Genomic DNA, 55,674 nt, shown 5'->3' with positions numbered 1-55,674 from the left:
ATCCGCTGTGTATTGGGTTCGTAAAACCGGGCGCGTAAAGCCCACAATCAACATTAAAACAGGGAGGGTTGTTCCGGATCTTCTGCCGCAGCGGGTTTGTTGGCGCGCAATTTACGCAGCAACCGTTGACGGCACAGGCGGATCACCTCCTGTTTTTGCCCGTCAGACATCGCCTGCCATTGAAAGCGTTCTTCGCGGCTACGCATACAACCTCGACAATAGCCGCGCTCGTCGGACTGGCAAATTCCCCGACATGGGCTCGGTACCGGAAAAAATTCCAGTTGTTCAGCCATGCCCTGTCCCCCGTTAAAAGATTGTTATACCATTGAAGACGTTTCACTCGCCTTGCGCAACCCTTAATCGATACAGCTTCGACGGACGCACAATTTTTCTTGCATTAGACCAATCGGTCTACTACATTATTTCCCCATGAGCAGACCTGTTGATTGTGATACCCGAGAACATATCCTTGCCACCGGCGAGCGTCTTTGCATGCTCAAGGGTTTTACCGGCATGGGTCTGAGCGAACTACTGAAGACGGCGGAAGTGCCGAAAGGCTCGTTCTATCACTACTTCCGCTCAAAAGAGACTTTTGGCGTAGCGATGCTTGAGCGTCACTATGCGGATTACCATCTGCGGCTGAAGAATCATTTCGCCTCAGGTGAAGGAAACTACCGTGATCGCCTGCTGGCCTACTACCAGCAAACGCTGAACCAGTTCTGCCAGCAAGGGATCATCAGCGGTTGCCTGACGGTAAAACTCTCTGCTGAAGTCTGCGATCTCTCAGAGATGATGCGCAGCGAGATGAACAAAGGCGCGAACCAAATTATCGTCCTGCTCGCCGGGGCGCTGGAAAACGGCCAACGCGAAGGTAGCCTCACCTTTCAGGGTGACGCGCTAACGCAGTCGCAGGTGCTCTACTCCCTGTGGCTGGGTGCCAATCTGCAGGCCAAGATGTCACGCAGCGCCACGCCGCTCGAAAGCGCGCTGGCTCATGCAAAAACTATGATTGCGGCGCCTTCGGTGTAAACCAGGCGTTTTTATTTAGCGAATTACTAGACGACCGGTCTACTCAGGAGTCATCATGTCCCAGAAGAATGTGTTTTCCCCGCTTACCGTCGGCGCCATCAACGTGCCGAACCGCGTCTTCATGGCGCCGCTGACCCGTCTGCGCAGCATTGAGCCCGGCGATATTCCGACCCCATTGATGGCCGAGTATTACCGCCAGCGCGCCAGCTCCGGTTTGATTATCTCTGAAGCCACCCAGGTTTCCGCGCAGGCAAAAGGCTATGCCGGTGCACCAGGGCTGCACAGCCCGGAGCAGGTTGCCGCGTGGAAAAAAATCACCGCAGGTGTACATGCTGAAAATGGCCATATCGCCGTCCAGCTGTGGCACACCGGCCGTATCTCTCACCATAGCATTCAGCCACATGGTGAAGCGCCGGTCGCGCCTTCTGCGATCATTGCCGGTACCCGCACTTCGCTGCGTGATGAAAACGGCCACGCTATTCGCGTCGACACCTCAATGCCGCGAGCGCTGGAAACCGCTGAGATCCCGGGAATCGTGAATGACTTCCGTCATGCTATCGCCAACGCCCGCGAAGCCGGTTTCGATCTGGTTGAGCTGCACTCCGCTCACGGCTATCTGCTGCACCAGTTCCTGTCACCGGAATCTAATCAGCGTACCGATCAGTACGGCGGCAGCGTGGAAAATCGTGCTCGCCTGGTGCTGGAAGTGGTAGATGCCGGTATTAAAGAATGGGGTGCCGATCGCATTGGTATCCGCGTTTCCCCGATTGGCAGCTTCCAGAACGTGGGTAACGGCCCGGATGAAGAAGCCGACGCGTTGTATCTCATCGAACAGCTGGGCAAACGCGGTATCGCCTACCTGCATATGTCCGAACCGGACTGGGCTGGCGGCAAGCCGTACGACGAAGCGTTCCGCCGTAAAGTTCGCGAGCGTTTCCACGGCCCTATTATCGGTGCCGGGGCGTATACACTGGAAAAAGCCAACGATCTGATTGCGAAAGGCCTGATTGATGCCGTCGCTTTTGGCCGTGACTGGATTGCAAACCCGGATCTGGTGGCTCGCCTGCAGCACAAAACGGAACTGAACCCGCAGCGCCCGGAAAGCTTCTACGGTGGTGGCGCTGAAGGCTATACCGATTACCCAACGCTTTAATCCCCGCATTGATAGCGGCGGGCATCCGCCGCTATACTCACAGACTCTCTACTCGCGACTTTTTAAGGGAAAAATATGCGCTTACTTCACACCATGCTGCGCGTTGGCGATCTGCAACGTTCCATCGAGTTCTATACCAACGTACTGGGCATGAAACTGCTGCGCACCAGCGAAAATCCGGAGTATAAATACTCTCTCGCTTTCGTCGGCTACGGCGCGGAAAGTGACGAAGCGGTCATTGAACTGACCTGGAACTGGGGTGTAGACAGCTACGAGCTCGGCACCGCCTACGGTCATATCGCGCTGAGCGTCGAGAATGCCGCTGAAGCCTGCGACCGTATCCGTAAAAACGGCGGCAACGTCACCCGCGAAGCGGGCCCGGTGAAAGGCGGTACGACCGTCATCGCGTTTGTCGAAGATCCGGATGGCTACAAGATTGAACTGATCGAAGAGAAAGATGCCGGAAAAGGTCTCGGCCACTAATCTCTTCCTGCGGGTGCTTCGGCACCCGTTCTTTTTTCCCGCCGCCTACCCAGCCTGGGCAAAATTTGCCATAATGCGCGCTTCGTTATTTAGTACAAGAGATTCTGATGTCCGACAATGCTCAACTGAATGGTCTGTGCGACCGTTTCCGCGGATTTTATCCGGTAGTCATTGATGTCGAAACGGCCGGGTTTAATGCAGCAACCGATGCGTTACTCGAAGTTGCCGCCGTCACGCTAAAAATGGATGAGCAAGGTTGGCTGATGCCGGACACCACACTGCATTTCCACGTTACCCCATTTGAAGGCGCCAATCTGCAGCCTGAAGCGCTGGCTTTCAACGGCATTAATCCTGACGATCCGGAGCGTGGTGCGGTCAGCGAATACGATGCCCTGCACGCCATCTTTAAAGCCGTGCGTAAAGGCATCAAAGACAGTAACTGCAACCGGGCGATTATGGTTGCGCACAATGCTACCTTCGATCATAGCTTTATGATGGCCGCGGCTGAACGCGCGTCACTCAAGCGTAACCCGTTCCATCCGTTTGTGACCTTCGACACCGCAGCTCTGAGCGGACTGGCGCTTGGGCAAACCGTGTTGTCAAAAGCCTGTGCCGCAGCGGGTATGGAGTTTGACAGCAGCAAAGCCCACTCGGCGCTGTACGACACCGAACAGACCGCCATCCTGTTTTGCGAAATCGTCAACCGCTGGAAACGTATGGGCGGCTGGCCGCTACCTGTCGCTGAGACGCAGGAATAAAAAAAGCGACCGTAAGGTCGCTTTTTTACAGGTTTCTGTCGCCGGATAAGCGTAGTGCCTCCGGCATGACAGAACACATTATTCGCTTTTCGGCTCTTCTTCTTTGTACTTCGCCGCAGTCTCTTTGATGAGCTGCTGAAGTTCGCCACGCTGGTACATTTCAATCAGAATGTCGCAACCGCCAACCAGTTCACCGTCAACCCACAGCTGCGGGAAGGTCGGCCAGTTTGCGTATTTCGGCAGCTCGGCACGGATGTCCGGGTTCTGCAGAATGTCGACATAAGCAAAACGCTCGCCACAGGCAGACAGTGCCTGAACCGCCTGAGCGGAGAAGCCACAGCTTGGCAGCTTCGGAGAGCCTTTCATGTACAGCAGAATCGGGTTTTCGGCGATTTGACGCTGGATTTTTTCGATAGTTGTGGTCATTGTCTTGCTTCCTATAACTTCTCTTACGGCAGTAGTCTGACATTGTAGCGTCTATGACCGCTGTCCGAAAATAACATTTTGTTCACGCCTCATTATTTTATCTTCTGCGTTCAGAAGTTGCCTTAAAAATATCTCTTTATCGGCAGCGCGGATGAAAATCTGAGCGTTTTATTTCTGTATGTTGCTCGACTGCTGCATTTTTTTGCACTTGCTTACGAAACGGGATATCAGATGCAAAAAGGCTATTAACATTTCGTGTTCTTATGCATTAGAATCGATGCGTTTTGAAAAATCATACGCAGGCATGATGGCAGGCCTGCCTTAATCACAGGGGATTGCTCAGTGGCGCGGATAAATAAAATCTCGATCACGCTCTGTGCTTTACTTTTTACATCGATATCGTTTACGCCTTTGTCGCATGCTTCCCAGCAGGCGCGGTCGTCTTCAGCCCAAAAAGCGCACCCGGTTAAAAGCAGCGAACGTAAGAAAAAAACCAGCCAGAAAACCAAAACCACTGCTAAAACAACCAGCAAAACCAGCACTAAAACCAGCGCTAAAAAGAAAACCACCGCCTCCAGCAAAGCGTCTTCCTCGACTCACAAAACCGCTTCCAGTACGCACAAGGGCAGCAAGCAACAAACCGCTGCCGCCAAAGTGACGCAAAAATGCACCGTCACCAAAGGCCACAAGAAGAAATGCGTTAAGGTCGTTGACGATAAGCCGCTGAAAGTGGCCGATGTGCACAAAGCAAAAGTGCAGAAAGCGCAGAAAACCGCAATGAACAAATTAATGAACCAGATTGGCAAACCGTACCGTTGGGGTGGCACCTCACCGCGAACCGGTTTTGATTGCAGCGGTCTGGTTTATTACGCCTATAAAGATCTGGTGAATATTCGGATTCCACGTACGGCTAATGAAATGTACCACTTGCGCGACGCGCGCCCGGTAAACCGCAGTGAACTGGAAAGCGGCGATCTGGTGTTCTTCCGCACCCGCGGTCGTGGTACTGCCGATCACGTTGGCGTGTATGTTGGTAATGGGAAATTCATCCAGTCTCCGCGTACCGGTCGCGATATCCAGGTGACCTCGCTGAGCGAAGACTACTGGACCCGTCACTACGTTGGCGCTCGTCGCGTAATGACACCAAAAACCATTCGCTGATCCCTGCCCTGTTCAAACGACAGAAGCCCGCATAATGCGGGCTTCTTCTTTTATTCATCAGTTCTATTTATTGCAGTCAATCACCACACGACCATGAACCTGGCCTGCCAGCAGCGCTTCGGCGGTGGCAATGGCGGTGCTTAGCGGTTTCACAACGCTGATACCCGCTAAGTCATCGGCGGTCAGGTACCGGCACACGTCGCGCCAGGTCTCTTCGCGGACCGCCTGGCTTACCATCACGCTATCCACGCCCCGCAGCGTCACTCCACGCAGGATGAAAGGGGCAACGTTTGCCGGGAAATCCATTCCCTGTGCCATGCCGCAGGCAGCTACGACGCCGTTGTATTTTGTTCCGGCACAGGCGTTGAACAGGGTGTGGCTACCCACGGTATCCACCGCCGCAGCCCAGCGCTCTTTCTGCAACGGCTTACCTGGAGCCCCCAGCTCATCGCGATGGATTATCTCCTTCACGCCCCATTTAGCCAGCAGCTGTGCGGTTTCCTCCGGACGCCCGGAGCTTGCGATAACGTCATAACCCAGTTTGCGCAAAATGATGGCCGCACAGCTACCCACCCCACCGCTGGCACCGGTCACCAGCACCGGGCCCATCTGCGGCGTTATCCCCTGTTTCAACAACGCATTCACACACAGCATGGCGGTAAAACCAGCGGTGCCGATAGCCATCACCGTCTGTGGGCTTGCGCCTTCCGGCAATCGGGTCAGCCATTCGCTCTTCACTCTGGCTTTTTGCGCCAGACCGCCCCAGTGGCGCTCGCCCACGCCCCATCCCGTGAGCAAAACCTTATCCCCCACGCGATAAGCATCGTCTGAACTCTCGGTGACCGTTCCGGCAAAATCGATGCCCGGCACCATTGGAAACTGGCGCACAATCGGGCCGCGTCCGGTGATGGCTAGCGCGTCCTTATAATTGATGGAGGAATAATCGATAGCGACAGTGACGTGACCTTCCGGCAGGTCACTTTGCGCAACGGAAGTATATTGCGCGTCATAACCCGCGTCGGACTTATTGATGAGAATGGCGTTAAACATGCTGATTCCTTAATAGACCAATTGACTACAATAATATGCGCGATGGGATGCAGGCGTCGTTTATCAAACAATAATAGACCGATCGTCTAATTAATTCTATTGCTTTTGCTGCGGCACAGGCCTGGAGGCGTTAGTTACTGACGGAAAGCCCGGCGATAAAGCCCTGCAGAAAGAGATCCAGCGGGCGGCGGGTTTGTTCTAAACGGGCACGGAGCACTGCCCCTTCCCAGCCGGTCCAGAAGAACGAAGCCTGAATGTTGATATCAACATGGTGCGCTATCTGCCCTGCTGCCACGGCGTCACGCAGGCACACCGCAAGTTTCGCTTCCCATTGATCAAAGACCTGCATTAATTTCTGGCGAAACGCAGGCGGAAGTTTTGCCACCTCATGCGCCAGGTTGCCCACCGCACAGCCGCGATTGAACTGATACTTCGCCATTCCTGAGGCGGCCGCATCCACAAAGGCTGCGATCCTGTCGAGCGGTAAACGGGTTTCGTCACCCAGGGTACGCTGAAGGAGTCGCGCGAAAAAACTGTCGTACTGTTCAAGCACCGCCATCCCGAAGGCTTCTTTACTCTCAAAATAGTAATAGAAAGAGCCTTTCGGGACGCCGGCACGTTTGAGGATGTAATCAAGGCTGCTGGCGCTGAACGGTGACTCGGTCAGCACTTCCACTCCGGTGCGGATGATAGTGCGCTTCACATCAAGCTGTACGGAGACCGCTTTCGGCGGGCGTCCGCGTTTCCTGCGAGGCGTCGCGCTGTCCGTTGGGCTATTCGCAGAGAGTTCAGAGGACATGCAACCTCACAAAATCAGAATAAAAAGACTGGCTTAACAGTATAAGCGCGCAAGTGCCACGGGAACCATAAAAATCCCCTCTCAGCGCCAGTCTGACACGCTTTGCCGGTATGAGCCACGCCACACAACCCGGCCAGATGTAAGGTTAAGTTCCTCTTTTGTCTCGCCTTTCAATTTGCTACCCTACCCATACTCGATACGTGGTTATTGAGTGTTCATACAATAATAAAGGAGAGTAGCAATGTCGTTCGAATTACCTGCATTACCGTATGCAAAAGACGCCCTGGCGCCGCACATTTCCGCAGAAACGCTGGAATATCACTACGGCAAGCATCACCAGACCTACGTCACCAACCTGAATAACCTGGTAAAAGGCACCGCGTTTGAAGGCAAATCACTGGAAGAAGTTGTTCGTACTTCTGAAGGCGGCATGTTCAACAACGCAGCACAGGTGTGGAACCACACCTTCTACTGGAACTGCCTGGCACCGCAGGCCGGCGGCGAGCCAACCGGCGAAGTAGCTGCAGCCATCACTAAAGCGTTCGGTAGCTTTGCAGATTTCAAAGCACAGTTCACCGACGCGGCTATCAAGAACTTCGGTTCTGGCTGGACCTGGCTTGTGAAGAAAGCAGACGGCAGCCTCGCTATCGTCTCGACTTCTAACGCGGGTACCCCGCTGACCACTGACGCGAAGCCGCTGCTGACCGTCGATGTGTGGGAACATGCGTATTACATTGACTACCGTAACGCCCGCCCGAACTACCTCGAGCATTTCTGGGCGCTGGTAAACTGGAATTTTGTTGCGAAGAACCTGACAGCATAAACCAGAACGCAGAAGGGTCACCCCTTCTGCGTATTTTTATCACTGACTGACCATCGCCTCTTCAGGCTGAGAACGCCCACCGAACAGCACCACAACCAGCGCCAGCCCGGCAATAATCGCCCCCATCACCGGTACAAAACTGTAGCCGAGGCCACCGGAGATCACCGCGCCACCGGCGGCGGCACCCAGTGCGTTACCGAGGTTGAACGCCCCAATATTCACTGAAGAAGAAAGCCCTGGAGCTTCGTGAGCCACACGCATCACGCGCATCTGCAGCGGCGGTACGACGGCGAAGGTTGCCGCGCCCCACACCACCATGCTGATAGCGGCGCCAATTTCACTGCGCGCCAGCAGCGGAATTGCCAGCATAATGACCATCAGCAGCAGCAGGAATCCCTTGAGCGTACGGCTGACCGAACGGTCGGCAAACTTACCACCAAGGTAGTTACCGATAGAGAAGCCCACGCCGATCAGCACCAGCATCGCGGTAATAAACAGCGGAGAGGCGTCGGTGATGGTGTGCAGGACTGGTGAAATATACGTATAAAGCGTAAACATCGCCCCGGCACCCAGCACGGTGGTCAGCAGCGCTGACAATACCTGCGGACGCATCAGTACAGAAAGCTCGCGTTTAACGTCAGGGCGCTCACCGGCACTCCCTTTTGGCAGAGAGAACCACAGGCTCAGCATCGCCACAACGCCCAGGCCGGCGGTAGCAAGGAAAGACATACGCCAGCCGATGGTTTCACCAAGCCAGGTCGCCGCCGGCACACCGCCGATATTGGCAATAGTCAGGCCCATAAACATGGTCGCCACCGCGCTTGCCTGTTTATGCTTCGGTACGACGCTTGCGGCCACCACTGACCCCAGGCCGAAGAACGCGCCGTGGTTAAGGCTGGTGATGATGCGTGATAGCATCAACGTGGTGTAATCCGGCGCAATCGCCGACAGCACGTTGCCGAGGGTAAAAATAGCCATCAGGAACACCAACGCGTTACGGCGTGCCCGGTGAGACAGCAGCAGCGTCATCAGTGGTGCACCCACCATCACGCCAACGGCGTAGGCGCTGATTAACATCCCGGCAACCGGAATAGAAACATCAACCCCTTTCGCAATGACGGGCAGCAGGCCCATGGGTGAAAACTCGGTCGTACCGATGCCAAACGCGCCTATCGCGAGGGCTACTAATGGAAAATTGATTTTCATCTAACAACTCCGGTCAGCCGCGGCGAAGGCGCGGTACCCTATTAAGAAGTTGAAAGTATGACAGCAATCACAAAAAACAGAAGTGAAGGAATTGGCAAAAGATTATTGCGCAATTGATAACAATGGCGGGGGAAGGGATTGAGGGAGATGGCTCTCCCTCATGAAAATCAGTGCAGAACGGCCGTCAGCCCGGCCGCAACGATCAGGGCCAGGGTAATAATCGTGGTAGTCAGAGAGAGCTTCAGTTCGGTACTCATCAATTTTTCTCCTTTTTATCCCCACATGAAAAGTGAGCTTGCTCATTTTTACATAGTTAAGCACAAAAATCTGCACGCTTTTCGTCGCGATGATCATTATTTCTCTTTCCCTTTGCGCCAGGATGAGCCAAAATCCCACGCTAAATTAAAAGCGTACCGGCCATTGACCCCCTCCTGTCGTCCTGTGTCGTTTTCCCGGCGTAATGCAATCTGAAATGATTGCGTCAGGGTGTGTAGAGGCAAACGTTTACGTAGCAAGTTATACAGGAGTTCAGGATATGGTCTGGAGTGAGAGCCATGGCAACGATTAAAGATGTAGCGAAGCGCGCAAACGTTTCCACTACAACCGTATCACACGTAATTAACAAAACCCGCTTTGTGGCGGAAGAGACGCGCAACGCGGTGTGGGCAGCGATCAAAGAGCTGCACTACTCCCCGAGCGCCGTCGCCCGTAGCCTGAAGGTTAATCACACGAAATCGATTGGCCTGCTGGCGACCAGCAGCGAAGCGGCCTACTTCGCTGAAATCATTGAAGCGGTTGAGAAAAATTGCTTCCAGAAAGGCTATACCCTGATTCTGGGTAACGCCTGGAACAACCTTGAAAAGCAGCGTGCTTATCTGTCGATGATGGCGCAAAAGCGCGTCGATGGCCTGCTGGTCATGTGTTCTGAGTACCCGGAATCGGTTATCTCAATGCTGGAAGAGTACCGTCATATCCCGATGGTGGTGATGGACTGGGGCGAAGCTCATGCCGACTTCACCGACTCCGTTATCGATAACGCCTTCGAAGGCGGTTATATGGCAGGCCGCTACCTGATTGAGCGTGGCCACCGTGAAATCGGGGTGATCCCGGGACCGCTTGAGCGCAACACCGGCGCGGGCCGTCTTGCCGGCTTTATGAAAGCCATGGAAGAAGCGCTGATTAAAGTGCCCGAGCACTGGATTGTACAGGGCGACTTTGAGCCAGAATCCGGCTATCGCGCCATGCAGCAGATCCTCGGCCAGCAGCACCGCCCAACCGCCGTATTCTGCGGTGGCGATATCATGGCGATGGGTGCCATTTGCGCCGCCGACGAGATGGGATTGCGCGTGCCGACGGATATTTCGGTGATCGGTTATGATAACGTGCGCAACGCCCGCTATTTCTCCCCGGCGCTGACCACCATTCACCAGCCGAAAGATTCTCTGGGTGAAACGGCGTTCAATATGCTGCTCGACCGTATCGTCAACAAACGCGAAACCTCGCAGTCCATCGAGGTGCATCCGCGTCTGGTGGAACGTCGCTCCGTCGCCGACGGTCCGTTCCGCGATTATCGTCGTTAATCACTTCTGCGGGTCCGGAGCCTCCGGTACCCGCAGCCACTCCCGGTTCAGCGTTTCACTATCTCCAAGATAATCCAGCAACCAGGCCAGCGCCGGAGACATATCCTGCTGCTGCCACGTCAGGCAACAGGCGGAATCCTGGTACGGGTTTTCGAGACACAGTTCCACCCACTCCCCGCTTTCGATCCACGGACGAGCAAAATGCTCCGGCACCATGCCAACACACAACCCCGCCGACAGACAGGTGGCTGATGATGTCCAGTCCGGCACCACGACGCGTTTCTGGTTATCCAGAAGCCAGGTGGTCCGCTTTGGCAGCGATCGCGAGGTATCTTCGGTGACCAGCGAAGGCCAGTTGCGCAACGCCTCATCGCTGAGCACGCCTTCCATGCTCGCCAGCGGATGATGATGCGCAACCACGCACACCCAGTGCAGTGTGCCCATATCGCGAAACGCGTAGCGCCCCCCAACCGGGATCGCCTGCGTCGCGCCGATCGCCATCTCTACCCGACCATCAGCCAGCGCATCCCAGACGCCGTTGAACACTTCCTGGTAGACAATCAACTCTACGTCCTGAAAATGGCGATAGAAATCAACGATCATCTGCCGGGTACGTTCCGGCCTGACGATATTATCGACGGCAATGGGCAACTGGCCGCGCCAGCCGTTGGCAATCTGCTGACACTGCTGGCGGGTGATCTGCATTTTTTTGATAACAGAACGCCCTTCTTTTAAAAACCAGACACCGGCAGGCGTCAGTTCAACATCGCGATGACGCCGTTCAAAGAGCGGTACGGCGAGCCACTCCTCCAGCTGACGTACCGTATAACTGACCGCCGAGGGCACGCGATGCAGCTCCTGGGCCGCTGCGCTGAAGCTGCCATTACGGGCGACAGCATCGACCACTTCAAGAGAATATTCAGACCACATTTTCTGCCTACAAAAATTTTGAATTCACTAAACAAATATTAGCGTTTCACAAGCCGCTTTGCACTCCCTACACTCAGCGCCTGAGTCGTACACCTGCATCTATAAAGAGAAAGTGATATGCAACCTGGAAAATTATTTCTTGCCTGGCTGGCCGGTTTAAGCGTGCTCGGCTTCCTGGCGACGGACATGTACCTGCCCGCTTTTGCCGCTATTCAAAGCGATCTACAAATACCTGCCGCCAGCGTGAGCGCAAGCCTGAGCCTGTTCCTGGCCGGTTTCGCCGTCGCGCAACTGCTGTGGGGACCGCTGTCCGACCGCTATGGTCGCAAGTGGATCCTGCTTGCCGGTTTAACCATTTTTGCCCTTGGCTGCCTTGGCATGCTGTGGGTACGTGACGGCATGCTGCTGCTGGTCCTGCGCTTTGTGCAGGCCGTTGGCGTCTGCGCAGCAACGGTCACCTGGCAGGCGATGGTCACCGATTACTACCCGGCCCACCGCACCAACCGCATTTTTGCCACTATCATGCCGCTGGTTGCTCTCTCTCCGGCGCTGGCGCCGCTGCTGGGTAGCTGGATCCTGGTACATCTGGAATGGCAGGCCATTTTCGGAGCGCTGTTTATTATTACGCTGATTCTGATGATCCCGGCGCTGCGCCTGAAGAAGCCTGCCGAGAAAGCAGCACAAAAATCAGAAAAGAAACTGACCTTCTTTACCCTGCTGCGCTCCCGTGCCTACTGCGGCAACGTGTTGGTTTATGGTGCCTGTTCAGCCTGTTTCTTCGCGTGGCTGACCGGCTCCCCGTTCCTGCTGCACGAGATGGGTTACGGCCCGGGTGCTATTGGTCTGAGCTATGTGCCGCAAACTATTGCCTTCCTGGTAGGGGGTTACGGCTGTCGTGCTGCGCTGCAGAAATGGGAAGGTAAACAGCTGCTGCCGTGGGCGATGATGCTGTTTGCGCTTAGCACCATTGCCACCTGGGCGGTGGGTCTGTTCGATAACGCTACGCTCACCGGTCTGCTTATTCCGTTCTGCATTATGGCGATGGCGAATGGGACTATTTACCCGATCGTGGTTGCCCAGGCGCTCCAGCCCTTCCCGCAGGCTACCGGTCGCGCCGCGGCGCTGCAAAATACGCTGCAATTAGGTCTGTGCTTCCTGGCAAGCCTGCTGGTTTCTACCTTCATCACCGCGCCATTAACCGCAACAACCAGCGTGATGTTGGGTACGGTGGTGCTGGCAGGTATCGGATACGCCATGCAGGCGCAGCGCGGTGAAGCTAAGCCGGTCGTCGCAGAAACCACGAATTAATTACGGAAAATATAATACTTAATTGATAATATTTGTCTGCTAACATTTTTTTATTGAATCACTGCTTTTAGCGGCCTATACTGAACCCGTTACACATAATTATGAAGTTTATTATGCATTAACGGGTTCAGGATTTGTTCCCGCTTCTCCATGGATGGCCTTTCAGTAAGGGTTTTCACCCTTCTCTGTTCTACGTCGGATAGCTGGTTCACGGTACATTCCGTGAAATTTCTCACAAGCCTAAAAAAAAGCGACTACGCTGTTTTATGGATCTAAATCACTAGCGCGTGATGGAGAAGCTATGAGTTCATCGTGTATTGATGAAGTAAGCGTGCCAAATGACGAATGGCACCGAATTGCCAATGAACTGTTAAGTCAGGCAGATGTCACCATTAACGGATCTGCACCTTCCGATCCGCAGGTTACCAATCCTCGTTTCTACAAGCGTGTCCTCCAGGAAGGATCACTTGGCCTTGGTGAAAGTTATATGGACGGCTGGTGGGAGTGTGAACGGCTGGACGTTTTCTTTCAAAAGGTACTGAGTGCCGAGCTGGACAAAAAACTGCCCCACCACTTGAAAGACACGCTGAGAATCGCAGGCGCTCGTTTATTTAATCTACAAAGTAAAAAAAGAGCCTGGATTGTGGGTAAAGAGCATTACGATCTTGGCAACGATCTTTTCAGCCAGATGTTAGATCCGTTAATGCAATATTCCTGTGGTTACTGGAAAGATGCCAAAACGCTTGAAAATGCGCAGCTGGCAAAACTGGATCTGATTTGCCAGAAACTGAAGCTCAAGCCAGGCATGCGAGTGCTGGATATTGGCTGCGGCTGGGGTGGACTGGCGTTCTACATGGCAAAACACTACGGGGTGAGTGTCGTTGGCGTGACCATCTCTGCTGAACAGCAGAAAATGGCGCAGGACCGCTGCGAAGGGCTGGATGTTGATATCCGGCTGCAGGACTACCGCGACCTGAACGATCAGTTTGACCGTATTGTGTCCGTAGGGATGTTCGAGCACGTGGGTCCAAAAAACTACAATACCTATTTCGAGGTTGCCGATCGCAATCTGAAACCAGAAGGTATTTTCCTGCTGCACACCATCGGCTCAAAAATTACCGACCATAACGTTGATCCGTGGATCAACAAGTACATCTTCCCTAACGGTTGTCTGCCGTCGGTGCGTCATATTGCCGACGCCAGCGAGTCGCACTTTATTGTTGAAGACTGGCACAACTTTGGGGCGGACTACGACACCACGCTGATGGCCTGGTATGAGCGGTTCCTCGCGAGCTGGCCAGACATTGCAGATAATTATTCTGAACGCTTCAAACGCATGTTCACCTATTATCTGAATGCCTGTGCCGGAGCATTTCGCGCCCGCGATATTCAGCTCTGGCAGGTGGTCTTCTCTCGCGGAATCGAGCACGGTTTACGCGTTCCCCGCTAATAAAAATCCCCGGCAAGCCGGGGATTTTTTTACTCTTCTGTTGCCGCCTGTCGCGTTGCGGTCTCTTTCGCCGCCAGCACACGTTCAACCGTATCAACCACCGCCTGCGTCTGCGGGTCAATCTCAATATTCACGCGCTCACCGATTTTTTTCTTCCCAAGCGTTGTACGCTCCAGGGTTTCCGGAATCAAATGGACGCAGAAACGGGTTGGCGTCACTTCGCCTACCGTCAGGCTGATGCCGTCCACGCCGATAAACCCTTTGTACAGGATGTATTTCATGAGTGCAGGATCCTGCACTTTAAACCACACCTGACGATTGTTTTCAGAAGCGAGAATCTTCACCACTTCCGCAGTCGTCATGATGTGGCCCGACATCAGATGCCCGCCAATCTCATCGCTGAACTTCGCCGCGCGCTCAAGGTTGACTTCGTCACCCGATTTCAGCTCGCCCAGATTGGTGATGCGCAGCGTCTCTTTCATTAAATCGAAGCTGATACGATTACCGTTGATCTCGGTCACCGTCAGGCAGCAGCCATTGTGTGCGACCGAAGCGCCGGTTTCCAGTCCATCCAGCATATCGTCAGGCATTTCAACGATGTGGGTACGAAAATTGGGTTTTTCATCAATGGACACCACTTTCGCTGTGCCCTGCACAATTCCAGTAAACATACTGCTGACTCCTGTAATTCCATTATGTCATTTGCGTGACCGCATTCATTACCCAGAACAATAACAGCAGAAAAAACAGGTTGCCAGCCCATGCGCACTCCCTGCTATTTTTTTGACTGGCTTAATGGCTAATCCTCGCTACAATAGACTGGCAAATTCCCCTGTTCTTCTTCTCGCTGCCAGTTACGGCGGCTTTTTTAGTCTCTCCAATAACAACAATATATGGGTGTTTACGTGCAGAAGTATTTTATCGAAGCGCGTCAGTTACTAGCACTGGCAATACCGGTGATCCTCGCGCAGGTCGCCCAAACCGCAATGGGGTTTGTTGATACCGTCATGGCCGGTGGCTACAGCGCTACCGACATGGCCGCCGTCGCTATCGGTACCTCTATCTGGTTGCCGGCTATCCTCTTTGGTCACGGCCTGCTGCTGGCGCTGACCCCGGTCGTCGCGCAACTGAACGGCTCTGGCCGACGTGACCGTATTGCGCATCAGGTGCGCCAGGGGTTCTGGCTCGCGGGCTTTGTCTCAGTGCTTATCATGGTGGTTCTCTGGAACGCCGGTCATATTATTCGTGCCATGCACAACATTGACCCGGCGCTGGCGGATAAAGCCGTCGGTTATTTACGTGCTCTGCTGTGGGGCGCGCCGGGATATTTATTCTTCCAGGTCTGTCGTAACCAGTGTGAAGGCCTGGCCAAAACCAAACCGGGCATGGTAATGGGCTTTATTGGCCTGCTGGTTAATATTCCAGTGAACTACATCTTTATTTATGGTCATTTCGGTATGCCGGAACTCGGCGGCGTTGGCTGCGGTGTTGCAACCGCCTCCGTATACTGGGTGATGTTCTTTAGCATGCTCTCTTTTGTTAAGCGTGCGCGTTCAATGCGCGATATTCGTCATGAGGCCGGGTTCCATAAACCAGATACCGCCGTGATGAAACGTCTGGTGCAGCTTGGTCTGCCGATCGCGCTGGCGCTGTTCTTTGAGGTGACGCTGTTTGCGGTTGTTGCTCTGCTGGTCTCCCCGCTTGGCATCATCGACGTGGCGGGACACCAGATAGCCCTCAACTTTAGCTCCTTGATGTTTGTTCTGCCAATGTCGCTCGCCGCAGCGGTAACGATCCGCGTCGGTTATCGTCTGGGACAAGGATCAACGCTTGATGCGCAAACCTCCGCCCGCACGGGTCTGGGAGTTGGCGTCTGTATGGCAACCCTGACGGCTATTTTCACCGTCACCATGCGTGAGCAAATTGCGCTGCTGTATAACGACAATCCGGAGGTCATCATCCTGGCATCGCAGCTGATGCTGCTGGCCGCGCTGTATCAGATTTCCGATTCCATTCAGGTTATCGGCAGCGGCATTCTGCGTGGTTATAAAGATACCCGCTCTATCTTCTTTATCACTTTTACCGCGTACTGGGTGCTGGGGCTGCCAAGTGGCTATATTCTGGGATTAACCGATCTGGTGGTACCGCGGATGGGTCCGGCAGGTTTCTGGTGGGGATTCATTCTCGGCCTTACGTCAGCGGCGATAATGATGACGCTGCGCATTCGTTTCCTGCAGCGTCAACCTTCTGTGGTGATTTTGCAGCGCGCCGCGCGCTAAATGCCAGGCAACCGCCCTCGGGCGGTTGCCTTTTTAACTACACGCCAGCGGTATGACGAAACACCGGATAGGTGAAGAACAGCAGATGGATAACGTTAAGCCCGAAGTGGAACAGCACAGCCACCCAGAGTTTCCCGCTCCACATCCACGCTAAGCCGTAAATCAGCCCCGCGAGTCCCGCAAAAATAACCATCAACAGGCCACCTGCCATATGCATCACGCCAAACAGCGCGGCCGTAATGACCAGCGCCAGCACCGGATGCATTAACCGGGAGAGTCGCTGTTGCAGATAGCCGCGGAACAGGGCCTCTTCCGCCAGGGAAACAAAGAAAATGTTCGCCAGAATAAACTGCGGCAACCAGTTCGGCAGATGCGGTTCAATTTTCAGGCCCCCCAGCGCAACCGCCACCAGCAGCAGTGCCGGTACGGCGAGTATCAGCAGCGCCCAGTCAAGCTTTCCCGGTTTGCCTGAGGTATTCGCCACAAACAGGCTCCCCATTCCTGCTACCAGCGCAAACGGGACCAGCGCCTTATCAAAGTTGTAATACATATTGAATGGCGCGCTTTGCGGACCCGCCATTACGCCATCCAGGACCTTCAGATTATGAAAACCCGGGATCATATGCAGCATCAGCCCGAGGGCTATCAGGACACAAACTCCCTCAATGGCATATTTCAGGACTTTTGACTTTTCCCCTGCCTTTTTCATCACCAGCCCACAGGCGGCAATCAGCACAATCACCAAAATTGCAGGTGCCCCAAGCGTTTGTTGACTGAATCCCAGGACGACGGTTATCGCCAACAGGATCCATGCCAGTGACCGATTAAAGGCCAGAACAGCGAGCGAGGCTGCAAGTAAATACCACATAACATCTTCCTTAATTGCTTTTGTTGCTTTATCACGCGGGGGTATTATTACATATGCTTATCATTCTCACCTAACGCTGATGTAAAAGCTGTGTTAATGCAAATTTCTGATTGCCTGATAAGCATGGTGCGCAAAAAATATTCTTTCGCATCATAGTAATAGGGGGATTATGCCTAATTGTTCTGCAATCGCGTGATAACGGAAAGAAAACTGCCATTTTCTACTTGCAACCGCCCATCCCTGCCGCTAATATTCGTCCCCGTTGTGCGTTCATAGCTCAGTTGGTTAGAGCACCACCTTGACATGGTGGGGGTCGTTGGTTCGAGTCCAATTGAACGCACCATTGCGTTTATAGCTCAGTTGGTTAGAGCACCACCTTGACATGGTGGGGGTCGTTGGTTCGAGTCCAATTAAACGCACCATTCTGCGTCCGTAGCTCAGTTGGTTAGAGCACCACCTTGACATGGTGGGGGTCGGTGGTTCGAGTCCACTCGGACGCACCATTTCACTTTCGGTGATATGGTGCCCTTTTCTCCCCTGGTTTTACCTCAGACACGCGATATACCGCTTCCCTGATTGCTGGACAATTTCGTCCGCCCGCTCGGTTATGTTTTGCCACGCAAAAGCGCCATAAAGCCGGCCAAACGGCACATCCTGCAAACGTTGGATCACCCCTTCCACGGTTTTCGCCGCCAGCGGCAGCATATTCGGATAGCTCCACATAAACGAAACCGCATCAGCCCCCGGCGTCACCTGCACGATGTCGCCCGCAAGAATAACACCACTCCCTTCACGCCAGTGGAGCACGGTTCCTCCGGGGAAGTGTCCTCCCAGGCGTAACAGACGAACATCAGGCAGGATCTGCAGTGAATCGCCTTCCCAGAAGCGAATAGCCGGGCTGCTGCGCATCACCCATTCACGGTCATTGGCGTGCAGATACACAGGGGCATTGAAGGTTCTCGCCCAGTCCTGCATGGTGGTGTAATAGTGCGGATGAGAAATGGCGATAGCGCTTAAGCCGCCAAGCGCCGCCACCAGCGTCCGGGTTGCCGGGTCAAGATTGGCGACGCAGTCCCACAGTACATTGCCCTCGGGGGTTCTCAGCAGTATCGCGCGCTGATTGATAGCAAACGTCGGCTCCGTTCGAATACTGAAAAGCTGTGGCTCAAGCTGTCGCCAGATGTTCGAATGGTTAGCCGCAAGCGCCTCCGGGGTTATCCACGCCTGGCCGCTAACCGGCACGTATTGCCTTTCATCCTCACAGATTTTGGAGTGTTCCACCCGCCCGTTCGCGGTGTCATAGGACGTTCCGCATGCGTTACATAGTGTGATCATCACGACTCCTTATTTTTCCATCCGCTGCAGCTGGGTGCTATCCGCCTCCTGTGCCCGTTCGGCGAGCGTGCGGAACTGCGGCGGCGCGTAGTAAGTTTTGGGAACCGGTAATGCGCGCATCTCGCGGCCGGGGAATATTTGCAGCTCACCAAGCTCGGTGAGGTTGTACCCTTCCACCTGTGACGGCCAGGTCAGCCGGTACGGCAGCGCGGTCTCGAACGGTACCGGCGTCGGTACACGGTTCTCGGCCAGGTTATAGTTGCGTTTCAGCACCAGAAATTTATCCGGCACACGCCGTTTGCTATTCCACCAGTCGCCATCCACTTCGCGAAACTCTTTTTCCGTCTCCGCGCGGGTGACAATGCCCAGCCGGACCAGCACCTCTTTCAGCGCCACATCAAAAGCCTGATTAAATTCGGCAACGGTTCTGACGTTGCCCTGCAAAATGACGTCCACCGCCAGCCTCGCGCCAAGCAGATTGGAGTAGAGATCTTCCGGCGAGAACGCAGAGATCTCCTCGGAAAATCCCGGTACCGACTGGAAACCATACCACTGAGCAATTTCATGCCACTGCGCCAGCTGAAACGCCAGATGGCCCGCCAGCCAGGCGGTCAGCGTATAGCGCGCAACCGGCGATGCCGGAGGGGTGAAGGCAAACAGCTGAACCCTTCTGACTCCCAGCTCCTCGCTGTAGAACAAACGCCAGCGCTGCCCCAGATGCGGGTAGATTCGTGAGAACAGGTAGAACGTGTTATCGGCTGTGTCGCGTACATGGGCAATATCAATAAACCCGCCGCGATGGGTATAAAGAATGCCGTTGGCTTCATCGCTTAAACCCACCAGGTTTTTCACCGCCGCCAGCGCATTGTCGTGATAGTGATGATGGCCGAGGGTGTCCAGCGTCAGGACGTTACCTATCTGATACACCGGAACCGGTACGCCCAGCGCCCGCACCTGCAGATCGTAGCCGAAAGCACAGCAAGGACGCAGTGATTCTGGCGGCGCAACATGCTGTACCACCGGCGTCACCTTACTTGCCGTCACTACCGGCAACACGCCGTCATCAGCCCAGGTCACGGTAGAAAACATCAGCCATACCAGCCATCCTTTACGCATTCAAAACGCCTCCGCCACCTGAAAATAAAAACCCGCACTCTCTTTACCAATGCCAAGATCCAGTCGAATATTCATCGCTGGCTTCACCTCAAAACGATAGCCCGCGCCCACCGTAGGCAAAAGCGGATGATGACTGAGATCCCCCGGTGAATCACCCAGCGCCCCCGCTCCCAGCCACAGCACATATCCGTGGCGCCAGCTCAGTTTTTTACGATACTCCACCTGCCCACTGACCACATCGTTGTCGCGATAGCGCCCCTGGTAATAACCGCGCAGGCGCTGATCGTCTCCCGCCATAGACAGTCGGTCCCAGGGCACATCACCCTCAGTAAAACGCCCCCACAGATCGAACGCCAGCACCTCGCTTTCGCTCATGGGATGGTAATAGTTGTATTGCAATTCGGTTGCGCTGAAATGGCTGTCTGAGCCCAGCGCCGGATCAAACCAGGTATATTTCGCGCTGAAGTATTGCCCGTGCTGCGGACGAGTGACAACGTCACGTGTATCGTAGCTGGCGCTGAAGGCCATGCCGGATGCCACCGGCGAGGTTTGTGCCCCATAGCGTGAGAAGTTATCCCCGGGATGAGGATCATCAACGCTCGCGCTCATGGCGGAAAAATCCCAGCCCACCCCGGCGTACCAGTTATCCGCCAGCTCGCGCAACAGCATCGGGTGCACCCGCAGCGAGTTGTTGGTGTACTTTTGCTCATCGCCCTGGGCAGCATCATAACCAATCCCCCAGAAACCGGTGGGGATCTTATTGACGTTACCTTCAACAAACAGTCGCCATTTGTCGTCAGTGAAAAAAGTATAGTTTTTGAAACCGAGGCCCAGCGCCCCGCTGGTACTGACAAAGCCGGAGAACGAAATGGAGGAGTTCTGCGTGGTGGTATCCAGCGGATTAACCCGATAGAGCCCCGCAACCGCCATCCCCAGACCGACCTTCAGTTCAGGCGTATAAAAAGGCCCCGGCAGTACGCTCCAGTCGATACCTTTTGCCGGATCGTACTTATTATCCGCCCCCAGCCCGGCCAGCAGTTCATCAATCGTTTTTCTGTCGGGTAATAGCGCATTTACCGGCACCGCGGTACCGGCCAGAACCACGGCGAGCACGCCATGCCAGGCTCTCATCAGAAGCGATACTCACCTGCAATAAAGAAACTGTTGCGCTCTTTGAAGCCGATTTCCGTCAGCACGTTGAAGTTCTGCGTGATTTCGTACTGCGCTCCCACCAGCATGTTCCACGGGGATGTCAGATGCTGCTTAACTGAAAAGCGTCCATCACCGTTCTGATCCACGGCGTTGATAAGCGGCTGCAGCTCGGCGGGCATCTGTAAATCGGAAAGGCTGCCTTTAAATTCCTGCTGCACGTCCTGATACATACTGCCTATCCAGATACCAAGATGCGAAGGCCCGGCAGGCCCGTCAAACGCAAAGCGATAACCCACGCGCGGCGACACCGTCAACGCAGAGATACTGCCATCGAGAATGTCAAAATCGGTACGGGTGTAGTTGGTATCCACCAGGGCAAACCAGTTCTGATAGCCCCCGGCGAGGGTAAAACCAGAACCCCAGGTCACCCCTTTAAAATCGAGTTTAAAATCAATGTCCTGCAGCTGTCCGCTCTGATAGAGCTGGTGCACGGCGCCGGAGATAAGGCGATCCAGGCCGTTATACTGGCTGGGATCGCTGTTCACCGACACGTTAGAAATTGATGAACCGCGCGTATGCCCCACCAGACCATAGACGTTAAGAAACGGGAAAACCCACATGTCGAGGCGCAGGTTTTCCGTTTTGCTCGATTCCCGCGTATGTCCGGCATCGATGATAAACATGGAAGATGGAATAGGATGACTTCCCAGCATCAGGCCAGAGAAACTGATGCTGTCGACGTTCACATCCTGGCGGATATTCATATAACTCAGGTTGGCGCCGAACGGCAGCGGGAGCGTGTAACCGCGCGCCCGGGCTTCATCCCCCCAGATGGGAAACGTACTGTCGCTGTCATCGGCAAAAGCCGCGGTTGAAACCAGCAGCAGCGGTACCAGTGTGGCATGCCATCTCATTATTTTTTTGCCCTTCTGTCTCGCTCCCTTACAGCCCGGAGCCCACGTTAAAATAGACCGCCTGCGTATGTTCGCTGAAGGCGACATCTATACCCGTTCGTAAGCCATATTCGCGCGCTATCAGATAGCGAAAACCGCTCCCCCAGGCTAATCGGGTGTTGTTGTAAAGCTCCTGTGTACTGTCGGCGGCGCTACCCGCCCCGACAAATCCCTGCACCACCCAGCGCGGGTTAACTTCCCAGGCAAGCTGGGCCTGCACGGTGCTCACCGCATTACCCTGATAGCGGTATTTGGCAATACCGCGCATATCGATAAAAGGACGCGCCGTCGGCGGTAAATGCGCACTCGGGTTCGACAAGTTTTGATATTCCCCCGCCAGCGCCAGCGTCCAGTCGGCGGCGAGCGGCAGGAAATACTTTCCTTCGAGCGTCAGCAGGTTGTAACGAAAATCGCCGCCCAGAGCATGGCCGTAAAACTGGTACTCGGCGTTGAGCGATAGCCCCTTCTGCGGCCAGAAATAGTTATCCGTGGTGTCATATTCGGCGTTAAGGCCAAATGCCGAAGTCGTGCTGGTTTCGCCCAGCGTTTGCTGCCAGAGGCGATTGAGCAGCGGGTTATCCTGTGCCGAAATATCCATCCGCGCCCAGAACTGCGACGCGCCGAGAAACACCGGAGAATCCGCCACCCGAAACAACAGCTTTTGCATCCCCCCGTAGCCGCGCGTTTCGGTATTAATCGCTTTATCATTCGCGAAGCCCGCGAGATCGCCGGAGTAGATATCCAGATTGACGTTGGCGTAACCGGCTCCCACCAGATAGCGAATATGATCGTCCTGCCACGTGTGCCGGTGTCCGCCGCCAACGAACCAGGTACCGTTCTGCGTACCGCCGCCGCCCAACACGCTGATATCCGGCGGAATAAAGCGCCCGGCTTGCTCTTTGCCCTCGCCATGAAGAAACAGACCAAACAACCCGCCACCGTAGCCCACCGCAGGTTCCGTTATCACAACCGGCACGGGCAAAAAACCATAACGGTTATCCCGCAGATACGTGCTCATATCGAGCATTCCGTCCTGCGGATCGATAAGTCCTGCCGCCTCTACCTGCCAGGCAAGCAGACACAGCGCCAGTACCGTCCCTCTCATATCATTGTCTCGTCGGGCAAAATGCTCTGATTCAGAATAGACCAGCTCTGGCGTTCTTTCACCCGAACGTAAGTCGCACGTAACGCACTGTCTGCACAGCGCCTCTTTGCCCTATACTGAGACGACGTATAAACGAAAGACAGCAGGTGAAAAATGGAAATCGATCTCGACAAACTGGTATTTGATGGGCTGGATGAAGCAGAAGAACGCAATGCAGAACGTCTGGAAGATGCCGACAAAAAAGCGCAGGCCATCATTGCCGATGACGACTGCGGCGACGCCTGCAAGATCTAATAAAAAAACCGGTGCCTGAACAGGCACCGGTGATTGGTTTATGGCGTAACAATGTTGAACCAGAATTCAAACTTGTCCATATAGCCCAGCATATCGTTGAGTTTCGCACCATCGCCGGTGACTTTCACATCCCCTTTCTCTTCAGCCTGCTTCAGCGTGACCTCTTTGAGGATAATCTTGTTCAGCGTATCGCGATTCAGCACGATGGTGGCATCGGCGTCTTTCGCCTGCGCGTTGGCGGTGTGGTTCAGCACCCCGTTTTCCAGCTCCAGCTTGTACTTCCCGCCGTCGCTGCCGAGATCCACGTTAAACACCGCTTTGGCGTCGGCCGCTTTCTCACCGTTAATATGCACGCCGAGATAATCGAAGAACATCTCAGGTGACATCGCACGCACCGTATCCGGGCTTGCGGTATTCGGCGTTGGCAGCTTCTGCACGCCGTCACGCAGCTCCTGCGCACCGGTCAGGTAGAAGTTACGCCATGGGCCAGATTCTGCCTGATAACCCAGCTGTTCCAGCGCGTCGGCTTCCAGATTGCGGGCCGCTTTGTTTTCCGGATCCGCGAACACCACTTTGCTGACCACCTGCGCAACCCAGCGATAGTTCCCCTGATCGAAATCCGCTTTCGCTTTTTTGAGGATGTTGTCGGCACCGCCCATGTAATCGACGTACTTCTTCGCCGCATCGACCGGCGGCAGCTCGTCGAGGGTCGCCGGGTTGCCGTCGAACCAGCCAAGATACAGCACGTAGGTCGCCTTCACATCGTGGCTAACTGAACCGTAATAACCGCGGCTCGCCCACGAATTAGCAAGGCCAGAAGGCAGCTTGAAGTCAGCGGCAATTTCGTCGCGCGTCATACCCATGTTCGCCATGCGCAGCGTCTGGTCGTTGATGTAACGGTACATGTCACGCTGGCTCTTCATCAGCTTGACCACGTTCTCATTACCCCAGGTCGGCCAGTGGTGCTGGGCCATAATGATTTCGGCCTTGTCACCCCAGCGGTCGATGGCGGCGTTGATATATTTCGACCATGCCAGCGGATCGCGGATTTTCGCACCACGCAGCGAGTAGGTGTTGTGCAGAGTGTGGGTTACATCCTCTGCCGCTTCGATCATCTTCTTCTCTTCAACGTACCAGAGCATTTCGGACGGTGCTTCAGAGCCCGGTGCCATCAGGAAGTCGTAGGTCAGGCCGTCAATAACCTCTTTCTGCCCGGTTTTGGTGATGTAGTTGGTCGGTGCAATCAGCGTTACCGTACCGGCAGAGGTCGTGGTGCCGAGCCCGGCGCCGACCTGACCTTTATTGTCCGGCTGCAGCAGGTTGCCGTACATATAGCTGGCACGGCGGCTCATGACGTTACCGGCCATGATGTTCTCTGAAACCGCCTCTTCCATGAATCCGGCTGGCGCATAGACTTTCACTTTGCCAGATTTGACGTCGGCTTCGTCAACCACACCGCGCACGCCGCCGTAATGGTCAACGTGGCTGTGGGTATAAATCACCGCCACCACCGGTTTCTTACCCCGGTTTTTGTAATAGAGATCCATCCCCACTTTCGCCGTTTCGGCAGAAACCAGCGGGTCAACCACGGTGATCCCCTCTTTACCCTCGATAATGGTCATGTTCGAAAGGTCAAGGTTGCGGATCTGATAAACGCCGTCGGTCACTTCAAACAGGCCGCTAATATTAATCAGCTGCGCCTGGCGCCAGAGGCTGGGGTTAACGGAGTCCGGCGATTTATCACCTTCTTTGATAAACGCATATTTTTGCGGATCCCAGACCACATTTCCCTTCTCACCTTTAATCACCTCCGTGGGAAGAGGCGCGATAAAACCTTTGTGGGCATTGGTGAAATCAGTGTTGTCGCTAAACGGCAGCTGGCTATATAGTGCGTCGTTAGCAGATTTGGTGGCAGAGGTGGCATCTTTCGCAGCTTCCTGCGCGAAAACGGAAAACGTAGAGCTACTTAACAAACCGGCCAGGGCCAGATAACCGACTATCTTTTTTAATTTCATGCAAGCCTCGATAAGTTTTCAAAATCGTGCCCACCAAGTATTGTGGCGAATGACGAATCACGCCAACAAACAACTCGTAATTTTTTCAGCTAGTTACAGGAGCGATTATGAAAACAACGGTCAGATGACGCCGAATTCGCGCCAGAAATAGAGGGAGGCAGAATACCGCCTTAACGATCAGGTTCAATCATTAGCTAATTTAAAATTAAATTTCATCAACCATTCAGAACTAATGATTTAATATTAAATATTCAACGCCACTTTTTGTTCATTCCCCGCCTGGCATGCCTGTTACCGTAAATAAAAGCCCTGCTTTTTGGTACCCGGACAATCCTGTCCGCACCCGACTCGTTAATATTACTTATGAATAGTCTTTGTCAATTTCTCTATAATCCGCTGCTGCTGGAGCGAGCCTGTGCGATCGCGCTGCTGGTCTGGCTAATGATAACTACCCTGCTGATTAAGTTCTTCCGCCCCCGGCTGGATAAAGATAGCGAGACCGGGCTGCCAACTTATACCGGGTTAGTCAAAAAGCATGCGCTGTTTGAAAATCGTAATCTGCTGGCGCTGGTGCATATCAGCAATCACGCCTCTATTACCAACACTCTGGGGCGGGAATATGCCGGAGCGTTAATGCGCAGTGCCGCGCAGACGCTCAGCGCCTTGCTACCACCAGGAACGCTTATTTGTCGCGAGCGTACGGATAAATTACTGGTCGTATTACCTGCAATGCAGGATATATCCTGTATTACATTGACGCTTAAAAAAATCGAATCTTTATTTCTCGATATCAGTAATCGGGAATGTCCCCGCACGCACGGACATATATTCAGCGGCAATGCTGGTCTGGTTCATGAAAATATTACGCCCGCGACTATCAGCGATATTGTTCAGAATGCTGGCATTGCGTTACATAACGCTCGTTCCCACGGAAATGCGGTAGCGCAACTCTTTTCGCAACCGATGCGTGACGAAGCCCTGGCCAACTATACGTTGCATGAAAAAATGCGCGATGCCATTCAGAACGAAGAGTACCACCTCGTGCTGCAACCGATTATCGCCCTGAACGACAGCTCTCACTGCCACGAAGGAGAATGCCTGATCCGCTGGGAAAACGAGGCTATCGGCTATGTGCCCCCGGGTAAATTCATCGCCCTCGCGGAGAAATCTGGCATGATCGTCCCGATGGGGCGCTGGATCATTGAAACGGCCTGCCAGGAACTGGCGGCGTTCATCGCCCGCGGTGCGCCGGCGGATTTCCGCCTGCACGTCAACGTCTCGGCCATTCAGCTCAAGCAGCCGGATTTCTCAAGCCACCTGCTGGCAACGCTGCGCCGCTTTGAGCTTGATAACCACCATTTTTGCCTTGAGCTCACCGAAAGCGTGCTGCTGGAGGATGATGGCAAAGCGGCCCGCCTGTTGGCAAATCTGCGCGAGCAGGGAATTTACGTGGCGATAGACGACTTTGGTTCCGGCTTTTCCAGCCTGTCATGGCTGCATACCCTGCCGTTCGACTGCCTCAAAATTGACCGTGAGTTTGTGAAAGATATTCTGCACGATCGCAAAAGTGAAGCGGTGGTCTCTTCGGTGCTGGGCCTGTCGCGCAGTTTCAAAGTACCGCTGGTCGCTGAAGGCATTGAAACCGAAGAGATGGGCAAAAAGCTGCAGTCGATGGGTTGTCAGCAGGCGCAGGGATTCCTCTATGGCCGCCCTCGCCCATTCAGCGACTGGCACCCGGTACATGGCGAGTTTCTACTCGGCGCCACGGAGAGCACATCATGATGAGAACCCTACAGTCGAGGACGGTAAAAATTACTCTGCCTCATTGCCGCGGCGATTATCGTGCTGACGTCAATCCTCTCCTGGTGGCTGGTTTCTGACTCATACCAGGCTTACCGGCGAGCGCAGAACGACATGCTGCAATTCTCCGCCTTCGACAAGGCGCTGCATGTGTCGAATGCGCTGGCTGCCGAGCGCGCCTGGGCGAACGAGATGATCTTTAGCGCCCCGGAGCACAAGGTCGAGGCCTGGCGGGCACTGCGCCGCAGCCGTCGAATGACGGACAGCGCGCTGGCCGAGGTTCCGGCACAGCTGCTAAGCCCAACGTTGCTCACCGCTACGATACAACAGCTGACCACGGCCCGTCGGCAAGTGGATATCTTTCTGACCCGTGAAACCGTGCCGCCAGCCGATGCCCGCGCCGCGATCAACGCTATGCTTGCCGCTACCGACGGTTTTCATGCCGGCCTGTTTCGTAAAACGTCGCAGTTCATTCGCCTGGAGCCCGCGGCGCTGGGGCAAATTCTGCGCGCTCAGGCGCTCGGTGAACTGCGCGACGCCAGTGGACGTCTCGGTTCGGCCCTGCTTATTCCGCTCTATACTCGCGAGCCTGTCGACGCGCAGGGTATTGAATCGATAAGCCGTGGCGTCGAACGCGTCCATACCCTGTGGTGGCTTCTGCAGACCCAGGGTCCGGAAATCGCGTCGGTACCGGAGTATTTGCCTCTGCTGAAATCAACGGAGCAAAAATATGCCGAGGAAGGTACGGCCTTAATCCAGAAACTCAAAACGCAGAGTATTAATGGCGAGCCTTACAGCCTGGATGCCAGCACCTTTGCCAGGCAGTATCACGCCAGCGTCTCTTCCTTTAATCATCTGCTGGATGTGTACCTGGAGGCCCTGAAAACCCATTATGCGCAGATGGAAGCCCGGGCGTTGCAGCACCTTCTGATGGTGCTGGGGATGCTGTCGGCGCTGTACATCCTGACGTTTCTCGCGGTGTTTTACAGCGGTACGCTGGGTGATAAGCTCTCGAAGCAAACGTCGCTTAGCGAAAAATTTAAGCGTCGCTCAGAGGAGGATTCGCTGACCGGGCTCTTCAACCGCCGCGCCTTCGATTCCTTTACCCGCACGGCGCTGCTGCGCGCCTGTGCCAACCGGCCTGTCTGGCTGCTGGTGCTCGATATCGATCATTTTAAGCAGGTGAACGACACCTGGGGACATCCGGTTGGCGATCGGGTGCTGGTATCGCTGAGTCAGACGTTGACCCGTTCGGTTCGTCATGAAGATGTGATTGCACGCATTGGCGGCGAGGAGTTTGCGATTTTCTTGCGTAACTGCGGCGCTCAGGACGCGCTGCGCTATGCCCATCGCCTGCAACGGGATATCCGTGCACTACGCGTCGATCTACCTGAAGGCGGCCAGCTGCAGGTCACCGCCAGCATCGGCATTGCTTCCGGCTATCAGTGTGCGCTGGCTGAACTGTTCGCGCAGGCCGATAAGGCGCTGTACTGGGCAAAACGTTCCGGACGCGACTGCATCAGGGCGTCAGAGCCGCAGGTGGCATAATTAAAGACAGGCTCCGGGTGACCGGAGCCTGAGAAATTACAGTTTCACGCTGTCCAGCGCCTGCTGGGCACAGGCTTCATCGAGATGGCCACCCGGCGCACCGCCGATGCCAATCGCGCCAATCACTTCATCGCCCTCTTTCACCGGCAAACCACCGGCCAGCAGCAGGAACCCTGGCACATCACGCATATTTTGCGCGCCCGCATTACTTTGCGCGGCTTCCATCACCTTACCAGAGGCATTTTTGGTGCTGAGCGCGGTAAAGGCTTTCATTTCGCTGGCTTTCACCGTGTGCGGCCCGGCGTTATCGGTACGCTGTACCGCTTTCACCACGCCCGCGCGATCCACCACCGTCACTGTGACCTGGTAATTCTTCGCGGTGCAGGCACCAATTGCCGCACTCGCCAGCGCGTTCGCCTGAGTCAGGGACAGGTTTTTCTGGCTGATAGCCGCTGCCTGCGCATTCACCGCGGTCAGGCCCGCCAGCAGCGCCATGGAAATCACTAACTTTTTCATCGCAATATGCCTTTTTCATCGTTGACATAGCGATGCTACCGCGAGCGAAAAGCAAACGTTATTCGGTTGAATACGCATTTATCCTGGTAGAATTACCTGGATAAACTTGTCATGTTCGCGGATGACCTGCACCAGGCTGCTGACGCCGAGCTTACTGAATATCGCCGCACGGTGCGCTTCGACGGTGCGTGGCGATAAATTCAGCCGCTGCGCCACCTCTTTGTTGCTGAGCCCCGCCATCAGCTCCACCAGCACGTCATTTTCGCGTACGGTCAGTTGACCAAACAGCGTCTGCAGCCGCTGCTGCTCCTGCCACTGTGCAAAACGTTTATCGCTGTCATCGAAGGCAGCCTGTACGCTTTCAATCAGGCGATCGGCATCCAGCGGTTTGGTGAAAAACTCAAACGCGCCGTGGCGAAACGCACGACGACAGGCGTCTACCGTCCCGTGCCCGGTCATCACGACAACCGGCAGCTGCGGCCAGGGCCACTCTCCCTCTTCAAGCCAGCTAAGCCCGCCTTTGCCCGGCATGCGCATATCCAGCAACAGACAACCGCACAGCACGCTGCCCGGCGGATGCGCGGCAACAAAAGCATCGATGCCTGCAAAAGAGACCACCGGCCAGTTCAGGGTGGAAAACAAAAAGCTCAGCGACTCTCGAATAGAGGCGTCATCGTCAATCAGGTAGATCTGCTTATCCATGGCTTGTCTGGCTCCCGTTAAATGTCAGGGTGATGCGTGCGCCCCCCTCCGGCGCGTTGCCGAGGGTAATGCTACCGTTCATCCGCAGCATCAGCGATTCCGTGAGCGTCATGCCAAGACCGATGCCCTCTTTTCTTTCGCTGTAGAAAGGCATAAACGCGTTCTCCAGCGCCTCCGGGCTGAAACCCGGCCCGCCGTCGGTCATGACCACGTTAATCTTCTCACCGTGTCTCTCGCTGCTGAGATTTACCCAGCCATGGGCGCTTTCCCGCTGGGCGGCTATCGCATTGCGCAAAAGGTTATGCAGCACCTGCTCAAGCCACAGGCGATCGGCAAGGACGATTCTGGCATCGGCGGCAAGGGTCTGGCTGATGGTAATGTGTTTCGCCGTGCGTTCATGCTCCAGCAGATCCCCCACCCGCTGCCAGCAAAGCGTGAGATCGGTCGGTTCAAGAGACACCGCGTCCTCTACCACATGGGCGCGAAAACGGGTCAACAGATCGGCAATACGCTGAGTCTGGGTGAGCGCAGCCGTGAGCGCCTGCCGGGCAGGATCCGTCTGTCCCTGATTCAGCTGACGCTGTGCGCCCTGGATCCACGTCTGCGTTGCGGTCAGCGGCTGGTTAATCTCGTGGACTATTCCGGCGGTAATTTCACCGAGCGTATTCAACCGGGCGTGCTGGTAATAATCTGCTCGCTCGTCGGCGAAGCGACGCAAACGACGCTGCCACAGCAGCATCCCTCCCGCCGTAATCACCGCGGCCCAGCCAAGCCACAGTAGCAAATGTGGCAAAATAGCCACCTGTCGCCATGCCGGACGGGCTTCCGCCTCCAGCACAAAGGGCTGAAAATGCTGGTTGAAGGTCCGCTGCCAGTGCCAGAACACCTTAGAAGTCGTGCGCGGCGGCGCTTCAAGGTGGATTTGCGTTTTGCTAAAACCGGAGGGAAGCTGAATCAACGGCTGCAGGTTAATCAGCACCCGGATCTGCCGCCACGGGTTATACAGCCAGTAGCGGCCGTCGTGCGTCGGCTCGACGCGAGCGGCATCCCGTTCACGGCCGGACGTCGCTTCCAGCGCCTGGATCTGCGGAAATTTTTTCTGCAGTTCGGCGAGCGGCTCATGACCACCAAGCAGCGGAATAATAGATTCGTTCTGAGTGAGTACCGCGCTCAGCCCCGAAAACAGCGTATTAAAATCCCCGGTTAGCTGCCAGTACTGACGGCGGATCTGTTCGGCATACAGCAGTGCGCTACTCAGTAAACAAACCAGCAGCCAGACGAGCAGACCGCGTTTCCAGAACAGACGACGATGCATAGTTTTTTGGGGGGTTCCTTGGGACAACGGTGAGTCAGTATTTATAGCCTGTTATCCCCTTCATTACCAACGCTGAGTTTATTCCGACTTTTTATTATTACGTATAAATAAGCCATGAGATTTTTAATTCAGGAAGAAAATAATAACCACAGCATCATTTAAATCCCTTTTCAAATACCCAACCCGTTAATTAAAAATTTTAAATAATCGGCCGCCTGTGACCCACTTCACCCTAATGACTACGGTCTGCACCGATGATGCTTTGGGCGGATAAAAACGCTCATCAACACAATATTAACATCAGCGACGCGGGGATCGGCGTGATGTGTCTTCCCGCGAATAAAAAAAACCCCGATGTGGCATCGGGGTAACGGGAAGAAACTTTTCTTTTTAATTAGACGACAGGGTTGCTTGTATCAGACTCAATCCGACGGGAACGGATTAGGTTGATGATGAGGCACTCTTGCAATGCTTCATCTGGCGCACCGGGCTTGCGATCCGGTGAGCCAGGAGCACTATAGTTTCGCACCGTGATTGCGACAACAGTGATAACGTTTATTAATAAATCACCGCCGTTTAGCGGTAGGTTACCACCAGCAACTGCAGATTAGATTTACCGTTGACCGAATGCCGCTCAACCGTGCCAAGATCCTGCATCAACGGCGTACTGCCGCGAGAGTTCAGGGCAACAGTCTGCGTTCGGCTGGTGCCGTCGCGCAGGCAGGAAACGCTGGCGTGCAGAGGATTGTCGCGGCCGACACTACAGGCGCCTTCAACAATTTCACCACGGAAATGAATAACACCGGACTGACCATCGCCGGCGGCAATGACAGAAGAAGAGAGAGACAGTGCTGTTACAAACAGCGCACCTGCAAAGAGAGATTTTTTCATACCTTTTACCCCACGTCCTGTGAGCAACTGTTGTGGTTTCCGGTCTTCACACTGACAATCCTGTCATGTCGCGGAAACTACGCTTAATACGCCAATCCATCCAAGAAAAGTCTTAGGACGCACTAAGAAGATACTGATAAATCAGGAAAACGAAAAGCAAAAACTGACGTTTTTTGAGGTCGCGCACGCACTTGATGCATCGTTCGCGCAAAAATCAAGCTAATTTGACTTATGTATTACGGCTAATCCATCAGTTTTGCCTATCAAGATTTGCTGACCGGAATTGGGTAACCGGTCAGCGGCGGGATCACAACACTTTGCTTAAAAATGCGGCGGTACGCGGATTGGTGGGGGCGGTAAAGATCTGTTGCGGAGTGCCCTCTTCCTGAATAACGCCCTGGTCGATGAAAATGACCCTGTCGGCCACCTCCCGGGCGAAACCCATCTCGTGGGTGACTATCACCATGGTCATGCCATCGCTGGCGAGGGTTTTCATCACTTCCAGAACATCCCCTACCAGTTCGGGATCCAGCGCAGAGGTTGGTTCATCAAACAGCATAATCGACGGCTTCATCGCCAGCGCCCGGGCAATCGCCACGCGCTGCTGCTGCCCGCCGGAAAGGCTTGACGGCCAGGCGTCGCGTTTATCACTAAGCCCCACCTTCTGTAGCAGCTCTTCCGCCAGTTGCTGTGCCTGAGCACGGGTTAGGCCCTGCAACGCCAGCGGCGCCATCAGCAGGTTTTCCAGTACGGTCATATGCGGGAACAGGTTGAAACGCTGGAATACCATACCGACGCTTTCACGCATTTTATTGAGATCGGTGGTTCGGTCATGCACCGCATAACCATTCACTACCACCTCGCCTTCGGTGACGCTTTCCAGCGCGTTCATGCAGCGTAAAAATGTACTTTTCCCCGATCCCGATGGGCCAATAATACACACCACTTCCTGTGGGCGGATATCGCAGTCAATACCGCGCAGAACGTGGCTGTCACCAAAGTGCTTATGCAGATTTTTAATGTGAATCACTTTTGCCAAACCTCATTTCCAGACGGTTAACCAGCTGCGCCAGCACGAAGGTGAAGACCCAGTAGACCAGAGAAATGGTCAGGTAGGGTTCCCAGTAGGTTGCATAGGCTCCTGAAACCGTACGCGCGGCATAAGCCAGGTCCGCAAGCCCGATAGCCGAGGCCAACGATGAGTCCTTAACGATAGCGATAGCGTTATTACCCAGCGGCGGCAAAATGCGGCGAAACGCCTGCGGAAGGATCACCTTGCGCATAGTTTTCCACCACGGCATACCCAGCGCACGAGAGGCCTCCATCTGCCCTTTATCGATAGACTGGATCCCGGCGCGGAATATCTCGGAAACGTATGCCCCGGCGTTCAGCGTTATCGCCACAATACAGGAGAGAAACGCGCCATACTCCGAACGTAGCATGCGGGCAAAATCACTGCTCATCATGCCGCTGGTAACCAGCAGGCCGTCACGTGGGTTGATGAACAGCGGAACCAGCGCAAAGTGCACCACCATGATTTGCACGAACAGCGGCGTACCGCGAAAGGCGCTGACGTAAAAGCGCACCGGAAACTGCACCAGCCAGCGCAGAACGTACTTCCACGGTCCGTGCTCTGCTTTGGCCATGCGCCCAAGCCCCAGCGTCAGTCCCCACAGCGTTCCGAGGATCACACAGATAATGGTGCATTTGAGGGTCATGATGGCACCGTCGACAAAGAGCGGCCCATACTCCTCAATAATTTCCCAACGGAATCCCGACATAAAAGTTCCCTGAAAAGAAAGCGGCTACCACAGCGTCTGCGATAGCCGCAAAATGAATTGCGATTTACTCAGCCGGCAGCGCAGGCACGTTTTCGTCAAACCAGGTTTTATAGATTTTTGCGTAAGTGCCGTCGGCCACGATTTTCTTCAGCCCGTCGTTGATTTTGGCCTGCAGTTCACTGTTGCCTTTTGCCACGGCGATACCGAAGTACTGGCGTTCAAACTTAGCATCCGGAACCAGTTTGAAGGATTTCTCCGGGTGCTGTTTGATGTAGTACTTCACTACACCAACATCGCCCACGGCAGCGCTGACGCCATCTTCAAACAGCTCCTGCAGCATCAATGGCGTGTTGTCGAAGCGTTTGATAGCGGTGCTGTTTTTACCCAGTTCCTGAGAAACCACGATGTCGCCGGTGCTGGAGTTAACCACCCCGACCTTCTCATTTTTCAGCGAAGCCAGAGAGGTAACGCCAGAGCCCTGTGGCACCACAATGGATTGTTCAGCCGGGAAGTATGGTGCCGAGAAATCGACCATCTGCTTACGCTTGTCGGTGATGGTGATGCCGGAGATGAGGATGTCGCGGTCACCCGAACCGAGGGTGGCGAAAATCCCCTCCCACGGCGTGTTGACCAGCTTGATATTGAAGTTTTCCGCTTTGGCGATGGCTTTGATGATGTCGATATCAAAGCCTTCCAGCTGCTTCTGGCTGTTTTCGTATTCAAACGGGCGGTAGGTACCGCCGGCACCCACCACATAAGTCTCTTGTGCCGCGTATGCGCTACCGGCCAGGGCCACCGTGAGGCAGCATGCTTTCATCCATAGCTTAATCATGATAATCACCTTTTTATGCATATTGTTTGCATAAAAATACATAGACAATCATGACGATGCAATCGTTATTTACCCGCTGCGTTTACTTCCCGATTTTCCAATAGCCCGGTGGAACTCATTTATACGCTTCAGGGACTTCACCGTTTTTTGTGGCGCCGCGGTTGCTACCGATAAAACCAGCATCTCAAGGCATACCAGCACGGTACCATGCAGCGGTACACGTCCATTCTCACCGCCGCGCGGGACTTCAATCACCACCTGCGCCTCCTGGCTGAAGCGTGAATCCGTGGACTGAGTCAGCAGCACCGTGGGGATCCCGAGCCTTTTCGCTTCCCGTAGCGTGGTCATCCCCTCGCGATGCGGTGATTTTTGCCCCATCATCACCAGCACATCTCCCCGCTGCAGGTTGATAAGCTGCTCGGCAAGGCTAAAACCCGTGCGGTTAAGCACGCAGGAAGGCAACCCAATACGGCTGAAAAGACGGGCAGTATATTCTGCGAGGATCCCCGATGCCCCGATGCCGAAAATCGCTACCTGCCGCGCCCCGGAAAGCAGCGCCACCGCCTGCGCTACCGCCGCACGGTTGTGAGGCCTGCCCAGGACCTCGCAGGCACGCAGATGCCCTTCCAGCACAAAGTCGATACCCGCGTGAACATCCGTCGAGAGCGTGCTGACCGTGGAGCGCATTTTCTCCGACGAGGTGATGGTCGGCCCGAACCAGCGCTCCATGGTTTGCTTGAGGTCACGCAGCCCGGCAAACCCCAGCGCCTGAATAGCGCGTACGACCGTGGCATCGGAGGTTTGCGTTTCTCGCGCGATTTCCAGCGCCGTCAGCTCCAGCACGGCTTCACGGTTGTCGTTGATCCACCCCGCGACCACCTGCAGGCGCGGCGAAAGCTGATACGCCCGGGCCCGGTAACGATCGCCATACAGATCCGGACGGTGGCGCGGTTTTTTGCTTACTACGGTCATTTTTTCTCCTGCCCGGGTATCGGTCGCCCGGCAATATGCGATTCCACTTCGGCCACCATCAGGCTCAGCGCCGCATAGGAGTTGGAAATAACCGTTTCACGCGGCAGCAGGACGTAATGACCGCTGCGGCAGGCTTGCATGAAATCGCACCAGCCCGGCATCACCGTTTCCATGGCTTGTAGCTCATCCTGCGGTTTGCCACCGGTATCCGAGCGCCAGGTAGCGAATACCACATCAGCGTCCAGCTCCGGCAGACGTTCGGCGCTAACGTCAATGCGCTGACCGTCGGGAATGCTGTCTACCAGCGGCGGAAAGCGGAACCCGGCATCGCGCAGCACCCGCCCGAGGGCATGGTAGGAGTGATGTACCGTTACCTTGCCGTTATTGGCCTGAATCACTGACACCGTGACCGTTGAGGGATCGACGGTTTGCCTGAGCGCGGCTATTTGCGCGGCATAGCGATGCTGAAGAATAGCCAGCCGCGGCTGGCTGCCGGTGAGCTGCGCCAGCTTTTCGTAGATTCGCGGCGCGCTGCCCAGCAGATGATCGATGCTCACCGTCGGGGCGATTTTTGCCAGCTGTTCAACGGAGACGTTGCGATTTGGCTCAGTGATGATGAGATCAGGCTTCGCCGCCGCTACCGCTTCAAGATCGATATCTGCCGTGCCAATAAACTTGATATCACTGTTATCAAAATCAACGCCGGTCAGCAGTGCGCTCGAACGCAGATAATGGCTGCCGTCCGGACGCGTGCGTCCGTGGCTGGCAACGGGCGGCACACCAAGCTCGATAAGCGGAATAGTGATATCCAGGTCGTGCATCGAAACGATGCGTTTTGGATGTAACGGTACCGTCACCTGGCGACCTAAATCGTCGGTAAAAACCTGGGTGGTTGCCGGGGCGGCAAACGCGGCGCTACTTGCCAGCAGCAATAATGAGATCAACCCTCGCATAACGTCCTTCTTTTAAAGCGCGTCGCGACGACGCCAGAGCAACAGAATAAAAAACGGCGTGCCGACCAGCGCCACCACGATCCCGGCCGGGATCTGCAAAGGCGCAAACGCCAGCCGACCAATGGTGTCTGTCGCCAGCACCAGTAATGCACCGGTTAACGCACTGCCGCACAACAGTGAAACCTGGCCCCCGCGCAGCACAAAACGCGCCATGTGTGGGGCCATCAGGCCAACAAAACCAAGGCTTCCCACGCAAGAGACGCTGGCGGAAGTCAGCAGTACCGGCGCGAGAAAACGCAGCAGCATCAGCCGGGGAAGCTGAACGCCAAGCCCGGTAGCCGTATGGTCGCCAAGCAGCGCCACGTCAGCCGCCCGGGCGGTATAAAAGAGCAGCAGGACACCGGGCAATCCCCAGACCATCGCCACCATCAGCAGCGGCCAGGTGGAGGACTGTAAGCTGCCAGAGAGCCAGACCATCGCGGTTTGCACATCGCGCACATCGGCGGTGGTCATAAACATACCAACGCCTGCCGCCAGCAGCCAGGAGACGCCGATACCGATCAGAATGAAACGAGGACGAGAGAGATCGCGGGCAAGCACCACCACCAGCAGCGCCACGGACAGGCCGCCGAGCAATCCGACCAACGGCCGCCACAGCAGCCCAACCGTCGGGAAGAACAGCACTAACGACAGCACCATGATGCTGGTGCCCTCTTTCACTCCGATAAGTCCAGGATCGGCCAGACCGTTACGGGTGATCGACTGCATCGCTGCTCCGGCCATACCGAGCATAGCGCCGCACACCACCGCCATCAGAAGGCGCGGCAGGCGAATATCCCAGACGATAAACTGCTGCTGTTCGTTGAGCGCCTGCGGCATCAGCAGCGCCCGGGCAATGTCACTGCTGGGAACGGGCATCGAGCCACGGGTTAAGCTGTACATCAGCAACAACAGCGCCACCAGCAGCACTGCGCTACCCACCAGCAGCGGACGCGGGCGCAGCAGCAGGCTACGGTCTGCCCATTTTGCGCGGCGAAAACCGGCGCGGTGCAGTGCCCGGCTCATTTAAAACACCTCACCGCAATCGCAATAAAGACCGGAGCCCCTACCAGCGCGGTCATCACACCGGTGGAAAGCTCCTGCGGTGCCAGCAGCGTGCGGGCGGCAATATCTGCCAGCAACAGCAACAAGGCCCCGGTGGGTGCGGCAAGCAGAATCGCGATGCGCAAATCCTCCGTCACCAGGCGACGGATCAGGTGCGGCACTACCAGACCGATAAAACCCACCGGCCCGACGAGAGATACCGCAGCGCCGCACAGCAGCGCGGTCGCCAGCAATCCCCAGACGCGGGTGCCGAGTAAATTGACGCCCAGCCCGCGCGCAATGTTATCGCCAAGAGCCAGAATATTGAGCCGCGGCGCAATCGTGCAGGCAAGCAGCGCGCCAGCTCCTGCCGGGATCATTGCCGTTTGCAGCATGTCCCAGCGCAACCCGGCAAGATCGCCCACCAGCCAGGTGCGCATCGCCAGCAGGGTTTGTTCGTCAAGGATCAGGATTGCCGCTGTTATCGACGAGGCAAACGCCGAGAGCGCAACCCCGCAGAGCGTCACCTTCAGCGGCGTCACGCCTCCACGGCCTGATGAAGCCAGCAGCATCACCACGGTGAACAGGGCTCCGGCACCGCCGATGGCAAGCCAGGGTTGCGCCAGTTCGCGCAGCCCCAGGGCAGAGCCCGCCACCACCGCCAGCGCCGCCCCGGCGTTCAACCCGAGGATGTGCGGTTCTCCCAGCGGATTGCGGATCAGCGTTTGCAGCAGGAGCCCTGCAACGCCCAGTGCCGCACCGGTAAGCAAGGCTGCCAGCAGGCGCATCAGACGCAGAGTCACCACAATTCGGTGATCGAAGTTATGCGGATCATAATGGGTCAGCGCCTGAACCACGGTTTGCGGCGCAATGTAGCGTGCGCCGAGGCCCAGGTGGATAACGCTTGCCGCAACCAATAGCCCCGTCAGCAGCGCGATAGCGACACCCGAACGGCGACGGCTCTGCGGGCGAGCGATCGAAATAGCCGCCATCATGCGGACTCCGCCGGGGCGCCGAAAGGAATAAAGAACGGTTTACCGTTACGCGGATTTACCGACATCTGCACATCGACGTCGAAGACGGTTTTAATCATTTCCGGGGTACAAGGCTCCCCTTCGTTCACTACGCCGCATAATTTTCCCTGACGCAGAAACACCAGCATATCGGCATAGTTGACGGCGAAATTAAGATCGTGAAGGACAACCACCACCGTGCGTCCGTGCTGGCGGGTCAGCGTTTGCAGTAGCTCGAGGATCTCCACCTGGTAGCGCAGATCCAGCCACGCCGTCGGCTCATCAAGCAAAATGGTGCTGGTTTGCTGTGCCAGCGCCATCGCAATCCAGCAGCGCTGCCGCTGGCCACCGGACAGGCTGTCGACGGGAAGATGAGCAAAGGCCGCCGTTCCGGTCAACCGCAGGGCGTCTTCCACGGCACGTTCATCGGCGTCGGACCACTGACGTAAAAAGCCCTGCCACGGGTAGCGTCCGCGTGAAACCAGTTCAAAAACGGTGAGTCCTTCGGGGATGAGCGGAGCCTGGGGCAGAATACCCAAACGCCGTGAGACTTCACGGGTTGGCAGATGGTGAATGCTCTCGCCCTCGAGCAGCACGCTGCCGCCCTGCGGCTTGAGCATGCGGGCGATGGTCGCCAGCAGGGTTGATTTCCCGGAACCGTTCGCGCCGACCAGGACGGTCATTTTCCCCGGTGGAATTTCCAGAGAAACGTTGTCGACCACTACGCGATTACCGTACCCGGCGCTGAGCGACTCCAGCACTAGTCCCTGCCCGTTATGGCTCACTTGTGATTCCACCCGCTGTGGCATGTTCTCTCCTGCGCCGCAACGGCATGGCGTTGTGCACTAAATATAAATAAATCTCATTCTCTTTTGATCATGATAGCTATCGCTGTAGTAGTCAATACCTCTCAAACCCTGGAAAAACTCAGGTTATTTCAGACCACCTCTGGCAAGGCTCCAGCCAGCAACAACAAAATAATTCCTTATATAACAAAATATTAATTATTTAACGGCATTACAGAAACAACTCCAAAAGGCAATTTTTCAGCGGCAGATTTTTTTCCACGCTTTTGCATTTACTACTACATTCTCACGTGATTGAATGATTCTCAATTACACATCCGGACGGCCATCGTAGCCTGACCGGTGAGATAAAAATGTAATGAGCAATGATTTTATTGGCTTTTTCTGCCGCAACAGCGCAGGCAGGATTTTTGGGAAACAGATAATGACAGTATTCACCCCAACCATGACGGGGAAAAAAGGGCGTGCACTTTTCTCACTCCTTTTTATTGGAACCTTCGCCTCACCAGGGCTGATGGCCGCCGAAAAGCACGGCGCAACTAACGACAAAAAAAACGAAGACACCATGACGGTGGTCGGCGGGGTCGCCCAGGCGGACCGTCCGACCACCAGTGGTTATCAACCGGTCAGTAGTGCTACCGCGACGCTCACCAACATGCCATTGCTGGATATCCCGCAGGTGGTGAACACCGTGAGCGATCAGGTACTGGAAGATCAGCACGTCACCTCGCTCGACGAAGCGATGTATAACGTCGCCAACGTCGTGCAGACCAACACTCTTGGCGGTACACAGGATGCTTTTGTACGCCGTGGTTTTGGTGCCAACCGTGACGGTTCAATCATGACCAACGGTCTGCGCACCGTGCTACCGCGCAGCTTTAACGCGGCGACCTCTCGCGTTGAGGTGTTGAAAGGCCCGGCGTCGACCCTGTACGGGATCCTCGACCCTGGCGGTCTGATTAACGTGGTGACCAAACGCCCGGAACGCACCTTCGGTGGTTCCATCTCCGCCACCTCCAGCAGTTTTGGCGGCGGCACCAGCCAGTTTGACGTTACCGGCCCGATTGAAGGGACTCGTCTGGCTTACCGCTTGATCGGTGAATACCAGAACGAGGATTACTGGCGCAACTTCGGCAAAGAGAAGAGCACGTTTATTGCCCCTTCCCTGACGTGGTTTGGCGATGACGCGACGATTAACGTGGCTTACACCCACCGCGACTATAGCGTGCCGTTCGATCGCGGTACGATCTACGATATGCAAAAAGGCCGGATGGTTGATGTCGACCCACGCACCCGCTTCGACGAACCTTTTAACATTACCGACGGTTTCTCGGACCTTGCTCAGCTGAATGCGGAATATCGCCTCAACAGCCAGTGGACCGCTCGTTTCGACTATAGCTACAGCCAGGATAAATACAGCGACAACCAGGCGCGAGTGATGGCCTATGACTCCACCACCGGCAACCTCACCCGCCGCGTGGATGCCACCCAGGGCTCGACCCAGCGGATGCACGCCACGCGCGCCGATTTACAGGGCAATGTGCTGATTGGTGGCTTTTATAACGAGATCCTGACCGGCGTGGCGTATGAGAATTACGATCTGCTGCGTACCGATATGATCCGCTGTAAGAACGTGAAAAACAGCCTCAACATCTACAACCCGGTGTACGGTACGCTCGATAAGTGCACTACCGTATCGGCCGCCGACAGCGACCAGCGTATTCAGCAGGAAAGCTACGCCGCCTACGTGCAGGACGCGCTGTACCTCACCGATAAGTGGATTGCGGTGACCGGGGTACGTTATCAGTACTACACCCAGTTTGCCGGTAAAGGGCGTCCGTTCCGTGAAAACACTGACAGTCGCGATGAAAAATGGACGCCAAAATTTGGCCTGGTCTACAAGCTGTCGCCTGCCGTATCACTGTTCGGTAACGTCTCGCAGGCGTTTATGCCGCAGTCGTCTATTGCCAGCTACATTGGCGAACTGCCGCCGGAAGAGTCTACCGCATACGAATTAGGTGCGAAATTCGATCTCTTTACCGGTATTACCGCCAACCTTGCGTTCTTCGACATCCATAAACGCAACGTGCTGTATAACGAGCAGGTCGGCAGCGAAATCGTGGCGAAAACGGCGGGCAAAGTTCGTTCACAGGGCGTGGAGTTCGACGTGGCCGGAGCGCTAACGGATAACCTCAACGTGATCGCAAGCTACGGCTATACCGACGCCACGGTACTCGACGATCCGCAGTACGCCGGTAAACCGCTGCCTAATGTGCCGAAGCATACCGGTTCCCTGTATTTGTCTTACGATATTCACAACGTCTGGAACAGCAATACGCTGACGCTTGGGGCCGGTGGTCACGCCGTCAGCAAACGCTCCGGCACCAATGGCGCAGACTACTATCTGCCGGGCTACGCCGTTGCCGATGTATTTGCCGCTTATCAGTTGAAGCTGCAGTACCCGGTTACGCTACAGATGAACATCAAAAACCTGTTCGACAAGACCTACTACACCTCGTCTATCGCCACCAATAATCTGGGTAACCAGGTTGGCGAGCCACGTGAAGTACAGTTGACGGTAAAAATGGCGTTCTGATCCTCCACCAGCCCTCTCCTGTGAGGGGGCTGCATTTCATTGCTCCTCAAAAAATATCGCGTTTCTCAGTAAAAGGTTTGCCCCTCACATCGTTATATAATTTAATACACACCGAATTTCCCCCTTCTTACTGAGTCCACGTTATGACCAAACCACACCATTTATTGCTGAGCCTGTGGCTCGCAGGTGCAGCGCTGTTTGCCGCGACAAGCGCACACGCTGACCGCACCGTCACCGACCAGCTTGGCCGCCAGGTCACTATCCCTGACCATGTTAATCGGGTAGTGGTACTTCAACATCAAACCCTCAACCTGCTGGTGCAGCTGGATGCTGGCCAGGATGTCGTCGGTGTACTGAGCAGCTGGAAAAAGCAGCTCGGCCCGGCATTCGCCCGCTTTTTGCCTGGAATAGAGAAGCTGCCGACGCCTGGCGATCTCAACCAGGTCAATATTGAAAGCCTGCTGACGCTGCACCCGCAGGTGGTATTCGTGGCCAACTACGCCCCTGAGGCAATGATCCAGCAGATCCAGAACGCCGGGATCCCGGTGGTGGCCATTTCCCTGCGCCAGGACAGCGCGGGCGAAAAGAATAAAATGAACCCGACAATGGGCAACGAAGAGCAGACCTACAACGACGGGCTTAAGCAAGGAATTCGTCTGATTGCCGACGTGGTGGGCCGCCAGCCGCAGGGCGAGACGCTTATCGAAGAGACCTTCCGTTTGCGGGCAAAATTCAACGCCCCGGTTGCGGATATTCCGGCGGAAAAACGGGTCCGCGTGTATATGGCTAACCCGGATCTCAACACCTATGGCTCCGGCAAATACACCGGGCTGATGATGAACCACGCGGGCGCGCTTAACGTAGCGGCGGCGAGCATCAAAGGCGCACGCCAGGTGTCCCTTGAGCAGGTGTTGCAATGGAACCCGGAAGTTATTTTTGTTCAGGACCGCTATCCGGAAGTGGTGAAACAGATACAGAACGATCCCAGCTGGCAGCAGATTGATGCGGTAAAAAACCACCGCGTCTGGCTGATGCCGGAATATGCCAAAGCCTGGGGCTACCCAATGCCGGAAGCAATGGCGATTGGCGAGCTGTGGATGGCGAAAAAACTCTACCCGCAGCGCTACCTGAATACGGATGTCGATGCCGTCGCGCAGGACTGGTACCAGCGTTTTTATCGCACCCAATGGCAGCCAGACGGTGACAAATAAGCGCTTTGCCTGCCTGCAGGCTGGGCTCATCCTGCTGACGGTGGTGCTGGCGTTGGCCTCGCTATGCCTTGGACAGTACCGACTCAGCCTGCCTGAGGTTATCAGCCAGATGATAAGAACCGCCGATGCAGGAGGGATTGCCGAACAGGTGGTCTGGTCGGTGCGGTTGCCGCGCGTTATCACCGCGCTGCTGGCGGGCGGTGCGCTGGGCCTGTGCGGCGCAACGCTTCAGGGTGTGTTCCGCAATCCACTGGTCGATCCGCACATCATCGGCGTGACCTCCGGCGCGGCCTTCGGCGGGACGCTGGCTATTTTGCTGGGTTTAAGCCCCATGCTGATGATGAGCTCAACCTTCACCTTTGGTCTCGCCGCTCTGGGGCTGGTGTACGCCGTTGCAGCGCTGCAAAATCGGGAAAGTACGCTGGTGCTTATCCTCTCTGGGATCATCCTCAGTGGTTTTTTTGCCGCGCTGGTGAGCCTGATGCAGTACCTCGCCGACACCGAAGAAACGTTGCCGAACATCGTCTTCTGGCTGCTCGGCAGTTTCGCCACGGCCAACTGGCATAAAGTGCAGATCCTTGCGGTGCCGGTGCTGATGGCTGGTTGCGTGCTGTGGATGCTTCGTTGGCGTATCAATCTGCTGTCGCTCGATGAAAAAGATGCCCGGGCGCTGGGGGTTGATATCAAGCCCCTGCGTCGTGGCGTGCTGGTATGCTGCGCGTTGCTGGTCGCCGCCCAGGTGGCCGTCAGCGGCAGCATCGCCTGGGTTGGGCTGGTTATCCCCCATCTGGCGCGGCTGCTGGTGGGGGCCGACCACCGCCGCCTGCTGCCGGTTTCCTTCTGGATTGGCGGCAGCTTTATGATTGTGGTCGACGACGTGGCGCGAACCTTAACCCAGGCGGAAATTCCCATCGGGATCCTCACCGCCCTGCTGGGTGCCCCGGTGTTCGCCTTTTTACTGATTCGCAGCAACCGGCGGAGGCTCAGATGAATACCCTGTCGTTACAGGTCTCGCAGCTGCTCTTTGGTCACCGTCAACCGCTGTTTGCCCCGCTGAGCTTCGCCTGCCGGGCGGGCGACGTGTGGGCGGTGCTCGGCGCTAACGGGCGCGGAAAAAGCACCCTACTGGATACCCTGACCGGGGTACTGCCGGCGCTTGCCGGCAATGTAGAGATAGTGGGCGGCGTCAGTATCGTGCCGCAGTCTTTTCGCCCGGCGTTTGCCTGGCGCGTGCAGGATGTCGTGCTAATGGGACGCGCTCGCCATGTGCCGCTGTTTTCCCAGCCAGCCCAGGAAGATGAAAATCAGGTGGCAGCCGTGCTGTCACAGCTGAACATTGCCCCGCTGGCGCAGAGCACGTTCAGTGAGCTCTCCGGCGGGCAGCAGCAGTTAGTCATGATAGCCCGGGCGCTGGTCAACGGCAGCCAGACCATCTTATTAGATGAGCCCTGCTCGGCGCTGGATCTGGCTAATCAGCAGGTGGTGCTGCAGTTGCTGAGCGACCTTTCGCACCGCCAGGGACGTAGCGTGGTGTTCACCACCCACGATCCTACCCATGCCTTACAGGTTGCCAGCCACACGCTGTTATTGCTGCCAGACGGGCAATGGCTGGCGGGGGAAAGCGAGAGCGTATTGAGCGAGGAAAATCTGCAGCGAGCCTACGGATTACCGGTTCGCCGCCTGGCGCTGGCGCACGGTGCGGTACTGGCGCCGTTATTCGCCATTGAGCGGTAGAAAACCCACCTCCCGCAGCCGGGCTTGCCCCTCAGGCCCGGTAATAAACGCGACAAGCTGACGCACCTCAGGCGCATCATCCAGCACTGCCAGTTGGTATTCACAACGCGGATTGTAAGCCGGAGGAATAGCCACTACGCGCACCTCTTTTTGCCCGGCAAGCGCCTGCGCGTAATGCGCATAACCGATAAACAGATCCACAAGGTTCTGGCGAATCAACCACGCGCTGGCGATTTCGCCTTCCGGAACTGTGACACTGTCACGCCCACCCACCACTTTTTGCGCCCTTTTCTTCAACGCGTCGCCAAGCCCAGGCACCAGAGCCTCAATGTTGTCGAACAGTTGCCAGGTGTAATCGCCGGAAGGATCGCAGCCCGGCGTGGAGGTGCCCGCCCGTAACGATGTGTTGCGCAACAGGCTCAGCCAGTCGGCATTTGCCGTGTCGGGCGTGTTTCTGACGGTGAGGGTGAGATGGTTGGCAGCAAACGAGTGCACTGTTGTTGCACTCCCGGCCGCCAGTAGCGCCTGTGGGTGCGCCGTGTTAGCAGAGGCGAACAAACTACAGCGCTCTCCGGCCTCGATACGTTCACGCAGAAGACCGGCCGGGCCAAAGTGGGCCTCCACGCGTATTCCGGTTTGTTGTTGAAAGGTCTCCAGCAGCGGCACCAGCGCACGTCGCAGGCTGCCTGCAGCGAAAAGGGTCAACGAGGCGGTCATTTATTCCCCCGCCAGCGCCTTAACCACTTCGACCATCGCCTGCTCGGTAAGCGCACTGCGTTTGATTTTGCGGTTGGCGAGCGAGGTTCTGAGCACCCCGGCTATCACGATATGCTTGGGTTCCTGTCCCAAATCGCGCATCTCCAGCACCACTTTTCCCACGACCCGACACATTTCCTGGTAAAGGGCGTCTTCTTTTGCCTGATTCCCCATCACTCACGCTCCGCTGCGACGTTATTCATAGGATTATTATTGATAAAAAATTTATATATATCAAATAACAACCGAGTCATTGGGCGGAATGACGCGTTAATTTCAGTTTAAAAGCGGCAAACGGTTATCGGGCAGCAGGCAAATGGTTTTTAATTTGTTATTAAACCTATTGACGTTTTGAAACAGCGTTTTCATTTTCTTTTTTACTCGTAACATCGTATAATGCGCTTCGTTTATTTATTGAATGGTTTCAGCGCATTGGATTGCACACTTCAACGCTTAAAAAATCGCCTCCTTTGCTGGGCTGAACCACCAGCACACTTTCCTCTGCACGCTTTTTTGATGTCACCTATCCTTAGGTCGTGGCATCTGAACTTTCGCACTACAGGTTTAACTCCATGGCAGCACGCCCATGGACCGAGATTTCCATATCCTTCCCAACTTAAAGACTAAGACTGTCATGAAAAAGACCAAAATTGTTTGCACCATCGGACCGAAAACCGAATCCGAAGAGATGTTGACCAAAATGCTGGACGCAGGGATGAACGTCATGCGTCTGAACTTCTCTCACGGCGACTATGCTGAACACGGTCAGCGCATCAAAAACCTGCGCAACGTGATGAGCAAAACCGGTAAAAAAGCGGCGATTCTGCTGGACACTAAAGGTCCGGAAATCCGTACCATCAAGCTGGAAGGCGGTAATGACGTCTCCCTGAAAGCAGGCCAGACCTTCACCTTCACTACCGACAAATCCGTTGTTGGTAACAGCGAAATCGTTGCCGTTACCTACGAAGGCTTCCCTTCTGACCTGAAAGTGGGCAACACCGTTCTGGTTGATGATGGCCTGATCGGTATGGAAGTCACCGCGATTGAAGGTAACAAAGTTATCTGTAAAGTCCTGAACAACGGCGACCTCGGCGAAAACAAAGGCGTTAACCTGCCGGGCGTTTCTATTGCCCTGCCGGCGCTGGCTGAGAAAGACAAACAGGACCTGATCTTCGGCTGTGAGCAAGGCGTTGACTTCGTTGCGGCGTCCTTCATCCGTAAGCGCTCTGACGTGCTGGAAATCCGTGAGCACCTGAAAGCTCACGGCGGCGAGAACATCCAGATCATCTCCAAAATCGAAAACCAGGAAGGCCTGAACAACTTCGACGAAATCCTCGAAGCCTCTGACGGCATCATGGTTGCTCGTGGCGACATGGGCGTTGAGATCCCGGTTGAAGAAGTTATCTTCGCCCAGAAAATGATCATCGAAAAATGCGTCCGCGCGCGCAAAGTCGTTATCACCGCGACCCAGATGCTGGATTCCATGATCAAGAACCCGCGTCCGACCCGCGCTGAAGCCGGCGACGTTGCAAACGCCATCCTCGACGGTACCGATGCTGTTATGCTGTCTGGTGAATCTGCTAAGGGTAAATACCCGCTGGAAGCGGTCACCATCATGGCGACCATCTGTGAGCGTACTGACCGCGTGATGACCAGCCGTCTGGACTACAACAACGACAGCCGTAAACTGCGTATCACTGAAGCCGTATGCCGTGGTGCCGTTGAAACCGCTGAGAAACTGGAAGCACCGCTGATCGTGGTTGCCACCCAGGGCGGTAAATCTGCACGCGCTATCCGTAAATACTTCCCGGATGCAACCATCCTCGCGCTGACCACCAACGAAGTAACTGCCCGTCAGCTGGTGCTGAGCAAAGGCGTTATTCCTCACCTGGTGAAAGAAATCGCTTCTACCGACGATTTCTACCGCCTGGGTAAAGAAGTGGCACTGCAGCTGGTTGAGCGTGGTCTGGCACAAAAAGGCGACGTTGTCGTGATGGTTTCTGGTGCGCTGGTACCGAGCGGAACCACCAATACCGCCTCTGTTCACGTCCTGTAATAATACACAAACTAATTGGTTTGTTTAAAAGGCGCTCTCCGGAGCGCCTTTTTTATTCCCACTGATAGTCACTATCAATAAAAAATCAAATCGGATTTTACTATTTAAGCGCGGATTATCTAAGATGAATCCGATGGAAGCGTCCTGTTTTAACACAGTTTTTTGCACGTTTTTCTCAGAGTCGGTGTTTCTTTGAGCGAACGATCAAAAATAAGTGCATTCGCATTAAAAAAATATTCTCATCCTAAAAAAGTTTGTGTAATACTTGTAACGCTACATGGAGATTAACTCAATCTAGAGGGTATTAATAATGAATCGTACTAAACTGGTACTGGGCGCGGTAATCCTGGGTTCTACTCTGCTGGCAGGTTGCTCCAGCAATGCTAAAATCGATCAGCTGTCTTCTGACGTTCAGACTCTGAACGCTAAAGTTGACCAGCTGAGCAACGACGTGAACGCAATGCGTTCTGACGTTCAGGCTGCTAAAGACGACGCAGCACGCGCTAACCAGCGTCTGGACAACCAGGCTACTAAATACCGTAAGTAATAGTACCTGTGTAATAGAATGGCGCACATTGTGCGCCATTTTTTTTGCCCCGAATCTCGCTCCCCTCACTCCTGCATTGCGCGTCCTTCAGCACTATTCACCGGCGAGACATTCTGCGCCGACTCAACTGAGCCGTTACTGGCTACCGGCGACTGCCCTGTGGAGACCACCACCGGATACCCGGCACGACGGTACAGCGCTTTTTCTACCAGCGCATGATCTACCGCTTTACTCTCTTTAAACGCGGTAAACCCGGCAGGAAGGACATACGGCATTGTCTGCACGTTCTGTTCCTCTTCCGGCGACAACGGACGGTGCACTTCGACATAGCGTTTACCGTCAGGCTCAACCGAGTATTTCACCGGTTCATTAATCACCCTCACCGGCGTTCCGGTGCGCACCTGTGAAAACAATGCCTGGATATCCGGGGCATTCATGCGGATGCAGCCCGAACTAACGCGCAGACCGACGCTGTCCGGCGCGCTGGTGCCATGGATGAGGTATTCGCCATTGCCGTGCGCCAGACGCAGTGCAAAGCGTCCCAGGGGGTTATTTGGCCCTGCTGGCACCACAGGGGGCAGGTTTATCCCTTTCTCCAGCGAGCGTTTGCGGATCCCCGGCGTCGGCGTCCAGGTTGGATTCGGGATTTTTTGCCCGACCCGCGTCTCCATCACCGGCGTTTCCAGCCCCTGCAGGCCGATACCGATCGGGAACACCTGAACGATGTTTTCACCCGGCGGGAAGTAATAGAGCCGCAGTTCAGCAAGGTTCACGATAATCCCCTCGCGTGGAGCATCCGGTAACAGTAACTGGGTGGGAATGGTGACGGTAGTGCCCGCCTTAGGCACGGGCGCAATCGTGTTGTTGGCTTCGAGGATCAGCATCGCCCCGGTATCAAAGCGTCGGGCAATAGCCTGCAGGTTTTTATCCCCCTCCTGTACGGTGTAGGTTTGATTGTGTCCAATGAGACGGCTGCCCGCAGGCGGCAAGGGGTAATCCAGCGCCCAGGCGGAGGAGAAGGCGCTCAGGGCGCCTATAAGTGTTAGTGTACTGAAAGACGCTCTTATCATCGTTTTGATTCCTGTATTCACTGGCAAGCGGCCAGAAAGCTGAAAGACCCGCGGGGCGAAAAACCACCCCGCAAAACAGGAGCATAGCGATATAAGTTTAGCTGTAAAAATCCGCTTTAGTACGAATTGCGCGGATCATTGCTTCAAGCCCCTGCGAACGCGAGGGCGTGAGATGCTGCGTCAGGGACATTTTTTCAAACCACGGGCGCACGTCAAAGGCGACAATGTCTTTTGCAGTCATCTGATGATAGAGAATGAACACGATAGCGATAAGCCCTTTAACTATCGCGGCATCGCTGTCGCCGCGCAGGGTCATGATGCCATCTTCTCCCTGCTCCATCACAATCCACACCTGGCTCTGGCAGCCCTGAATAATATTCTCTGCGCTATGTTCAGCCGGGCTCAGCGGCTCAAGGCGCTGCCCCAGTTCAATCATATAGAGATACTTTTCTTCCCAGTTGGTGCAGCGCAAAAAATTACGCAGAAGCTTATCTCTGTCGGGTAAAACAGCCATTTTGTCTCCCTGCTAGCCCAGTAAACGGTGGATACGCTTGAGCCCTGCGACCAGCCTGTCCACCTCTTCGTAGGTGTTATACATCGCAAGCGACGCCCGGCACATCGCCGGTACGCCATAGAATGCCATCAGCGGCATGGCGCAGTGGTGTCCGGTGCGGATCGCAATCCCGTAGTTATCGAGGAAGCTCCCGACATCAAAGGCATGATGTTTGCCGAGATTAAAGGCAATCACTCCCAGCCTGTCGTCCGGGCCGTACAACGTCAGATCGGGAACGCTGGTCAGCTCACCGAGCGCATAGTGCATCAGGGTTTGTTCATATTCAGCAATTGTCTCCAGCCCCAGCGCGCTTACGTAGGTCAGCGCGGCGCCAAGCCCGATAATCCCGCCCGTGTTCGGCGTACCAGCCTCAAAGCGCCACGGCGCTTTCGCCCAGGTGGTACCTTCGGTGAGGCTGACCGTGGCAATCATCGAACCACCACCTTCCCACGGCGGCATCTCCTGCAGAATAGCCTCTTTGGCATACAGCACACCTATCCCGGTCGGGCCATACAGCTTGTGGCCGGAGAAGACGTAAAAATCGCAATCCAGCTGCTGCACGTCTACCGGGTGGTGCATCACCGCCTGTGCGCCATCCACCAGCACTTTAGCCCCATGCTGGTGAGCAAGAGCAATCATTTCCAGCAGCGGGTTCTGGGTGCCCAGCACGTTGGATACCTGGGTTATTGCCACCAGCTTCGTGCGTTCATCCAGAAGCCCCTGTAACGCATCAGGCTGTAGCGTGCCGTCCGGCGTAAGCGGGATGACCCGCAGCTCGGCCCCGATGCGCGCACAGAGCATTTGCCACGGCACGATATTGGCGTGATGCTCCATCTGGCTGATGATGATGTTGTCACCCGCACCTACATTGCTGGCCCCCCAGCTGTTCGCCACCAGGTTTATCCCTTCGGTGGTCCCCCGGACAAAGACAATTTCTTCCGCCGAACCGGCGTGCAGGAACGTGGCCGCCTGCTGGCGGACTTCTTCCATGCGCGTCGTGGCTTCGGCACTAAGGGTGTGGATCCCCCGGTGCACGGCTGCATATCCGTGGCGGTAAAACTCGGCCTCTGCGCTAATCACCTGCTCGGGTTTCTGCGCGCTGGCGGCACTATCGAGATAGGCCAGCGGCTGGCCGTTGACTTCCCGGGCAAGTACCGGAAAATCTGCCCGCACCTTATCCACCGAGAATGTCATTATTTTCCTCCTGGCAGGCGTTCGCCAATCCTGCCCAACACTTGCTGTTTCAGGGCTTCATCGTCAATCACTTCGGTCAGCTCAGCCGCAAAGGCGTAGATAATCATCTGCTGCGCCGCCTGCTGGCCTATCCCACGCGAGCGCAGGTAGAACAGTTGCTCGTCGTCGATACGCCCAACCGTCGCCCCATGGCTGCATTTGACGTCGTCGGCATAGATTTCCAGCTGCGGCTTGCTGTCAGCTTCCGCCAGCCTGCCGAGCAGCAAATTGTTGTTGGTCATCTGTCCGTCGGTTTTAATCGCGTGCGGCGCGACGTTAATAATGCCGTTAAACACCGCCCGCCCTTTATCACTGACGATGGTTTTATGCAGCTGGCGGCTGTTGCAGTAGCCTTTACCGTGTTCAAGCCAGGTGCGTGTATCGCACACTTCACTCTTCACCGGCATTGCCAGGCTATTCACCCTCAGGGTGCTGTTCTCACCGCTCAGACGGGTGCTGGTATTGTGGCGCAGTACGCCGCTACCGAGCAGGAAACTGCTGCTGAAGGCGGCGGCATCCTGCCCCAACAGAATATCGTTATGGGCAAAGTGGTAACTTTGCGGATTTTCAAACGCGAGCTTGAGGTGGTGCAGCTGCGCGTTATCCGCCACCTGCATTGTCAGTCGTGAACCGGTGAAGTGGCGGCTGGTGTTCAGGCTGACATAATGCTCCAGCACCGTTGCCTCTGCGCCCTGCGCCAGTTCAAGGTGGTGACGATAGTGCACCGTCGGCATGTCGTCGCCTTCCAGCCCCTGGGTGATGTGCATCAGCAGCAGCGGTTTTACCGGCCGCTGGTTGCGCGCTACGCGAATATGCGTGACCGTCGTCGCCAGGCTTTCCGTCAGGTGTAAAAACACTTCCGGCTGTACCGCATCCGGCAGAGACTGTCGCTCATCGTTTACCGTGACCGCAAAACCACTGTCGGCCAGGTCATCACTCAACGCCGGTATAAATTCGCCGTCGACGAACACGAGCCGCGTGGCAACAATCGGCAACGCCAGCGCATCGCGAAGCGCTGCATCAACAACCGCAGGCGTCAGCGTCACGAAGTTGCCGCTGTGCAGCCCATCGAGCGGCGTGTATTTCCAGTCTTCATGTTTACGCCCAGGCAGCCCGAGGTGCAGCAACTGTTGCAAATGCTGCTGCGCCTGTTCAGAGCGCGGGATACCTGCAGCTTCAAACAGGTGATGCCATTGTTGCAGCACGTTATTGCTGTTCGGTAAGCCAGCCATAGCCCTGCTCCTCCAGCTGTTTAACCAGAGTAAAGTCACCGCTTTTCACGATGCGCCCCTGATACAGAACGTGGACCACGTCGGGTTTGATGTAGTCGAGAATACGCTGGTAGTGGGTCACAATAATAAATGACCGCTTGCCGTCACGCAGAGAGTTTACGCCGTCGGCGACAATCTTCAGCGCGTCGATATCCAGCCCGGAATCGGATTCATCAAGAATGCACAATTCAGGCTCCAGGACCGCCATCTGCAGGATATCATTACGCTTTTTCTCCCCGCCCGAGAAGCCCACGTTCACCGAACGGGTCAGCAGATCTTCCGGCATTTTCAGCAGTTTGATTTTATCTTCCATCAGATCCTGAAAATCGAAGCGATCGAGCGCCTCCAGGCCCCGATACTGACGCACCGCGTTAAGCGCCGTTTGCAGGAAGAACTGGTTGCTGACGCCTGGGATCTCCACTGGATACTGAAAAGCCATGAAGATCCCTTCACCGGCCCGGTCTTCCGGTGACAATTCAAGTAAATCTTTACCGTGAAACTCTACCGTTCCACCGGTCACTTCATAATCTTCGCGCCCGGCAAGCGTTGCTGAAAGCGTACTCTTCCCGGAGCCGTTCGGCCCCATGATGGCGTGCACTTCACCCGGGCGGACCTCAAGGCTCAGCCCGCGCAGGATCTCTTTATCTTCAACGGCAACCTGCAAATTTTTAATACTTAACATAGTGTTCCCTTAATCCTTAACCGACGCTGTGTTCAAGGCTTATCGCCAGCAATTTCTGCGCTTCCACGGCAAATTCCAGCGGCAGCTCTGAGAAGACATCCTTACAGAAGCCGTTGACGATCATCGAGATGGCATCATCTTCTGAGATCCCACGCTGCAGGCAGTAAAACAGCTGATCTTCACCGATCCGCGACGTGGTGGCTTCGTGTTCAAGCTGCGCGCTGTTGTTGCGACACTCGACGTAGGGGAAAGTATGCGCCCCGCAGTCTGGGCCAATCAGCATGGAGTCGCACTGGGTAAAGTTGCGCGCGTTGGTCGCGGTCGGCATGATTTTCACTAAGCCGCGATAGCTGTTCTGGCTGTGCCCGGCGGAGATCCCTTTCGAGATAATGGTCGATCGGGTGTTCTTGCCGATGTGGATCATTTTGGTACCGGTATCAGCCTGCTGATGCCCGCTGGTCAGCGCCACCGAGAAAAACTCACCAATCGAGTTATCCCCGCGCAGGATGCAGCTCGGGTATTTCCAGGTAATGGCAGAGCCGGTCTCCGACTGGGTCCACGACATTTTGCTGTTCTCGCCTTCGCACAGCGCACGCTTGGTGACGAAGTTGAGGATCCCGCCGGTATTGTTGTCGCCCGGGAACCAGTTCTGCACCGTGGAGTATTTCACCTCCGCATCGCGATGGATGATGACTTCCACCACCGCCGCGTGCAGCTGGTAGCTGTCGCGCACCGGGGCGGAGCAGCCTTCGATATAGCTCACATAGCTGCCTTCGTCCGCCACCAGAATCGTGCGTTCGAACTGGCCGGTTTTCTCAGCGTTGATGCGAAAATAGGTTGAGAGCTCCATCGGGCAGCGCACGCCCTTCGGCACATAAATAAAGGTGCCGTCTGAAGCAACCGCCGCGTTGAGTGCGGCAAAGAAGTTGTCGTTCCCCGGCACCACGGTGCCAAGATATTTTTTCACAAGCTCAGGGTGATCGTGGATCGCTTCGCCGAAGGAACAGAAGATGATCCCCTGCTCCGCCAGTTTCTCGCGGTAGGTGGTCGCGACGGACACCGAGTCAAAAATGGCATCGACTGCCACTTCTCGCCCTTCACGGACCGGAACCCCCAGCTGATTGAATGCGTCCTCGACCTCACTGGTCAGAAAGGTATTTGCTCCGGTCTGCTGTACCGCGCCCGGCTCAGAGGCACAGGTTTCATCGCAGTTACCGCACGATGGCGCCGAGTAATAGCTGTAATCCTGATAGTTCAGTTTGTCATAATGCGCCTTCAGCCAGTGCGGCTCCTCCATCTCCTGCCATGCACGAAACGCATTCAGGCGAAATTCGAGCATCCACTCCGGCTCATTACGTTTTGCAGAGATAGCACGCACCACTTCTTCGTTAATGCCTTTGGCCAGCTCGTCGGTTTTAAGCTGGGTAAAGAACCCTTCTTTATAATTCAGTGGACCGCCGGTCCAGCTTTTGACATCGTCAGTTGCTTCAGTATTACGAGACATAATTACTCCGCCTGCACCCCAAAACTTTCGCCACAGCCACATTCGTGCTGTGCTTTCGGGTTATGGAACTTAAACAACTGGTTTAACCCCTCGCGGACATAATCCACGACGGTACCATCAATGAACGGCATCGCTTTCAGCGATACGTACAGCTTCGCGCCGTCGGTTTCGAACAGCAGATCGTCGTCATTCGGTTGACTGACCGTATCCAGCACGTAGCCAAAACCGGCGCACCCGGTCTGCTTCACGCCGAGCCGCATGCCCAGCATGCCGGGATTTTTTTGCACCAGCTCGCGGACGTGGGCCGCGGCCTCAGGCGTCAGGCTGAGTCCTTGCCAGGCAAAGTCATTGGGATCGAAGGTTCCTGAATGTACATCCATAGTCCACCTCATGTGTTGAAGCCACCAGGGCCATGACTCTATGGTAGTGATAATGATTATCACTTCAACCCCTTGCCAGCAGGGGCTTTCCGGCAAATGGGCTGTTTCAGTGGCTTTTATTAAGCATAGACCCTGTTACAGGGCTTAACAGGACAGGAGAATTTTGTTCAATAGATTGATAAATAATGACTTTAGCGGAGGTTATCGGCGTAAAACCAGGATGTGATAAAAATGCATTGAAAATACCTATTTGTCTGATAGATCCCTCAAAATGCCAAAACCGGTGAGTGGTAGAGAGATCAAGGGGTTAGCGAGAGCATGGTTACAAGCGTCGTTTGAGGAGAGAACCTTCTGTTTATATTAGTACTCGAAAAACATTTAGCTAATAAATAATAGATCGAATTTGGTTAATAGTTTTTTAAATTTATAAAAACAATAATATATATGAATCCAATTCACTATATCAATATATAATAATATAAGTTTGTTTTCGGACTAATAATACAATATAAAGTTAACACCACAAAAAATGTGGTATTTATTGAGAGGTATTATATGGCACTGAAACCAGGCGACAACTCCGGGAAAGATGGCGG

At 55.2% G+C, this 55,674-nt stretch carries 57 protein-coding genes and 3 tRNA genes (1 of these 60 only partly in view); 24 read left to right on the top strand and 36 right to left on the bottom strand.

The genetic code is table 11. The features are described 5' to 3' along the window. Window positions 1-38: the final stretch of a glycosyltransferase family 39 protein gene (locus tag GYRE_RS18325; protein ID WP_038257306.1), read on the top strand. The gene continues 1,399 nt to the left of window position 1, outside the view; the window shows 38 of its 1,437 coding nt (coding positions 1,400-1,437); the start codon falls outside the window, past its left edge; its stop codon occupies window positions 36-38. 15 nt (window positions 39-53) lie between these two features. On the opposite strand, the gene GYRE_RS18320 is transcribed toward GYRE_RS18325, so the two are convergent. Further along, the gene (locus GYRE_RS18320; protein WP_006820116.1) at window positions 54-293 is read right to left on the bottom strand and encodes a DUF1289 domain-containing protein; all 240 of its coding nucleotides are present in this window, start codon (window positions 291-293) and stop codon (window positions 54-56) included. 136 nt (window positions 294-429) lie between these two features. Here GYRE_RS18320 and GYRE_RS18315 point away from each other — a divergent pair, with 136 nt between their 5' ends. The 4 genes from GYRE_RS18315 (at window position 430) to rnt (ending at window position 3,423) form a co-directional block, all read left to right on the top strand. After that, on the top strand, window positions 430-1,029 hold the full coding sequence (locus tag GYRE_RS18315; RefSeq protein WP_038257302.1) for a TetR/AcrR family transcriptional regulator: 600 nt from the start codon (window positions 430-432) through the stop codon (window positions 1,027-1,029). 55 nt (window positions 1,030-1,084) lie between these two features. Further along, the gene (gene nemA, locus GYRE_RS18310) at window positions 1,085-2,182 is read left to right on the top strand and encodes an alkene reductase (protein ID WP_038257299.1); all 1,098 of its coding nucleotides are present in this window, start codon (window positions 1,085-1,087) and stop codon (window positions 2,180-2,182) included. Window positions 2,183-2,257: 75 nt separating this feature from the next. After that, entirely contained in the window at window positions 2,258-2,665 is a 408-nt protein-coding gene (gene gloA, locus GYRE_RS18305) for a lactoylglutathione lyase (protein WP_006820119.1), read from the top strand. 107 nt (window positions 2,666-2,772) lie between these two features. Continuing rightward, window positions 2,773-3,423, top strand: a complete 651-nt coding sequence (gene rnt, locus GYRE_RS18300; protein WP_006820120.1) for a ribonuclease T — start codon at window positions 2,773-2,775, stop codon at window positions 3,421-3,423. A 78-nt stretch (window positions 3,424-3,501) separates the two neighbouring features. On the opposite strand, the gene grxD is transcribed toward rnt, so the two are convergent. Next, window positions 3,502-3,849 (bottom strand): monothiol glutaredoxin 4, encoded by a 348-nt coding sequence (gene grxD, locus GYRE_RS18295; RefSeq protein ID WP_006820121.1) that lies wholly within the window; start codon window positions 3,847-3,849, stop codon window positions 3,502-3,504. A gap of 342 nt (window positions 3,850-4,191) precedes the next feature. On the opposite strand from grxD, the gene GYRE_RS18290 reads away from it, so the two are divergent. Beyond that, complete coding sequence (locus GYRE_RS18290) at window positions 4,192-5,010, top strand: C40 family peptidase (RefSeq protein WP_038257296.1); 819 nt, start codon at window positions 4,192-4,194, stop codon at window positions 5,008-5,010. A 63-nt stretch (window positions 5,011-5,073) separates the two neighbouring features. Here the strand turns inward: GYRE_RS18290 and acuI are convergent, their stop codons facing one another. After that, window positions 5,074-6,060, bottom strand: a complete 987-nt coding sequence (gene acuI / locus GYRE_RS18285; protein WP_038257293.1) for an acrylyl-CoA reductase (NADPH) — start codon at window positions 6,058-6,060, stop codon at window positions 5,074-5,076. Window positions 6,061-6,190: 130 nt separating this feature from the next. After that, window positions 6,191-6,859 (bottom strand): acrylate utilization transcriptional regulator AcuR, encoded by a 669-nt coding sequence (gene acuR, locus GYRE_RS18280; RefSeq protein WP_038257291.1) that lies wholly within the window; start codon window positions 6,857-6,859, stop codon window positions 6,191-6,193. A gap of 241 nt (window positions 6,860-7,100) precedes the next feature. On the opposite strand from acuR, the gene sodB reads away from it, so the two are divergent. Beyond that, window positions 7,101-7,682 carry a superoxide dismutase [Fe] gene (gene sodB / locus GYRE_RS18275; protein ID WP_038257288.1) on the top strand — a complete coding sequence of 194 codons (582 nt, stop codon included), beginning with the start codon at window positions 7,101-7,103 and terminating at the stop codon, window positions 7,680-7,682. A gap of 39 nt (window positions 7,683-7,721) precedes the next feature. Here sodB and GYRE_RS18270 read toward each other — a convergent pair whose 3' ends face one another. Both GYRE_RS18270 and cydH read right to left on the bottom strand, forming a co-directional pair. After that, window positions 7,722-8,888: an MFS transporter gene (locus tag GYRE_RS18270; protein ID WP_006820127.1), complete on the bottom strand. Its 1,167-nt coding sequence runs from the start codon at window positions 8,886-8,888 to the stop codon at window positions 7,722-7,724. A gap of 167 nt (window positions 8,889-9,055) precedes the next feature. Beyond that, a complete protein-coding gene (gene cydH / locus GYRE_RS24620) occupies window positions 9,056-9,145 on the bottom strand; it encodes a cytochrome bd-I oxidase subunit CydH (RefSeq protein ID WP_112471396.1) in 90 nt (29 codons plus the stop codon). A gap of 297 nt (window positions 9,146-9,442) precedes the next feature. On the opposite strand from cydH, the gene purR reads away from it, so the two are divergent. Beyond that, window positions 9,443-10,468 (top strand): HTH-type transcriptional repressor PurR, encoded by a 1,026-nt coding sequence (gene purR / locus GYRE_RS18265; protein ID WP_006820129.1) that lies wholly within the window; start codon window positions 9,443-9,445, stop codon window positions 10,466-10,468. Here the strand turns inward: purR and punR are convergent, their stop codons facing one another. After that, complete coding sequence (gene punR / locus GYRE_RS18260) at window positions 10,469-11,398, bottom strand: DNA-binding transcriptional activator PunR (RefSeq protein ID WP_006820130.1); 930 nt, start codon at window positions 11,396-11,398, stop codon at window positions 10,469-10,471. It lies immediately after the preceding gene. Window positions 11,399-11,515: 117 nt separating this feature from the next. Between punR and punC the strand changes: the two genes are divergently transcribed. After that, window positions 11,516-12,706, top strand: coding sequence for a purine nucleoside transporter PunC (punC, locus tag GYRE_RS18255; protein ID WP_006820131.1), 1,191 nt, complete (start codon window positions 11,516-11,518; stop codon window positions 12,704-12,706). A gap of 301 nt (window positions 12,707-13,007) precedes the next feature. Beyond that, entirely contained in the window at window positions 13,008-14,156 is a 1,149-nt protein-coding gene (gene cfa, locus GYRE_RS18250) for a cyclopropane fatty acyl phospholipid synthase (RefSeq protein ID WP_038257284.1), read from the top strand. 29 nt (window positions 14,157-14,185) lie between these two features. Here the strand turns inward: cfa and GYRE_RS18245 are convergent, their stop codons facing one another. After that, entirely contained in the window at window positions 14,186-14,827 is a 642-nt protein-coding gene (locus GYRE_RS18245) for a riboflavin synthase (RefSeq protein WP_006820133.1), read from the bottom strand. 234 nt (window positions 14,828-15,061) lie between these two features. On the opposite strand from GYRE_RS18245, the gene mdtK reads away from it, so the two are divergent. After that, entirely contained in the window at window positions 15,062-16,435 is a 1,374-nt protein-coding gene (gene mdtK / locus GYRE_RS18240) for an MdtK family multidrug efflux MATE transporter (protein ID WP_038257377.1), read from the top strand. Between the two features lie 37 nt (window positions 16,436-16,472). Here mdtK and GYRE_RS18235 read toward each other — a convergent pair whose 3' ends face one another. Then, a complete protein-coding gene (locus GYRE_RS18235; RefSeq protein ID WP_038257280.1) occupies window positions 16,473-17,303 on the bottom strand; it encodes a CPBP family intramembrane glutamic endopeptidase in 831 nt (276 codons plus the stop codon). Window positions 17,304-17,569: 266 nt separating this feature from the next. Between GYRE_RS18235 and GYRE_RS18230 the strand changes: the two genes are divergently transcribed. The 3 genes from GYRE_RS18230 (at window position 17,570) to GYRE_RS18220 (ending at window position 17,806) form a co-directional block, all read left to right on the top strand. After that, a tRNA-Val gene (locus GYRE_RS18230) sits at window positions 17,570-17,646 on the top strand. 2 nt (window positions 17,647-17,648) lie between these two features. Further along, window positions 17,649-17,725 (top strand) — tRNA-Val (locus tag GYRE_RS18225). A 4-nt stretch (window positions 17,726-17,729) separates the two neighbouring features. Then, window positions 17,730-17,806: transfer RNA gene (locus GYRE_RS18220), tRNA-Val, on the top strand. Between the two features lie 40 nt (window positions 17,807-17,846). On the opposite strand, the gene GYRE_RS18215 is transcribed toward GYRE_RS18220, so the two are convergent. Genes GYRE_RS18215 through GYRE_RS18195 form a run of 5 tightly spaced genes read right to left on the bottom strand, consistent with a single transcriptional unit; the run spans window position 17,847 to window position 22,964 of the window. After that, the gene (locus GYRE_RS18215) at window positions 17,847-18,638 is read right to left on the bottom strand and encodes an MBL fold metallo-hydrolase (protein WP_038257277.1); all 792 of its coding nucleotides are present in this window, start codon (window positions 18,636-18,638) and stop codon (window positions 17,847-17,849) included. Between the two features lie 9 nt (window positions 18,639-18,647). Further along, complete coding sequence (locus GYRE_RS18210; RefSeq protein WP_038257274.1) at window positions 18,648-19,754, bottom strand: DUF4056 domain-containing protein; 1,107 nt, start codon at window positions 19,752-19,754, stop codon at window positions 18,648-18,650. Then, complete coding sequence (locus GYRE_RS18205; protein ID WP_038257273.1) at window positions 19,755-20,885, bottom strand: BamA/TamA family outer membrane protein; 1,131 nt, start codon at window positions 20,883-20,885, stop codon at window positions 19,755-19,757. Continuing rightward, entirely contained in the window at window positions 20,885-21,820 is a 936-nt protein-coding gene (locus tag GYRE_RS18200; RefSeq protein ID WP_038257271.1) for a porin family protein, read from the bottom strand. Before GYRE_RS18200 ends, GYRE_RS18205 begins: the two co-directional genes overlap by 1 nt. Window positions 21,821-21,848: 28 nt before the next feature. After that, window positions 21,849-22,964: a BamA/TamA family outer membrane protein gene (locus tag GYRE_RS18195; RefSeq protein ID WP_038257269.1), complete on the bottom strand. Its 1,116-nt coding sequence runs from the start codon at window positions 22,962-22,964 to the stop codon at window positions 21,849-21,851. Between the two features lie 153 nt (window positions 22,965-23,117). On the opposite strand from GYRE_RS18195, the gene GYRE_RS24615 reads away from it, so the two are divergent. Beyond that, a complete protein-coding gene (locus GYRE_RS24615) occupies window positions 23,118-23,258 on the top strand; it encodes a hypothetical protein (protein ID WP_006820141.1) in 141 nt (46 codons plus the stop codon). Window positions 23,259-23,296: 38 nt separating this feature from the next. Here GYRE_RS24615 and GYRE_RS18190 read toward each other — a convergent pair whose 3' ends face one another. Next, on the bottom strand, window positions 23,297-25,273 hold the full coding sequence (locus GYRE_RS18190; protein ID WP_006820142.1) for an alkyl/aryl-sulfatase: 1,977 nt from the start codon (window positions 25,271-25,273) through the stop codon (window positions 23,297-23,299). A gap of 363 nt (window positions 25,274-25,636) precedes the next feature. Here GYRE_RS18190 and GYRE_RS18185 point away from each other — a divergent pair, with 363 nt between their 5' ends. Together GYRE_RS18185 and GYRE_RS18180 are read left to right on the top strand one after the other, a co-directional pair. Then, on the top strand, window positions 25,637-27,055 hold the full coding sequence (locus GYRE_RS18185) for a putative bifunctional diguanylate cyclase/phosphodiesterase (RefSeq protein ID WP_051860993.1): 1,419 nt from the start codon (window positions 25,637-25,639) through the stop codon (window positions 27,053-27,055). A gap of 60 nt (window positions 27,056-27,115) precedes the next feature. Continuing rightward, a complete protein-coding gene (locus GYRE_RS18180) occupies window positions 27,116-28,621 on the top strand; it encodes a GGDEF domain-containing protein (protein ID WP_248782264.1) in 1,506 nt (501 codons plus the stop codon). 36 nt (window positions 28,622-28,657) lie between these two features. Here the strand turns inward: GYRE_RS18180 and GYRE_RS18175 are convergent, their stop codons facing one another. From GYRE_RS18175 to GYRE_RS18120, 12 genes are all read right to left on the bottom strand, one after another. Continuing rightward, window positions 28,658-29,137, bottom strand: coding sequence for a GlcG/HbpS family heme-binding protein (locus tag GYRE_RS18175; protein WP_006820145.1), 480 nt, complete (start codon window positions 29,135-29,137; stop codon window positions 28,658-28,660). A 78-nt stretch (window positions 29,138-29,215) separates the two neighbouring features. Further along, window positions 29,216-29,839: a response regulator transcription factor gene (locus tag GYRE_RS18170; protein ID WP_006820146.1), complete on the bottom strand. Its 624-nt coding sequence runs from the start codon at window positions 29,837-29,839 to the stop codon at window positions 29,216-29,218. Next, entirely contained in the window at window positions 29,832-31,154 is a 1,323-nt protein-coding gene (locus GYRE_RS18165) for a sensor histidine kinase (protein WP_038257265.1), read from the bottom strand. Before GYRE_RS18165 ends, GYRE_RS18170 begins: the two co-directional genes overlap by 8 nt. Window positions 31,155-31,730: 576 nt before the next feature. Continuing rightward, the gene (locus GYRE_RS18160; protein ID WP_038257262.1) at window positions 31,731-32,045 is read right to left on the bottom strand and encodes a hypothetical protein; all 315 of its coding nucleotides are present in this window, start codon (window positions 32,043-32,045) and stop codon (window positions 31,731-31,733) included. Window positions 32,046-32,352: 307 nt separating this feature from the next. Further along, window positions 32,353-33,075 carry an amino acid ABC transporter ATP-binding protein gene (locus tag GYRE_RS18155; protein ID WP_038257368.1) on the bottom strand — a complete coding sequence of 241 codons (723 nt, stop codon included), beginning with the start codon at window positions 33,073-33,075 and terminating at the stop codon, window positions 32,353-32,355. Next, the gene (locus GYRE_RS18150; RefSeq protein ID WP_006820150.1) at window positions 33,062-33,826 is read right to left on the bottom strand and encodes an amino acid ABC transporter permease; all 765 of its coding nucleotides are present in this window, start codon (window positions 33,824-33,826) and stop codon (window positions 33,062-33,064) included. The genes GYRE_RS18155 and GYRE_RS18150 overlap by 14 nt, the downstream gene beginning before the upstream one ends. A 64-nt stretch (window positions 33,827-33,890) precedes the next feature. After that, window positions 33,891-34,658 carry a basic amino acid ABC transporter substrate-binding protein gene (locus tag GYRE_RS18145; protein WP_038257365.1) on the bottom strand — a complete coding sequence of 256 codons (768 nt, stop codon included), beginning with the start codon at window positions 34,656-34,658 and terminating at the stop codon, window positions 33,891-33,893. A 69-nt stretch (window positions 34,659-34,727) separates the two neighbouring features. Then, complete coding sequence (locus GYRE_RS18140; RefSeq protein ID WP_038257259.1) at window positions 34,728-35,630, bottom strand: MurR/RpiR family transcriptional regulator; 903 nt, start codon at window positions 35,628-35,630, stop codon at window positions 34,728-34,730. Beyond that, window positions 35,627-36,583, bottom strand: a complete 957-nt coding sequence (locus tag GYRE_RS18135) for an ABC transporter substrate-binding protein (RefSeq protein WP_038257256.1) — start codon at window positions 36,581-36,583, stop codon at window positions 35,627-35,629. The genes GYRE_RS18140 and GYRE_RS18135 overlap by 4 nt, the downstream gene beginning before the upstream one ends. Before the next feature lie 12 nt (window positions 36,584-36,595). Next, window positions 36,596-37,648 carry a FecCD family ABC transporter permease gene (locus GYRE_RS18130; protein ID WP_038257253.1) on the bottom strand — a complete coding sequence of 351 codons (1,053 nt, stop codon included), beginning with the start codon at window positions 37,646-37,648 and terminating at the stop codon, window positions 36,596-36,598. After that, the gene (locus tag GYRE_RS18125; RefSeq protein ID WP_038257250.1) at window positions 37,645-38,661 is read right to left on the bottom strand and encodes a FecCD family ABC transporter permease; all 1,017 of its coding nucleotides are present in this window, start codon (window positions 38,659-38,661) and stop codon (window positions 37,645-37,647) included. Before GYRE_RS18125 ends, GYRE_RS18130 begins: the two co-directional genes overlap by 4 nt. Further along, entirely contained in the window at window positions 38,658-39,488 is an 831-nt protein-coding gene (locus GYRE_RS18120) for an ABC transporter ATP-binding protein (RefSeq protein WP_038257246.1), read from the bottom strand. Before GYRE_RS18120 ends, GYRE_RS18125 begins: the two co-directional genes overlap by 4 nt. A gap of 421 nt (window positions 39,489-39,909) precedes the next feature. On the opposite strand from GYRE_RS18120, the gene GYRE_RS18115 reads away from it, so the two are divergent. The 4 genes from GYRE_RS18115 (at window position 39,910) to GYRE_RS18100 (ending at window position 45,026) form a co-directional block, all read left to right on the top strand. After that, complete coding sequence (locus GYRE_RS18115; RefSeq protein WP_038257363.1) at window positions 39,910-42,081, top strand: TonB-dependent siderophore receptor; 2,172 nt, start codon at window positions 39,910-39,912, stop codon at window positions 42,079-42,081. A gap of 143 nt (window positions 42,082-42,224) precedes the next feature. Beyond that, window positions 42,225-43,292, top strand: coding sequence for an ABC transporter substrate-binding protein (locus GYRE_RS18110; protein WP_038257244.1), 1,068 nt, complete (start codon window positions 42,225-42,227; stop codon window positions 43,290-43,292). Continuing rightward, window positions 43,225-44,283: a FecCD family ABC transporter permease gene (locus GYRE_RS18105; protein WP_258522026.1), complete on the top strand. Its 1,059-nt coding sequence runs from the start codon at window positions 43,225-43,227 to the stop codon at window positions 44,281-44,283. Before GYRE_RS18110 ends, GYRE_RS18105 begins: the two co-directional genes overlap by 68 nt. Next, window positions 44,280-45,026, top strand: a complete 747-nt coding sequence (locus GYRE_RS18100) for an ABC transporter ATP-binding protein (protein ID WP_038257238.1) — start codon at window positions 44,280-44,282, stop codon at window positions 45,024-45,026. The genes GYRE_RS18105 and GYRE_RS18100 overlap by 4 nt, the downstream gene beginning before the upstream one ends. Here GYRE_RS18100 and GYRE_RS18095 read toward each other — a convergent pair. Together GYRE_RS18095 and fumD are read right to left on the bottom strand one after the other, a co-directional pair. After that, window positions 45,006-45,743: an extracellular solute-binding protein gene (locus GYRE_RS18095; protein ID WP_038257236.1), complete on the bottom strand. Its 738-nt coding sequence runs from the start codon at window positions 45,741-45,743 to the stop codon at window positions 45,006-45,008. The two genes, GYRE_RS18100 and GYRE_RS18095, sit on opposite strands and share 21 nt — an antisense overlap. After that, complete coding sequence (fumD, locus tag GYRE_RS18090) at window positions 45,744-45,956, bottom strand: fumarate hydratase FumD (protein WP_006820163.1); 213 nt, start codon at window positions 45,954-45,956, stop codon at window positions 45,744-45,746. 222 nt (window positions 45,957-46,178) lie between these two features. Between fumD and ynhH the strand changes: the two genes are divergently transcribed. The 3 genes from ynhH to lpp all read left to right on the top strand — a co-directional run bounded on the left by ynhH (window position 46,179) and on the right by lpp (window position 48,385). Continuing rightward, the gene (gene ynhH, locus GYRE_RS25340) at window positions 46,179-46,409 is read left to right on the top strand and encodes a protein YnhH (protein ID WP_420823021.1); all 231 of its coding nucleotides are present in this window, start codon (window positions 46,179-46,181) and stop codon (window positions 46,407-46,409) included. Between the two features lie 7 nt (window positions 46,410-46,416). Next, window positions 46,417-47,838, top strand: a complete 1,422-nt coding sequence (gene pykF, locus GYRE_RS18085; protein WP_038257233.1) for a pyruvate kinase PykF — start codon at window positions 46,417-46,419, stop codon at window positions 47,836-47,838. Window positions 47,839-48,148: 310 nt separating this feature from the next. Beyond that, the gene (gene lpp, locus GYRE_RS18080; protein WP_001082307.1) at window positions 48,149-48,385 is read left to right on the top strand and encodes a murein lipoprotein Lpp; all 237 of its coding nucleotides are present in this window, start codon (window positions 48,149-48,151) and stop codon (window positions 48,383-48,385) included. A 65-nt stretch (window positions 48,386-48,450) separates the two neighbouring features. On the opposite strand, the gene ldtE is transcribed toward lpp, so the two are convergent. The 7 genes from ldtE to sufA all read right to left on the bottom strand — a co-directional run bounded on the left by ldtE (window position 48,451) and on the right by sufA (window position 55,078). Then, window positions 48,451-49,455, bottom strand: coding sequence for a L,D-transpeptidase LdtE (ldtE, locus tag GYRE_RS18075; RefSeq protein WP_038257228.1), 1,005 nt, complete (start codon window positions 49,453-49,455; stop codon window positions 48,451-48,453). 97 nt (window positions 49,456-49,552) lie between these two features. Next, window positions 49,553-49,969: a cysteine desulfuration protein SufE gene (gene sufE / locus GYRE_RS18070; RefSeq protein WP_006820167.1), complete on the bottom strand. Its 417-nt coding sequence runs from the start codon at window positions 49,967-49,969 to the stop codon at window positions 49,553-49,555. Window positions 49,970-49,981: 12 nt separating this feature from the next. Continuing rightward, entirely contained in the window at window positions 49,982-51,202 is a 1,221-nt protein-coding gene (sufS, locus tag GYRE_RS18065; RefSeq protein WP_038257226.1) for a cysteine desulfurase SufS, read from the bottom strand. Next, on the bottom strand, window positions 51,202-52,473 hold the full coding sequence (sufD, locus tag GYRE_RS18060) for a Fe-S cluster assembly protein SufD (RefSeq protein WP_038257224.1): 1,272 nt from the start codon (window positions 52,471-52,473) through the stop codon (window positions 51,202-51,204). Before sufD ends, sufS begins: the two co-directional genes overlap by 1 nt. After that, on the bottom strand, window positions 52,448-53,194 hold the full coding sequence (gene sufC, locus GYRE_RS18055) for a Fe-S cluster assembly ATPase SufC (RefSeq protein ID WP_038257221.1): 747 nt from the start codon (window positions 53,192-53,194) through the stop codon (window positions 52,448-52,450). Before sufC ends, sufD begins: the two co-directional genes overlap by 26 nt. A 16-nt stretch (window positions 53,195-53,210) precedes the next feature. Further along, window positions 53,211-54,698, bottom strand: coding sequence for a Fe-S cluster assembly protein SufB (gene sufB, locus GYRE_RS18050; protein WP_038257218.1), 1,488 nt, complete (start codon window positions 54,696-54,698; stop codon window positions 53,211-53,213). Between the two features lie 2 nt (window positions 54,699-54,700). After that, window positions 54,701-55,078 (bottom strand): Fe-S cluster assembly scaffold SufA, encoded by a 378-nt coding sequence (sufA, locus tag GYRE_RS18045; protein WP_038257214.1) that lies wholly within the window; start codon window positions 55,076-55,078, stop codon window positions 54,701-54,703. Window positions 55,079-55,674: the final 596 nt, after the last annotated feature.

The organism is Yokenella regensburgei ATCC 49455, from assembly GCF_000735455.1.
Lineage (GTDB): Bacteria > Pseudomonadota > Gammaproteobacteria > Enterobacterales > Enterobacteriaceae > Yokenella > Yokenella regensburgei.
This window is presented reverse-complemented; position numbering and strand designations above follow the sequence as displayed.

What these genes read in the sequence shown, in the direction of transcription:
- sufD (WP_038257224.1), bottom strand. Translation starts at nt 52,473, where the DNA reads ATGGCTGGCTTACCGAACAGCAATAACGTGCTGCAACAATGGCATCAC.
- acuI (WP_038257293.1), bottom strand. Translation starts at nt 6,060, where the DNA reads ATGTTTAACGCCATTCTCATCAATAAGTCCGACGCGGGTTATGACGCG.
- sufC (WP_038257221.1), bottom strand. Translation starts at nt 53,194, where the DNA reads ATGTTAAGTATTAAAAATTTGCAGGTTGCCGTTGAAGATAAAGAGATC.
- cydH (WP_112471396.1), bottom strand. Translation starts at nt 9,145, where the DNA reads ATGAGTACCGAACTGAAGCTCTCTCTGACTACCACGATTATTACCCTG.
- GYRE_RS18110 (WP_038257244.1), top strand. Translation starts at nt 42,225, where the DNA reads ATGACCAAACCACACCATTTATTGCTGAGCCTGTGGCTCGCAGGTGCA.
- GYRE_RS18115 (WP_038257363.1), top strand. Translation starts at nt 39,910, where the DNA reads ATGACAGTATTCACCCCAACCATGACGGGGAAAAAAGGGCGTGCACTT.
- GYRE_RS18245 (WP_006820133.1), bottom strand. Translation starts at nt 14,827, where the DNA reads ATGTTTACTGGAATTGTGCAGGGCACAGCGAAAGTGGTGTCCATTGAT.
- sufA (WP_038257214.1), bottom strand. Translation starts at nt 55,078, where the DNA reads ATGGATGTACATTCAGGAACCTTCGATCCCAATGACTTTGCCTGGCAA.
- punR (WP_006820130.1), bottom strand. Translation starts at nt 11,398, where the DNA reads ATGTGGTCTGAATATTCTCTTGAAGTGGTCGATGCTGTCGCCCGTAAT.
- GYRE_RS18160 (WP_038257262.1), bottom strand. Translation starts at nt 32,045, where the DNA reads ATGAAAAAATCTCTCTTTGCAGGTGCGCTGTTTGTAACAGCACTGTCT.
- ynhH (WP_420823021.1), top strand. Translation starts at nt 46,179, where the DNA reads ATGCGCTTCGTTTATTTATTGAATGGTTTCAGCGCATTGGATTGCACA.
- GYRE_RS18200 (WP_038257271.1), bottom strand. Translation starts at nt 21,820, where the DNA reads ATGAGATGGCATGCCACACTGGTACCGCTGCTGCTGGTTTCAACCGCG.
- sodB (WP_038257288.1), top strand. Translation starts at nt 7,101, where the DNA reads ATGTCGTTCGAATTACCTGCATTACCGTATGCAAAAGACGCCCTGGCG.
- pykF (WP_038257233.1), top strand. Translation starts at nt 46,417, where the DNA reads ATGAAAAAGACCAAAATTGTTTGCACCATCGGACCGAAAACCGAATCC.
- GYRE_RS18320 (WP_006820116.1), bottom strand. Translation starts at nt 293, where the DNA reads ATGGCTGAACAACTGGAATTTTTTCCGGTACCGAGCCCATGTCGGGGA.
- GYRE_RS18190 (WP_006820142.1), bottom strand. Translation starts at nt 25,273, where the DNA reads ATGAAATTAAAAAAGATAGTCGGTTATCTGGCCCTGGCCGGTTTGTTA.
- fumD (WP_006820163.1), bottom strand. Translation starts at nt 45,956, where the DNA reads ATGGGGAATCAGGCAAAAGAAGACGCCCTTTACCAGGAAATGTGTCGG.
- purR (WP_006820129.1), top strand. Translation starts at nt 9,443, where the DNA reads ATGGCAACGATTAAAGATGTAGCGAAGCGCGCAAACGTTTCCACTACA.
- GYRE_RS18215 (WP_038257277.1), bottom strand. Translation starts at nt 18,638, where the DNA reads ATGATCACACTATGTAACGCATGCGGAACGTCCTATGACACCGCGAAC.
- nemA (WP_038257299.1), top strand. Translation starts at nt 1,085, where the DNA reads ATGTCCCAGAAGAATGTGTTTTCCCCGCTTACCGTCGGCGCCATCAAC.
- GYRE_RS18135 (WP_038257256.1), bottom strand. Translation starts at nt 36,583, where the DNA reads ATGCGAGGGTTGATCTCATTATTGCTGCTGGCAAGTAGCGCCGCGTTT.
- GYRE_RS18235 (WP_038257280.1), bottom strand. Translation starts at nt 17,303, where the DNA reads ATGTGGTATTTACTTGCAGCCTCGCTCGCTGTTCTGGCCTTTAATCGG.
- GYRE_RS18130 (WP_038257253.1), bottom strand. Translation starts at nt 37,648, where the DNA reads ATGAGCCGGGCACTGCACCGCGCCGGTTTTCGCCGCGCAAAATGGGCA.
- GYRE_RS18210 (WP_038257274.1), bottom strand. Translation starts at nt 19,754, where the DNA reads ATGCGTAAAGGATGGCTGGTATGGCTGATGTTTTCTACCGTGACCTGG.
- GYRE_RS18270 (WP_006820127.1), bottom strand. Translation starts at nt 8,888, where the DNA reads ATGAAAATCAATTTTCCATTAGTAGCCCTCGCGATAGGCGCGTTTGGC.
- GYRE_RS18100 (WP_038257238.1), top strand. Translation starts at nt 44,280, where the DNA reads ATGAATACCCTGTCGTTACAGGTCTCGCAGCTGCTCTTTGGTCACCGT.
- sufS (WP_038257226.1), bottom strand. Translation starts at nt 51,202, where the DNA reads ATGACATTCTCGGTGGATAAGGTGCGGGCAGATTTTCCGGTACTTGCC.
- rnt (WP_006820120.1), top strand. Translation starts at nt 2,773, where the DNA reads ATGTCCGACAATGCTCAACTGAATGGTCTGTGCGACCGTTTCCGCGGA.
- GYRE_RS18105 (WP_258522026.1), top strand. Translation starts at nt 43,225, where the DNA reads ATGCCGTCGCGCAGGACTGGTACCAGCGTTTTTATCGCACCCAATGGC.
- GYRE_RS18095 (WP_038257236.1), bottom strand. Translation starts at nt 45,743, where the DNA reads ATGACCGCCTCGTTGACCCTTTTCGCTGCAGGCAGCCTGCGACGTGCG.
- GYRE_RS18170 (WP_006820146.1), bottom strand. Translation starts at nt 29,839, where the DNA reads ATGGATAAGCAGATCTACCTGATTGACGATGACGCCTCTATTCGAGAG.
- GYRE_RS18195 (WP_038257269.1), bottom strand. Translation starts at nt 22,964, where the DNA reads ATGAGAGGGACGGTACTGGCGCTGTGTCTGCTTGCCTGGCAGGTAGAG.
- acuR (WP_038257291.1), bottom strand. Translation starts at nt 6,859, where the DNA reads ATGTCCTCTGAACTCTCTGCGAATAGCCCAACGGACAGCGCGACGCCT.
- GYRE_RS18120 (WP_038257246.1), bottom strand. Translation starts at nt 39,488, where the DNA reads ATGCCACAGCGGGTGGAATCACAAGTGAGCCATAACGGGCAGGGACTA.
- lpp (WP_001082307.1), top strand. Translation starts at nt 48,149, where the DNA reads ATGAATCGTACTAAACTGGTACTGGGCGCGGTAATCCTGGGTTCTACT.
- GYRE_RS18125 (WP_038257250.1), bottom strand. Translation starts at nt 38,661, where the DNA reads ATGATGGCGGCTATTTCGATCGCTCGCCCGCAGAGCCGTCGCCGTTCG.
- punC (WP_006820131.1), top strand. Translation starts at nt 11,516, where the DNA reads ATGCAACCTGGAAAATTATTTCTTGCCTGGCTGGCCGGTTTAAGCGTG.
- GYRE_RS18145 (WP_038257365.1), bottom strand. Translation starts at nt 34,658, where the DNA reads ATGATTAAGCTATGGATGAAAGCATGCTGCCTCACGGTGGCCCTGGCC.
- GYRE_RS18175 (WP_006820145.1), bottom strand. Translation starts at nt 29,137, where the DNA reads ATGAAAAAGTTAGTGATTTCCATGGCGCTGCTGGCGGGCCTGACCGCG.
- GYRE_RS18315 (WP_038257302.1), top strand. Translation starts at nt 430, where the DNA reads ATGAGCAGACCTGTTGATTGTGATACCCGAGAACATATCCTTGCCACC.
- ldtE (WP_038257228.1), bottom strand. Translation starts at nt 49,455, where the DNA reads ATGATAAGAGCGTCTTTCAGTACACTAACACTTATAGGCGCCCTGAGC.
- sufE (WP_006820167.1), bottom strand. Translation starts at nt 49,969, where the DNA reads ATGGCTGTTTTACCCGACAGAGATAAGCTTCTGCGTAATTTTTTGCGC.
- GYRE_RS24615 (WP_006820141.1), top strand. Translation starts at nt 23,118, where the DNA reads ATGGAAATCGATCTCGACAAACTGGTATTTGATGGGCTGGATGAAGCA.
- gloA (WP_006820119.1), top strand. Translation starts at nt 2,258, where the DNA reads ATGCGCTTACTTCACACCATGCTGCGCGTTGGCGATCTGCAACGTTCC.
- sufB (WP_038257218.1), bottom strand. Translation starts at nt 54,698, where the DNA reads ATGTCTCGTAATACTGAAGCAACTGACGATGTCAAAAGCTGGACCGGC.
- GYRE_RS18185 (WP_051860993.1), top strand. Translation starts at nt 25,637, where the DNA reads ATGAATAGTCTTTGTCAATTTCTCTATAATCCGCTGCTGCTGGAGCGA.
- cfa (WP_038257284.1), top strand. Translation starts at nt 13,008, where the DNA reads ATGAGTTCATCGTGTATTGATGAAGTAAGCGTGCCAAATGACGAATGG.
- GYRE_RS18205 (WP_038257273.1), bottom strand. Translation starts at nt 20,885, where the DNA reads ATGAGAGCCTGGCATGGCGTGCTCGCCGTGGTTCTGGCCGGTACCGCG.
- GYRE_RS18150 (WP_006820150.1), bottom strand. Translation starts at nt 33,826, where the DNA reads ATGTCGGGATTCCGTTGGGAAATTATTGAGGAGTATGGGCCGCTCTTT.
- GYRE_RS18165 (WP_038257265.1), bottom strand. Translation starts at nt 31,154, where the DNA reads ATGCATCGTCGTCTGTTCTGGAAACGCGGTCTGCTCGTCTGGCTGCTG.
- grxD (WP_006820121.1), bottom strand. Translation starts at nt 3,849, where the DNA reads ATGACCACAACTATCGAAAAAATCCAGCGTCAAATCGCCGAAAACCCG.
- GYRE_RS18140 (WP_038257259.1), bottom strand. Translation starts at nt 35,630, where the DNA reads ATGACCGTAGTAAGCAAAAAACCGCGCCACCGTCCGGATCTGTATGGC.